Consider the following 55,484-nt stretch of genomic DNA (forward strand, 5'->3'; position numbering starts at 1 on the left):
TGTTCCTCGGAACGACCGCACTCATCTTTTTCATGGTGCACTTGCTGCCCGGTGACCCGGTGGCAGCGATGTGGGGCGACAAGGCGCCGGACCCGGTGCAGCTCGCCGCGCTGAGGCATCAGTACGGGTTCGACAAGCCGCTGGTCGGCCAGTACCTGGACTACATGGGCAAGCTGCTCACTGGCGACTTCGGCACGTCCCCCCTGGACGGACGTCAGGTGATCGACAAGATCACCGAGGCGCTGCCGGTCACCATCCGGCTCGCGCTGTTCGCGTTCGCCATCGAGATCGTGCTCGGCATCGGCATCGGCCTGTTCGCCGGTCTGCGCCGCGGCAAGGCGTTCGACAAGGGTGCGCTGGTCTTCACCCTGCTGCTGATCTCGATCCCGGTCCCGGTGCTGGGCTACATCTTCCAGACGATCTTCGCGACCAACCTCAAGTGGGTCACCCCGACCGTCCAGGACAGCAACGACCTCACCCAGCTGGTGCTGCCGGCTCTGGTCCTCGGCTCGCTGTCGCTGGCCTACGTCGCGCGTCTCACCCGTACCTCCATAGCCGAGAACATCAAGGCCGACTACGTCCGCACCGCGGTGGCCAAGGGCCTGCCGCGCCGGAAGGTGATCGGCACCCACCTGCTGCGCAACTCGATGATCCCGGTGATCACCTTCCTCGGCACCGACCTGGGCGCCCTGATGGGCGGCGCGATCGTCACCGAGGGCATCTTCAACGTCAAGGGCGTCGGCAACGCGCTCTACCACGCGATCAACCTGAAGGACGGTGCGACGGTCTCCGGCTTCGTCGCCTTCCTGGTGCTCGTGTACCTGGCCGCCGGCCTGATCGTCGACCTGCTTTACGCGGTCCTGGACCCGAGGATCCGTTATGCCTGACCTGACCGAGAAGAAGACGGCCGGAAAGATCCCGGCCCAGGCCACCGTCGCGGTGGCCGCCAAGCCGGAGAAGCCCCGCAGCCTCGGCTCCGACGCCTGGCACGACCTGATCCGCAAGCCGATCTTCGTGATCTCCGCGCTGCTGATCCTGCTGCTGATCGTCATCGCGATCGCCCCGGGCCTGTTCACCTCGGTGGACCCGCGCGCCGGCGACCTGCGCAACCACTACCTGACGAAGCCGGATTACACCCACTTCTTCGGGGCGGACTGGTTCGGCTACGACCTCCAGGGCCGCAGCATCTACGCCCGCGTCATCTACGGCGCCCGCGCCTCGGTCGTGGTCGGCATCTGCGTCACCGTCGGCGTCACCATCCTCGGTGGCATCACCGGCATGCTCGCCGGCTACTTCGGCGGCTGGATCGACACGATCATCTCCCGCATCACCGACATCTTCTTCGGCATCCCGCTGCTGCTCGGCGCCCTGGTGATCCTCAACGCCTTCACCTCGCGCACCGTCTGGAGCGTCGTCTTCGCGCTGGTCGCCCTGGGCTGGACCCAGATGACCCGCGTCATGCGCGGCTCGGTGATCACGATCAAGCAGTCCGACTTCGTGACCGCGGCCAAGGCGCTCGGCGCCGGTACCGGCCGGATCATGTTCAAGCACATCCTGCCGAACGCGGTCGCCCCGGTGATCGTGGTCGCGACCATCGCCCTCGGCGGCTACATCGCCACCGAGGCCACGCTGAGCTTCCTCGGCATCGGTCTGCAGGACCCGACCATCTCCTGGGGCATCGACATCAACTCGGCCCAGAAGGTGATCCGCACGGCGCCGTTCGCCCTGTTCTTCCCCGCCGGCATGCTGAGCCTCACCGTGCTGGCCTTCATCATGCTCGGCGACGCGGTGCGCGACGCCCTCGACCCGAAGCTCCGCTGAGAGAAGAGGTGACGACCCGATGACCACCGTGATCGAGAACAACCAGAAGAACGATCGTCTCGAAGTCGGAACCCCGCTCCTGGAGGTCAAGGACCTCCACGTGGAGTTCCACACCCGGGACGGGATCGCCAAGGCCGTCAACGGAGTCAACTACTCCGTCTCGGCCGGCGAGACCCTCGCCGTGCTCGGCGAGTCCGGCTCCGGCAAGTCCGTGACGGCGCAGACCATCATGGGCATCCTGGACATGCCCCCGGGCAAGGTGACCCAGGGCGAGATCCTGTACCGCGGCCAGGACATGCTCAAGATGGGCAACGAGGAGCGGCGGAAGATCCGCGGCCAGAAGATCGCGATGATCTTCCAGGACGCGCTGTCCTCCCTCAACCCCGTGCTCAGCGTGGGCTACCAGCTCGGCGAGATGTTCCGGGTGCACCAGGGCGCCTCCAAGGCCGAGGCCAAGGCCAAGGCCATCGAGCTGATGGACCGGGTGCGCATCCCCGCCGCCAAGGAGCGGGTCAACGACTACCCGCACCAGTTCTCCGGCGGCATGCGCCAGCGCATCATGATCGCCATGGCGCTGTCGCTGCAGCCCGACCTGATCATCGCCGACGAGCCCACCACCGCCCTGGACGTCACCGTCCAGGCCCAGGTGATGGACCTGCTCGCAGAGCTCCAGGCCGAGTACAACATGGGCCTGATCCTGATCACCCACGACCTCGGCGTGGTCGCCGACGTCGCGGACAAGATCGCCGTGATGTACGCGGGCCGGATCGTCGAGACCGCCCCGGTGCACGAGCTGTACGCGAACCCCGCGCACCCGTACACCAAGGGCCTGCTCCGCTCGATCCCGCGCCTGGACCAGAAGGGCCAGGAGCTGTACGCGATCAAGGGCCTGCCCCCGAACCTGCTGAAGGTTCCGGCCGGCTGCGCGTTCAACCCCCGCTGCGACGTCGCCACCGACCTGTGCCGTACGGAGATCCCGGCACTGCACCACGTGACCGACGAGGACGGCACGGAGCTCACCGGCCGCCGCAGCGCGTGCCACCTCTGGAAGGAGACCCTCCATGGCTGAGAACATCCTGGAGGTCAAGGACCTGGTCAAGCACTACCCGTTGACCCAGGGCGTCCTGTTCAAGAAGCACGTCGGCGCGGTCAAGGCCGTCGACGGCATCAGCTTCGACCTGAAGAAGGGCGAGACGCTCGGCATCGTCGGCGAGTCCGGCTGTGGCAAGTCCACGCTGGCCAAGGTGCTGATGAACCTGGAGCGGGCGACCTCCGGTCAGGTGCTGTTCAAGGGCGAGGACATCTCCACCCTGGGCGGTGCGGCCCTCAAGGCCGTCCGGCGCAACATCCAGATGGTGTTCCAGGACCCGTACACCTCGCTGAACCCGCGCATGACGGTCGGCGACATCATCGGTGAGCCGTACGAGATCCACCCCGAGGTGGCGCCCAAGGGCGACCGCCGCAAGGCCGTCCAGGACCTGCTGGACGTCGTGGGTCTGAACCCGGAGTACATCAACCGGTACCCGCACCAGTTCTCCGGCGGCCAGCGCCAGCGCATCGGCATCGCCCGCGGCCTCGCGCTCAAGCCCGAGATCATCATCTGCGACGAGCCGGTCTCCGCGCTGGACGTGTCCGTCCAGGCGCAGGTGATCAACCTGCTGGAGCAGCTGCAGGGCGAGTTCGGCCTGTCGTACATGTTCATCGCGCACGACCTCTCCATCGTCCGGCACATCTCCGACCGCGTCGGCGTGATGTACCTGGGCAAGATGGTCGAGATCGGCTCCGACGAGCAGATCTACGAGAACGCCACCCACCCGTACACCCAGGCGCTGCTGTCGGCCGTGCCGGTGCCGGACCCGACGGCGCGCGAGACCCGCGAGCGGATCATCCTCAGCGGGGACATCCCCTCGCCGGCCAACCCGCCGTCCGGCTGCCGCTTCCGCACCCGCTGCTGGAAGGCGGAGGACCGCTGCGCGGAGGAGGTCCCGCTGCTGGCGATCCCGACCACGCTGGAGGGCCCGGCCGCCCACGAGTCGGCCTGCCACTTCGCCGAGGTCCGGGAGTCGGCCGCGGCCTGACCTCCGCTCTCCCCGGAAGGGCCCGTGGCTTCCCGCCACGGGCCCTTCCGTCATTCTGTGGATTGGGACGCTGCGTGGATGGGGTGCCGCATCGACGGGGCGCTGCGTCAATTCGGCGCCGCGTCAACTCCGCAGGCCGTCAGCGCACCCGTCCGGGTGCACCCGACTCGCGCCGTCGACGGGGCGCGCTTCTCATGGGGTGTGATGCGACACACACCTTGAGGAGGGACCTTCATGCCCGCAGCCGCCCGTGCTCGTTGGGTCCTCGCCGTTGCGACGTCCGTGGTCCTGGTGGCCACCGGGTGCAGCAGCGGCGGTGGAGGCAGCAGTTCGTCGGACACCAGCAAGACCTTCAGCTACCAGAGCAATGAGCCGCAGAACCCGCTGCAACCCGCCAACGCGAACGAGGTCGGCGGTGGCCGCATCATCCAGAACCTCTTCAAGGGGCTGGTCGACTACAACCCCAGCAACGCCCAGCTCCGCATGCAGGTCGCGAGCGCGATCGACACCAGCGACTCCCAGACCTTCACCGTCACGCTGAACGACGGCTGGACGTTCCACGACGGCACCCCCGTGCAGGCCAAGAACTTCGTCGACGCCTGGAACTGGGCCGCCAACCCGGCGAACAACCAGATCAACAGCTCCTGGTTCTCGGACATCGAGGGCTACCAGGACGTCCACCCGGCCAGCGGCAGTCCGACCACGGCCAAGATGTCCGGGCTGACCGTCACGGACAACCTGCACTTCACCATCAAGCTGAACCACAAGGTCTCGTACTTCGAGTACAAGCTCGGCTACATCGCCTTCTCGCCGCTGCCGGAGGCCTTCTTCAACGACCCGGCGGGGTACGGGCAGAAGCCGGTGGGCAACGGCCCGTACCAGTTCGTCAGCTGGGCGCACAACACCCAGGTGGTCACCAAGTCCTACCCGGGCTACAAGGGCGTGGACAAGCCGAAGAACGGCGGCATCGTCTTCAAGATGTACACCACGTCCGAGGCCGCCTACGCCGACCTGCAGTCCAACAACCTCGACGTGATGGACCAGGTCCCGCCGTCCGCGCTGGCGACGTACAAGAGCGACCTCGGCGACCGGGCGGTGGACTCCCCGCAGGGTGCCATCCAGAACATCGGCTTCACGCTCTACCAGGCCGACTGGGCCGCGCCCGAGAAGGCCCAGGTGCGTCAGGGCCTGTCGATGGCCATCGACCGCGCGACCATCACCAAGACCGTGCTGCAGGGCTCCCGGGCGCCGGCCAGCGCCTGGGTCGCCGAGGGCGTCCAGGGCTACAAGGCCGGAACCTGCGGGGACTTCTGCAACTTCGACGTCGCCAAGGCCAAGCAGCTGATCCAGCAGGGCGGCGGCGTCCCCGGCAACAAGGTGCTGATCACCTACAACGCGGACGGCGGCCACAAGGAGTGGGTCGACGCGGTCTGCAACTCGATCCGGCAGAACACCGGCGTCGACTGCCTCGGCGACCCGAAGCCGGACTTCAAGACCGCCCGCCAGGCCATCACCTCGCACCAGCTCAACGGCGCGTTCCGCACCGGCTGGGTCCAGGACTACCCCCTGAACGCCAACTTCCTGGCCGACGTGTACCGCACCGGCGCCGCCTCCAACGACACCGGCTACAGCAACCCCCAGTTCGACCAGATGTCCACCCAGGCCGACGAGGCCGCGAGCGTCAGCGACTCGACGACCGGTTACCAGCAGGCCGAGGCCGTGCTCGCGTCCGGCATGCCGACCATCCCGCTCTGGTACTACCGCACCAACTCGGGCTACTCGACCAAGGTGCAGAACGTGGCCTTCGACTCCTTCGGCAACCCGGCCTGGACGCAGGTCGAGGTCAAGGGCTGACGCCCCGGCCCTGATCCCCTCGCGCCGGCCCCGCCCTCCCCGCACGGAGGGCGGGGCCCGGTCTCCCGGCCGGCCGGCTCCCCCGGTCGGGCACCTAGGAAGGAGGCCCGGATGGGCAGTTACGTGCTGCGGCGGGTGCTGCAGATGATTCCGGTGTTCTTCGGCACCACGTTCCTGATCTTCGTGATGGTCTACACGCTGCCGGGTGACCCGGTGGTGGCGCTGTTCGGCGACAAGGCCGCCGACCCGTCCGTGGTCGCGAACATCAAGCACACGTACTACCTGGACCAGCCACTCTGGAAGCAGTACCTGCACTACATGGGGAACCTCTTCCAGGGGGACTTCGGCACCAGCTTCACCGGCCGCCCGGTCGCCGACATCATGGCGGACGCCTTCCCGGTCACCATCCGGCTGGCACTGCTGGCCTTCGCCTTCGAGATCGTCGTGGGCCTCGCCTTCGGCGTGGTCTCCGGGCTGAAGCGCGGCAGCATCGCGGACACCCTGGTGCTGGTCCTGACCCTGGTGGTGATCTCGATCCCGGTCTTCGTGCTCGCCTACATCGCCCAGACGGTGTTCGCCACCAACCTGGGCTGGACCACGCCGACGGTGCAGGACAGCTACGACCTCACCCAGCTGGTCCTGCCGGCGGTCGTCCTGGCCTCGCTCTCGCTCGCGTTCGTCGCCCGGCTCACCCGGACCTCCATCGGTGAGAACCTGCGGGCCGACTACATCCGCACCGCGACCGCCAAGGGCCTGCCCCGGCGGACCATCATCACCCGCCACCTGCTGCGCAACTCGCTGATCCCCGTGATCACCTTCCTGGGCACCGACCTCGGCGCGCTGATGGGCGGGGCGATCGTCACCGAGGGCATCTTCAACGTGCAGGGCATCGGCAACGTCCTGTACCGGGCGATCAACCAGAAGGAAGGCCCGACCGTGGTCGGCATCGTGACCGTGCTGGTGATCATCTACCTGGTCGCCAGCCTGCTCGTCGACCTGCTCTACGCGGTCCTGGACCCGAGGATCCGCTATGCCTGACATCCACGACGAGGACTCGTACGAACGGCACCCCAAGCCGGGCGTGGACCGCCTGGACTTCGCGGGGGAGCAGGGCATGGCGGTCGAGCAGGAGACCCTGGTCGAACCCGACGTGGTGAAGCGGGAGCAGGCCCGCAGCCTCTGGGGCGACGCCTGGCGGGACCTGCGGCGGCGGCCGATCTTCCTGATCTCGGTGCTGCTGATCGTCCTGCTGGTGCTCATGGCGATCTTCCCGTGGGCCTTCACCGACGCCAACCCGCGCAAGGCCGACCTGGTGCACGACTACCTCAAGCGGCCCGACTGGACGGACTTCTTCGGCGCCGGCTGGTTCGGCTACGACGCCCAGGGACGGTCCATCTACGCCCGGGTGGTCTACGGCGCCCGCGCCTCGATCACCGTCGGCATCGTCGTGACCGTCGGGGTCACCCTGCTCGGCGGGCTGACCGGCATGGTCGCCGGGTACTTCGGCGGAGCCGTCGACGCGGTGATCTCCCGGATCATCGACATCTTCTTCGGCATCCCGCTGCTGCTCGGCGCCCTGGTGCTGTTGAACGGCTTCGCCAGCCGTACGGTCTGGGCCGTGGTGTTCGCGCTGGTCGTCCTCGGCTGGACCCAGATCGCCCGCGTCATGCGCGGCGCGGTGCTGACCGTCAAACAGTCCGACTACGTGGTGGCGGGCCGGGCGCTCGGGGCCGGGACCGGACGGCTGATGTTCCGGCACATCCTGCCGAACGCGGTCGCGCCGGTGATCGTGGTGGCGACCATCGCGCTCGGCGGCTACATCGCCACCGAGGCGACGCTGAGCTTCCTCGGCATCGGCCTGCAGGAACCGACCATCTCCTGGGGCATCGACATCTCCTCCGCCCAGAAGGTGATCCGGACCGCGCCGTACGTGATGTTCTTCCCGGCCGCGGCACTGTCCATCACCGTGCTGGCCTTCATCATGATGGGCGACGCGGTGCGCGACGCCCTCGATCCGAAGCTTCGCTGAGCGAGGGGAGCACACCGTGGGTACAGCGGCGCAGACCACCGAGCGCGAGCGTGGGGCACCGTACGAGGGGCCGCTGCTCGACGTGCGGGACCTGCACGTCGAGTTCGTCACCAGGGACGGCGTCGCCAAGGCCGTGAACGGGGTCAACTACTCCGTCTCGGCCGGCGAGACGCTGGCCGTGCTGGGCGAGTCCGGCTCCGGCAAGTCGGTGACCGCCCAGGCGATCATGGGCATCCTGGACATGCCGCCGGCCCGGATCCCGCGCGGCGAGATCCGCTTCCGGGGCCAGGACATGCTGAAGATGGGCAAGGAGGAGCGGCGCCGGATCCGCGGTGGGCGGATCGCGATGATCTTCCAGGACGCGCTGTCCTCCCTCAACCCGGTGCTGTCGGTGGGCTTCCAGCTCAGCGAGATGTTCCGGGCCCACCGGGGCGCCTCCCGCAAGGAGGCGAAGGCCAAGGCCGTCGAGCTGATGGACCGGGTGCGCATCCCGGCGGCCAAGGACCGGGTGAACGACTACCCGCACCAGTTCTCGGGCGGCATGCGCCAGCGCATCATGATCGCGATGGCGCTGGCGCTGGAGCCGGACCTGATCATCGCGGACGAGCCCACCACCGCCCTGGACGTCACCGTGCAGGCCCAGGTGATGGACCTGTTGGCCGAGCTCCAGGCCGAGTTCCACATGGGTCTGATCCTGATCACCCACGACCTCGGCGTGGTCGCCGACGTCGCGGACAAGATCGCCGTGATGTACGCCGGCCGGATCGTCGAGACGGCCCCGGTCCACGACCTGTACGCGCGCCCCGCGCACCCGTACACCCGGGGCCTGCTGGACTCCATCCCCCGGCTGGACCAGAAGGGCCAGGAGCTCTACGCCATCAAGGGCCTGCCGCCCAATCTGCTGCGGATCCCCCCGGGCTGCGCCTTCAACCCGCGCTGCCCCCGGGCGCAGGACGTCTGCCGGGCCGAGGTGCCGGAGCTGTTCCCCGTCACCGAGGAGGACGGGACGCCGCAGGAGGGGCGCGGCAGCGCCTGCTTCTTCTGGAAGGAGACCCTCCATGACCGCTGACGGGGCCGGCGCACTGGGCGCGGCGATGCCGGAGGAGGTCGCCTTCGCACAGGAGGTGCCGCGCGGCGAGCCGATCCTGGAGGTCAAGGACCTGGTCAAGCACTTCCCGCTGACCCAGGGTGTGCTGTTCAGGAAGCAGGTCGGTGCGGTCAAGGCGGTCGACGGGGTCAGCTTCGACCTGATGCAGGGCGAGACGCTCGGCATCGTCGGCGAGTCCGGCTGCGGGAAGTCCACGCTGGCCAAGGTGCTGATGAACCTGGAGCCGGCCACTGGGGGCTCGGTCCGGTACAAGGGGGAGGAGATCTCCCGGTTGTCCGGTGCGGCCCTGAAGGCCGTCCGGCGCAACATCCAGATGGTGTTCCAGGACCCGTACACCTCGCTCAACCCGCGCATGACGGTCGGCGACATCATCGGTGAGCCGTACGAGATCCACCCCGAGGTGGCGCCCAGAGGCGACCGCCGCAAGGCCGTCCAGGACCTGCTGGACGTGGTCGGGCTCAACCCGGAGTACATCAACCGGTACCCGCACCAGTTCTCCGGTGGCCAGCGCCAGCGCATCGGCATCGCACGGGGGTTGGCGCTCAAGCCGGAGATCATCATCTGCGACGAGCCGGTCTCCGCGCTGGACGTCTCCGTCCAGGCGCAGGTGATCAACCTGCTGGAGCAGCTGCAGGGCGAGTTCAACCTGTCGTACATGTTCATCGCCCACGACCTCTCCATCGTCCGGCACATCTCGGACCGGGTGGGGGTGATGTACCTGGGCAAGATGGTCGAGATCGGCAGCGACCTGGAGATCTACGACCACGCGACCCACCCGTACACCCAGGCGCTGCTCTCCGCGGTGCCGGTCCCGGACCCGACGGCGCGCGAGACCCGGGACCGGATCGTGCTCACCGGGGACGTGCCCTCGCCGGCCAACCCGCCCTCGGGGTGCCGGTTCCGCACCCGCTGCTGGAAGGCGCAGGAGCGGTGCGCGGTGGAGGTGCCGCTGCTGGCCGCGCCGACCTGGCTGGAGGGGGCGGCGGTGCACGACTCGGCGTGTCACTTCGCGGCGGAGCGCGAGATCGGGCGGGGCGCGGCGGAGCGCGAGCCTGAGCAGGGTACGGACTGACCCCGCGCACCCCAGGGCGCGTCCTCGCACCGAGGGCGCGCCCTTCGCCGTGATGGAACCGAGATCTGCCGCGCACTCCCCAAGTGCGGCCAGTTCCTTGATAGTTGCACTGCGCCTGTCGATGGTCGCGGCTGCGCTGAGGAGGGCTGCCCGGATGGATGCGGTCGAGGTGGTCGGCGGCGGACGGGAGAACCTGGTGCCCGGGACCCCGTTGCTGGAGGTCGAGGACCTGCACATCGAGTTCCACACCCAGGACGGCGTCGCCAAGGCCGTCAACGGGGTGAGCTACTCGGTCGCGGCGGGGGAGACGCTGGCGGTGCTGGGCGAGTCCGGCTCCGGCAAGTCGGTGACGGCGCAGGCGATCATGGGCATCCTGGACGTGCCGCCCGGCCGGATCACCTCGGGGCGGATCCTGTTCCGGGGCGAGGACCTGCTGACCATGAGCCCCAGGCACCGTCGGACGGTCCGGGGCCGGCAGATCGCGATGATCTTCCAGGACGCGCTGTCCGCCCTCAACCCGGTGCTCAGCGTGGGCTACCAGCTCGGCGAGATGTTCCGGGCGCACCAGGGGCTCTCGCGGGCCGAGGCGAAGACCAAGGCCGTCGAGCTGATGGACCGGGTGCGCATCCCCGCCGCCAAGCAGCGGGTCGGCGACTACCCGCACCAGTTCTCCGGCGGCATGCGCCAGCGCATCATGATCGCCATGGCGCTCTCCATGGAGCCCGACCTGATCATCGCCGACGAGCCCACCACCGCCCTGGACGTCACCGTCCAGGCCCAGGTGATGGATCTGCTGGCCGAGCTCCAGGCCGAGTTCAACATGGGCCTGATCCTGATCACCCACGACCTCGGCGTGGTCGCCGACGTCGCGGACAAGATCGCGGTGATGTACGCGGGTCGGATCGTCGAGAGCGCCCCCGTGCACGAGCTGTACGCGCGCCCGGCCCACCCGTACACCCGGGGCCTGCTGGCCTCCATCCCGCGGCTGGACCAGAAGGGCCAGGACCTGCACGCCATCAAGGGCCTACCGCCCAGCCTGCTGCGCATCCCGGAGGGCTGTGCGTTCAACCCCCGCTGCGACCGGGTGCAGGACCGCTGCCTGACCGAACTCCCGGCGCTGGTACCGGTGGCGGACGAGGACGGGGCCGAGCTGCCGGGCCGCCGCAGCGCCTGCCACTACTGGCGGGAGATCCTGCACGGCTGAGCCGGGCCGCTACTTGGTGAAGCCGACGTTCTCCCAGACGATGTCGGACAGGCCCTGGGCGCCGATGTTGGCGAGGTCGCCGCGGGCGCCGTACAGCTGGGGGCGCTGGTAGAGCGGCAGGATCCCGGCCACCTTCCAGAGCTCGCCGTCGGCCTGGTTGATCGCCTCGGAGGCGGTGCCGGCGTCGGCCGCGGCGGCCGCCTGGTCGAGCGCGGCGTCCACCGCGGAGCTGCCCGCACCGGAGCGGTTGGCGGCGCTGTTCTGGACGAAGGTGGCGCGGCTGCCGCTGGCCGGGAACGGGGTGCCGATCAGCGCGTAGACGGCGAGGTCGAAGTCGTGGCGGTAGACGTACTTGGTGAAGAATTCGCTGGGGGTGGCGGTCACCGGGGTGACCTTGATGCCGACGTCCTTGAGCATCTTCGACACGGAGGTCGTCTCGTTCTGGGCCACGTCGACCCCGGCGGGCACGACCATCCGCAGGTTCAGCTCGTGGCCGTCCTTCTTGCGCACGTCGCCGTCGAGCTTCCAGCCCGCCGCGTCCAGCTTGCGGGCGGCCTCGGCCGGGTCGAAGCGGGACAGGCCGAGGGAGTTGTCGCGGTAGCCGTTCTGGTTGGCGACCAGCAGGTGGTTGTTGAGCGGGACGGCGGGCCAGTCCAGGCCGTTGAGGTCGGAGCGGATCAGGGCGTCCCGGTTGATCGCCTGGAAGACGGCCTGGCGGACGGTCGCGTCGGAGAGCAGGGAGCTGCGGGCGTTCAGGGTGAGCTGCCGGAAGTCCGGTCCGCCGGCCCGGCGCACGGCGGCGCCCTTGGTGCTCTTGATGACCTGGTAGCCGGCCAGGTCCGGGCCGCTGTTGAGGAGGTCGATCTCGCCCTTGGCGAAGGCGGCGCGGGTCGCGTCGGGCAGCAGGGCGTGGAAGACGATCCGGTCGAGCATCGGCTTGTCGCCCCACCAGGCCGGGTCGGCGACCAGGGTGACGGTCTGTGCGGCGGGGTCCAGCCGTTCGACCTTGAAGGGGCCGGCGGTGAGCGGGATGGCGTCCAGATAGGCCGAGTTGAACAGGTCCGGGGTGGCGACCTTGCTCGCGGGCAGCAGCGGGGCGTTGGCGGCGCCGTTGAACATCGACTGCCACTCGGAGAACGGCCGGTCGAAGGTCATCACGGCCTGGAAGTCGTCCTTGCCCCGCTCGACCGAGGTGACCAGCTCGAATCCGGAGGTGCTGGAGGGCCGGTAGGCCGGGTCCTTGCCGTTCAGGGCGTGCCAGTCGGCCTCGATGTCGCGCCAGGTGATCGGGGTGCCGTCGGACCAGTGGGCCTTGGGGTTGAGCGTCCAGGTGACCACCTGGTGGCCGTCCCTGACCTCGGCGTGGGCCTCCTGGAGGTAGGCCGGATTGACGGTCTGGGTGCCGGCCGCGTCCGAGCGGAAGAAGGTCGGCAGCAGCGGCTTGCTGACCGCGATGGTCGAGGACTCGCTGCCGTCGGTCTGGATCGGCGACCACTGGTGGGAGAACTGGGTGATCGCCAGGTTCAGGGTGCCGCCCTGGCGCAGCTGGGCGCGGTCGTGGGCGTTGATGTCGACCGAGGTCAGCTTGGGTATCCCGGTGGCGCCCGGCAGGGCGTCCGGGGCGGGGGCGTCCTGCCCGGAGGAGCAGGAGCAGAGCGCGAGGGAGAGCGTCAGGACGGTGAGACCGGCGAGCAGCGCCGTCCGGTGGTGCTGGAGGCGGCGGCGGCCCATCGGCGTGGCTCCCGGGGTGACTGTGACGGATGGTGTGGCGTCACATCTTGCTGACCGGGAGGGGGAGTTGTCGAGGGGCGGGGCCGCCGCATCCGTGCGATGCGGCGACCCCGCCCCTCGTGCGCGCCCGGTTCGTCGGCGGACGGCCCCGGACGGCGTTGCCGTCCGGGGTTCGGCGCCGGACGGCAGGCGTCCGGCGTCCGGCGTCTCAGGCGTCAGGCGACGGTGAACTTGAAGGTGCGGTCCTTGTCGCCGGTCTTGTCGAACAGCGAGGTGACGGCGTCCGCGACGTCCTGCGGGGTGATCGCGGCGGTCTGGCCGTTCTTCTTGGCCTTCACCTTGTCGAACGCGCCGTTGAGCTGCGAGTTCAGCGCGTCGAGGTCCCACTTGGGCGTGATCTTGCCGGAGGCGTCCGGGACCAGGGTGAGCGCCTTGGCGGCGGTCTTCGGGCCGAAGTCCCAGGACTTGGCACCGGCCGCGAGGTGGATCTTCCCGTTGGTCACCTGCTTGCCGAGGCTGTCCGCGGCGGCCTGGAGAGCCTGGGTGGAGACCTTGGGCTGGGCGGCCGTGACGGCCAGGGCGATCGGCTGGTCGGGCTTGCCGGCGGCGCGGTCGCGGTAGGCCTGCTCGATCACGTCCAGCGCGGCGTTGGTGTCCACCGCCTGGCCGGCCTTGCCGGGGACCACGACCGGGTCGCCGTTGTCGGCGAACTTGACGTAGCCCTCCTGCAGGCCCTGGCCCGAGCCGGCCGCCAGCGAGTCCAGCGCGGCCTTGAGCTTGGCGCGGTCGACCCGGACCTCCGGGGCGACGGCCTTGCTGCCGCCCTGGATCGACTTGATCACGTCGACCGGGTTGTAGCTGTGCGCGGACAGGCCGTCCACGGTGGCCGTGGTGTCGAAGCTCAGCCCGGCGACCGTCGGGTCGAGATCGAGGCTCTGGTCGCCGATCTTGAGCTTGAGCGGCTGCTGCCCGGCCTTGCCGACCGAGGCGTCCAGTGCGTGGATCGCCTGGTCGCGGCCGTTGCCGCCGATGTCCGTGCCGAGCACCACGGTGCCCTTGGGGATGTCGGACTGGTTGAGCATCAGGCCGGTGCCGTACGCGGCCGCGCCGAGGAAGAACACCCCGCCGACGGCGTAGACGCCGAGCTTGACCAGCTTCCTGGCGCCGCCGCGCTTGGCCTTCGCCTTGGCCGGAGCGGCCGGCGCGGGCTTGTCCTTGGCGGGCGCGGGGCCGGCCGAGGGAGCGGGCCCGGGGACGGCGCCGGGGAGGAACGGGGCGGCGGAACCGGGGTCGCCCGGCGCGGCCTGGGGGCCAGCGGCCGGCAGCGGGGTGACCTCGGTGGCCTCGGGGTCGCGGCGGGCCTTCCGGGGGCCGCCCGGGACGGGCTGCGGGGCCGGCTGGGGCGCGCCCGGGAAGAGCCCGCCCGGGCCCGCCGGGGTGGCGAAGGGGTCCTGGCCGGGGGCGGCCGGGCGCTGGGTGGCGAACGGGTCGGTGCCGGTCGGGGCCGAGGCGAACAGGCCCGGCTGCGGGCGGCCGTCGGCGCCGTGCGGGGCGCCGCCGCGGTCCAGGCCGGGTATGGCGGCCGGGGGCTGGGCGTGCTCGCGGATCGGCGCGAAGCCGTCCACGGAGGTGTCCTCCGGGTTGGGCTCGGCCGGCCGGAAGCCGCCCTGCGGCAGCCCGCCCTGCTGCGGCCCGCTCTGCTGGGGGTTGCGCTGCGGCAGCCCGCCCTGCTGCGGCGCCGACTGCTGCGGACGGCCGCCGCGCGGGCCGCGCTGGTCGCGTCGGCCGGGCGCACCGGCCTCGGGTCCGGTCGGCGCGAACGGGTCGCTGACCGGCGCGAACGGGTCGGCGGCCTCGTACACCCCGGGCTCCCCGTCCGGGGCCCCGGCGCCGTACGGCGAGGCGGGGGCGGCCGGGGTGGGTGCGGCGCCCTGCTGCGGGGCCTTGCCCTGGGCGGGCAGCGGACGGCCGTTCGGCCGCGCGGCACCGGCGGCCGGAGCCGGGCGGGCGCCGTTCGGGGCGGCCTGCGGACGGGCCTCGGCGGCGGTGCCGGGCGCGACCGGGGACTCCGGTGCGCTCGGGGCGCCGACCGACACGGTGGCCGGGGCGGGCTCGGCGGCCGGGGCCTTCTTCTGCCGCGGCCGGAACCACGCACCGGTGGACTCGGCCTCCGAGGTCGCCGGCGGGATCGGCGGGATCTGCCACTCCGGCGGCAGGTTCGGCGGGGTGGCCGAGCCGGCGCCGCCGTCCATCACGCCGAGGACGGGCGAGGCGGGCGCGGAGCGGTGCCGCGGGCCGCCGGGCTCGGCGGACGGCGCCGGGTCGGCCGGGCCGTCCTCGCCGCGGGCGGTCTCGTTCCTGACGGTGCTGCGGACCACGACCGGCGGGATCGGGCGCGAGCCGGGGATGTTGATCCGCACCCGGGTGGTCAGGGTGGTCTCGGTCTTCGGGCCGTCGTCCTCGCCGCCCGACCCGGTGTCGGCGCCGACCGCGGCCCGGTCGCCACCGGGGCCCGCCGGGGTGCCGTAGGGCGGCGTGCCCGACGGGTAGGCGTCCGGGCCCGTGCGCCGGGGCGTCGGGTTGGCGTTGTCAGATTCGCGGCTGCTCAATGCTGCTCTGCTCCGGGTTCGCGGGCGGGCCGTGCGGCGCGACCGCGGTTCGTGGTCGCCGGGCCTGGGGCAAACGGCGGTCGGGTACGACGTACTGCGGGACCACCATACTGGGAAGAACTGAGCGGTGAACGGCTTCGGACAGATCCTGATACGTCCGGTTCCTCCGGTATGAGAGTACGGCGGAGTGGTCCTGACTGCGCGTTGTGCGCGCTACCGTACGCGGCCGTCCGCCCGGTTCAGCGAGGGGGGTTGGGCACGCCCGGGAACCAGCTGGTGCGGGTGGGCAGGGTGGCGCAGATCACGCCCAGGATCGAGCCGACGAACAGCCAGGCCAGCGATGTGGCGTTGGACCACAGCACGTTGTCGCCCTCCGGTCGCGGCACCATCATCAGCAGCATCGCCAGGAACCAGCCGCCCGCGGGCAGTGCGGCGCCCAGCCGGGTGCCGGTGACCCGCAGTCCGGCGTAGAAGGTCGCGGCGGTGGCGGCGAGCGCCAGCAGAACTCCCACGGGCGGCCACAGGGCCTGCACAAAGGATCCGCACACCGACACCGCGATGCCCAGCAGGAAGAACAGGACATAAGCCGCGATCCGGGCGGCGCGCGGGGGTTGGGGCTCGGCCAGCCGCTCCTCGCGGGTGCCGAGGGCGGCCACCGCGATCGAGCGGCTCTTCGGCTTGGCGGCGGGCGCGGTCATCGGGCGGTCCCCTCGCTCGGGATCGGGTCGGCTGCCCGGCCCGTCGGGTCGGTCGCCGGGCCCGCGGCGTCGGTGTCGAGGCCCGCGAAGAGGTCGCGCTCGGGCCGTTCCGGTCCGGCCTGGCCGCGCACCAACTGGTAGTACTCGGTGGCGAACAGCGGCTGGCCGAGGTGGTTGGAGAGCGCGAAGGAGGCGCCGGCCACGGTGATCTGGGTGGCGTGCGCGGTCAGCGCCGCGGCCTTGGCCGCGGCGTACCCGGTGCCGTCCAGCACGGTGGTGACCACCTCGTCGGCCACCACCCCGGGGACGTCGGCGGGCCGGGCGACGCCCGGGAACGCCGCCTCGGCGGCGGTCGCGGCGAGCCCGGCGTCGAGCACCGTGCGGGGCATCCGGTTCCAGTACACCTTGGCGATCCGCCAGGCGGCGCCCAGCTCGGGGCGGTGCGCCGGGTCGGCGGCCAGCTCGTACGCGCGCATCGCGACCCGGTGCGCCTGGATGTGGTCCGGGTGCCCGTAGCCGCCGTTCTCGTCGTACGTGACCAGCACCTGCGGCCGCACCTCGCGGACCACGGCGACCAGGTGGTCCGCCGCCTCGTCCACGTCCGCCCGCCAGAAGCAGCCGGGGGCGTCGTTCTCGGGCACGCCCATCATCCCGGAGTCGCGGTAGCGCCCCGGCCCGCCGAGGAAGCGGAAGTCCGTGACGCCGAGGGCGCGCATGGCCCCGGTCAGCTCGCCGATCCGGTGGGCGCCGAGGGTGTCGTCCCGATCGGCCGTCAGGTGGGCGAGCCCGGGCGGGATCACCTCGCCGCCCTCGCCGAGGGTGCAGGTCACCAGCGTCACCCGGGCGCCCTCGGCGGCGTACCTGGCCATGGTGGCGCCGTTGCCGATCGACTCGTCGTCGGGATGGGCGTGCACCAGGAGGAGGCGGCGGCCGGTAGTCGCGGTCATGGGAGGAAGCCTAACGACCGCGGCTGCGGGGTCAGAGCTTCAGGCCGTTGATCATTCCGGCGAGGTTGCTGGTGACCTGGCTGATCGACGGCGCGATCGAGCTGGAGGCCAGGTAGAAGCCGAGCAGCGCGCAGACGATGGCGTGCGCCAGCTTGAGACCGGAGCGGCGGATCAGCACCACCACGATGACGAGCATCAGCACGGCTGCGGAGATGTTCATGGCCATGTGGGCTCATACCCCTTCTCGGGTGCCGGCCCTTGGGGAGGGCGGCGGTGGGACCGTACGGGAACCGGGGCCGGGTGACCGGGGCCCGGGACGGGGCCCGACGATCACTCGTCCTGATCAGTCATACCCGATGGGTAAGGGGAGCATTACATTCAGTGAGTCCGCGCGCGCCGGGGTATCGGGGCACTCGTGGGGCGCATGGGCCGGTCGGAGGGGGTATGGGGCCCTTTGGGCATACTCGCGGGTGATGCTCCGAACGAGTGACCGTCAGTCACCCGGCAGTGGGAGCCGGCCGTCGTAGGGTCTGGTGCCATGACCTCCCACACCCCTGCGGACACCTTTCCCCGGCAGTACGCGCGGACCCAGCGCTACACCGTCGGCGCCCCCCGCTCCTTCTCCGTCGTGCCGGACGGCTCGCGGGTCGTCTTCCTCCGCTCCCGTTCGGGCAGCGACCGGGCCAACCTGCTCTGGACCCTCGACACCGCCACCGGCGAGGAGCGGATCGCCGCCGACCCGGCCGTGCTGCTCGGCGGCGGCGAGGAGGACCTCTCGCCGGCCGAGAAGGCGCGCCGCGAGCGCAGCCGGGAGGGCTCGGCCGGCATCGTCGGCTACGCCCTGGACGCCGCCGGCGCCCGGGCCGCCTTCGCGCTGTCCGGCCGCCTGTTCACCGCCGACCTGGCCGCCGGCGGCACCGCGGAACTGCCCGCCGTGGGACCGCTGCTGGACCCGCGGCTGTCCCCGGACGGCGCCCACGTCGCCTACGCCAACACCGCCGGTGAACTGCGGCTGACCCGTACCGACGGCGGCGGCGACCGGGCGCTCGCCGAGCCGGACGGCCCGAACGTCACCTGGGGCCAGGCCGAGTTCATCGCCCAGGAGGAGATCGACCGCGACCGCGGCTTCTGGTGGTCCCCGGACGGCGAGCGGCTGCTGGCCGAGCGCGCCGACGACAGCCCGGTGCGCCGCTGGTGGATCGCCGACCCGGCCAACCCGGACCGCGAGCCCGCCGAGGTCGCCTACCCGGCGGCCGGCACCGCCAACGCCCAGGTCGGGCTCTGGGTGCTCGACCTGCACGGCGGACGCACCGAGGTGGCCTGGGACCACGAGGCCTTCCCGTACCTGGCCCGGGTGCACTGGTCCGAGGGCGGCGTGCCGCTGCTGCTCGTCCAGTCCCGCGACCAGCGCGCCCAGCGGATCCTCGGCCTGGACGTGACCACCGGCGCCACCGAGGTGCTGTTCGAGGAGCGCGACGACGCCTGGCTGGAGGCCTTCCCGGGCGTGCCGGCCTGGACCCCGGACGGCAAGCTGGTCCGGATCTCCGACCACGGCGGGGTGCGGGCGCTGGTGGTCGGCGACCGGGCCGTCACCGGGGCCGACCTGCACGTCCGGTCGGTGGTCGCGGTCACCGCGCGGGAGGTGTTCTTCAGCGCCTCCGGCGGCGTCGGGGAGACCGACCCCGAGCCCGGCTGGATCGCCGTCGGCCGGATCAGCCACGACGGCAAGGACCTGGCCTGGGAGTCCGCCAACGGCCGCCCGTTCACCTCCGTCACCAGCGCGGTGCACGCCGGCGGGATCACCGTCCGGGCCACCGCCGAGCCCGACCTGCCCGGCACGCTGGTGCAGGTCGCCCGCGACCTGCCGGAGGGCGTGGTGGTCGACGACGTCGCCACCGTCGCCTCGTACGCCGAGACCCCGGTCATCACCGCCCGCCCGGTGTTCCGCTTCGCCGGCCAGCGCCGCATCCCGGCCGCCGTCTTCCTGCCCACCGGCTACGACCGCGAGCGCGACGGCCTGCTGCCCGTCCTGATGGACCCGTACGGCGGCCCGCACGGCCAGCGCGTCGTCCAGGCGCACAACCCGCACCTCAACTCGCAGTGGTTCGCCGACCAGGGCTTCGCGGTGGTCGTCGCGGACGGGCGCGGCACCCCCGGGCGCGGACCGGCCTGGGAGAAGTCGATCGCCTTCGACTTCGCCGGCGCCACCCTGGACGACCAGGTGGAGGCCCTGCGGGCACTCGCCGACGAGTTCCCGCTGGACCTCGACCGGGTCGCGATCCGCGGCTGGTCGTACGGCGGCTACCTCGCCGCGCTCGCCGTGCTGCGCCGCCCCGACGTGTTCCACGTGGGGGTCGCCGGGGCGCCGGTGACCGACTGGGAGCTGTACGACACCCACTACACCGAGCGCTACCTGGGCCACCCGGCCGAGCGGCCCGAGGTGTACGAGGCCAACTCGCTGAACAAGTACGCGGCCGGTCTCGAGCGCCCGCTGATGATCATCCACGGCCTCGCCGACGACAACGTGGTGGCCGCCCACACCCTGCGGCTCTCCTCGGCCCTGCTCGCCGCCGGGCGTCCGCACACCGTGCTGCCGCTGTCGGGCGTCACCCACATGACCCCGCAGGAGGAGGTCGCGGAGAACCTGCTGCTGCTCCAGGTCGACTTCGTGAAGCGCTCGCTGGGCCTGTAGGCCCTCCGGGTGGGCCGTCGTGCCTGCGGCATGACATCCGTCATACCGAAGGCACGACGGCCGACACTGCCGCCGCCCCCGGCCCGGGCGGGACCCTGAGGTGGTGCGGACAGCTCCGCACGGGACACCACCAGGAGAGGAGCCGGGCGATGGTTACCGAGGTGGCCGCCTTCCGCGGCGTCGGCAAGAGCTACGGGCGGGTGCGCGCCGTGGAGGGGCTGGACCTCGTGCTGCGGCCGGGCGAGACCGTCGCCCTGCTCGGCCCGAACGGCGCCGGGAAGTCCACCAGCCTGGACCTGCTGCTCGGCCTGCGCGAACCCGACCGGGGCACCGTCACGCTGTTCGGCGGCACCCCGCGGGCGGCGATCGCGGACGGCCGGGTCGGCGCGATGCTGCAGAGCGGCGGGCTGATGACCGACGTCAAGGTCCGCGAGCTGGTCGAGCTCGCCTGCAAGGTCCACCCGCGCGGCCGGTCGGTCACGGGGGTGCTGACCGACGCCGGGATCGAGGAGATCGCCGAGCGCCGGGTCGACAAGCTGTCCGGCGGCCAGGAGCAGCGGGTCCGCTTCGCCCTGGCGATCGCGGGCAACAGCGACCTGATCGTGCTGGACGAGCCCACCACCGGAATGGACGTCAGCGTCCGGCAGGCGTTCTGGGCGAGCATCCGCGCGCAGGCCGACGCCGGGCGCACGGTGCTGTTCGCCACCCACTACCTGGAGGAGGCGGACTCGATCGCCGACCGGGTCCTGGTGCTGCACCGGGGCCGGCTGATCGCCGACGGCAGCTCCGCGGAGATCAAGGCGCGCGCCGGGGCCCGCCGGATCGCCTTCGAACTCCACGATGTGGACGGCGAGTTCGACGAGGCCGTGCTGCGCTCCCTGCCGGGCGTGCAGTCGCTGGACGTCACCGCGCGCGTCCCCGGGGTGCGGACGGTGCGGATCCGGACCGCGGACGCCGACGCCGGCGTCGCGGGGATCTACCGGGCGGGCCTGTACCCGCGCGGGCTGGAGGTCACCGGGGTCGGCCTGGAGCAGGCCTTCCTGACCATCACGGGCGAGCTGGACCGCCGGGCCGACGCCGAGAAGGAGAGCGTGCGATGACCACCCTGATCAAGCTGGAGATCCTGCGGACCCTCCGCAACCGGCGCTACCTGTTTTTCACCGTCCTCTACCCGGCGCTGATGTACGTCTTCTTCATCAACGCCTACGGCTCCGGCAACCAGGCCGGCGGCCTGCCCGTGAAGACCTACTTCATGGTGTCCATGGCCACCTTCGGCGCGGTCGGCGCGGTGCTCACCGGCAGCGCGCAGCGGATCTCGCTGGAGCGCAAGAGCGGCTGGACGCGCCAGCTGCGGCTGACCGCCCTGCCGGGCCGGGCGTACACCGTCGGCAAGATCGCGGCGACCGCGGTGACCACGCTGCCGGCGATCCTGGTGGTCTTCGCGGTCGGGGCGGCCCAGGGCGTCTCGCTGAGCGGGCCGCAGTGGATCGGGCTGGTGGCCGCGCTCTGGCTGGGCAGCTTCGTGTTCGCCGCGCTGGGGGTGGCGCTGGGCTACGCGGCGGCGCCGGACGCGGTGCAGCCGATCGTGATGATCACCTACATGGCGATGGCGCTGCTCGGCGGCACCTGGTTCCCGGTGAGCGGCTCGCTGGAGAAGTTCGCCCGGTTCAACCCGGTGTTCCTGTACAACAAGCTGGCCACCTTCACCCAGCCCGGGCAGTCCCTGGACCTGGCCGCGGTCGCCGGACTGGCCGCCTTCTTCGCGGTGTTCGCGGCCGGTGCAGCGGTGCTGTACCGCCGTGACACCCGCCAGGCATGATGATCGACATGACTGACGTGCGCCGGACCCACCGCACCGACGAGCAGCCGGAGGCGGGTGTGGCGCGCGCCACGCTCATGAACATCCCGGGCAGCCCGGTGGAGACCCGGCGGCAGATGCTGGTCAAGATCGCCTGGATGCTGCTGTGGACGACCTACCTGGCCTACCCGGCCGGCGACCTGATCAACGGCGGCCACAGCCCGGTCGGGCAGGCGCTCGGCTGGGCCTGCCTGGCGGTCTTCCTTGCCTCGTACGTCCTGCTGGTGTTCTTCCGCTCGCAGGCGGGGATGAGGCCGCGGGCCTGCCAGGTGGTCGTCGGGACCATGATCGTGCTCGCGGTGGCCGCCTCCTTCGCGTTCGGCGGCGCGTTCCTGACGATGTTCATCTACGCCTCGGTGAGCCTCGCGGTCATCACCCCGCCGAAGCACGCGCTGCGCGCCCTGGTCGCCATGGCCGCGCTGACCGCCGGGACCGGCCTGGTGATCCACGCCGACTCCGACAACACCACCACCTTCACCCTCAGCGCCTTCCTCTCCGGCGTCGCGATGACCGGCCTGCAGCGACTGGTCGCCACCATGAAGGAGCTGCGCGAGGCCCGGGCCGCCGTCGCCCACCTGGCCGCCTCCGAGGAGCGGCTGCGGCTCGCCCGCGACCTGCACGACCTGCTCGGGCACTCGCTCTCGCTGATCACCCTGAAGAGCGAGCTGGCCGGCCGGTTCATGGACGCGGGCAAGGACGAGGCCGCTCGGGCGCAGGTCGCCGACATCGAGCAGGTCGCCCGGCAGTCGCTGATCGACGTGCGGGAGGCCGTGACCGGCTTCCGCCGCCCCACCCTGCCGGTCGAACTCGCCGCGGCCCGCACCGCCCTGTCCGCCGCGCAGGTCCGGCTGGAGGCCGCGCCGGAGCTGGTGGACGCCTGGCCGTCGCTGGCCGACGAGGAGGCGGGCGCGCTCGCCTGGGCGCTGCGCGAGGCCGTCACCAACATCGTCCGGCACGGCGAGGGCGCCACCGTGTGCACCGTGACGGCCGACGAGAGCTGGGAGGGCGGCGGCGAGCGCTACGCCGTCCTGGAGATCACCGACAACGGGCCCGGCCCGGGCAAGTCCCAGCCGGGGAACGGGCTCTCCGGCCTGGAGGAGCGCCTCGCGCTGGTCGGCGGGCGGCTGGAGACCGGCCCGGGGGAGCGCGGCAAGGGCTTCCGGCTGCGCGCCTCGGTGCCGCTGCGGACCACGGCCGAGCCGTCCGAGCCCTCCAAGGTCGGCTAGCCGCAGGGCAGTTCCAGCAGGGCCTGCGAAGGCCCGCGGGCCGGACGGCAGTCGGGGAACCGACCGGGCGGACCGATCGTTCTGTCGGGCATGTCCGCCGTCCTCATCCTCGGCTTCGACCCGCACACCGTCCCCGGCATGGACGGCGACGGCCTGCGGGCCGTCCTCGACGCCGAACTCGCCCGCTTCGCCGAGCACGGCCTCGACGCGGCGATGACCCTGGTCGCCCCCGACGGGACCGCCGAGCCGGCGATCACCGCCGCCCTCGCCGACCGGGACTGGGACGTCGTGGTCATCGGCGGCGGCATCCGCAAGCCGGAGCCGGCGCTGCCGTTCTTCGAACTCGTCGTCAACCTCGTCCGCCGCCACGCCCCGCAGGCCGCCATCGCCTTCAACACCAGCGGCGCCGACAGCGTCGAGGCCGCCCAGCGCTGGCTGTAGCCGTCAGTGGTACGAGCAAGCGCCCGGCACACGCCTCGTTCCTCCCGATGACACCCGAGGAGGGGGAGGCGGAAGTGCCGTCAACCGCCCGAGGCCGGGCCGACCTCCTACGCAAGCGAGCGGCGGTAGCGGAGGGCCGGGCGGTCGTCGAGGAGGAACTCCTCGACGACTGTGAAGGCGTTGTGGGTGAGGACCGCCATCGAGGCCGGGGGCCTGGCGCGTTCGAAGGCGAGCAGGGCGTCGGCGTGGTCCGGGCGGAGGGGTTCGAGGGTCAGCACGAGGGGATTGTGGCCCGCAGGGCCTCGGTGAGCCAGTCGAATACCTCCTTCAGGCCCTCCGGCACCGGCCAGCCGTTGATGACGGCGAGCAGCTGCCAGTAGCGCTCGGCGCGCGGGTCGTCGGCGGTGGTCAGGCGGTCCAGCAGCCAGGAGCGGAGGGCGGGGTCGTCGGGGCGCTCGAAGGTCTCGGCGTAGGCGGCGGTGAGGGTGTCCAGGACGGGGCCGGCGGCCGGGGAGGAGGGCGCGATGCCCTCGGCCAGGGCCGTGCCGACCACCGTCCGTACGGTCTCGGTCAGTGCCGCGTGCAGCCCTCCCCGGTCGCCGTCCGCCCGTTCGGCGGCCTGGTGCTCGGCCATCCGCCGCACTGCCGCCCGGAAGTCCCGGTCCTGGACGAGTTCGCCCAGCTCGACCCAGGCCTCGACCTGCTCCGGCCTTGGCTCGTCCGGCAGTTCGGGCATTGCCGAGCGCAGCATGGCGACGAACTCGGGGTTGGCGTCCAGGCCGCCGAAGGTCTCGTCGATGAAGTCGTGGACGAGCCGGCGGCGTTCGGTGTCGGACAGTCGGGCGAGCTTGTGCATGAGTGTCATCTCCTCCGGGGTGGACGAACGTTGGGCGACCGCGAGCAGGACGGCCCGGCGCAGCCGCAGGGTGCTGATCTGCACCTCCAGGGCTTCCGCGTGCGCCGCGACGACCTCGTGCAGCGGGGCCTGGCGCTCCAGCACCCGGCGGATCGCGGGCAGGTCGAGCCCGAGTTCGCGCAGGGTGCGGACCAGGTCCAGCCGGGCGAGGGCGTGGATGTCGTAGCGGCGGTAGCCGGCGGCGGTGCGGTCGGTGGGCGGGACCAGTCCGGTGTCGGCGTAGAACCGGATGGCCTTGACGGTGAGTCCGGTGCGCCGGGAGAGGTCGCCGATCGAGTAGAGCGTTTCGCTGCCGTCCATGGGCACCACTGTGGGGTCTCCCCCTGCCGGAGACTCAAGCCCTTTCCCCTCTAAGGTCATGGCCATGGGTAATGCAGAGAACGGCTCCGGGATCCGCGTGCTGCTCGCCGAGGACCAGGGGATGGTCCGGGAGGCGCTGGCGGCGCTGCTCGGGCTGGAGGGGGACATCGACGTCGTGGCGCAGGTCGGCCGCGGCGACGAAGTGGTGGCGGCGGTGCTGGCGAACGACGTGCAGGTCGCCGTGCTGGACATCGAGATGCCGGGCATGACGGGCATCGAGGCGGCCGCCGAACTGCGCCGCCGGGCGCCGGGGACGCGGGTGGTCATCGCGACGACCTTCGGCCGCCCCGGCTACCTGCGCCGGGCGATGGAGTCCGGTGCGGACGCCTTCCTGGTGAAGGACGCGCCCGCGTCCGAGCTGGCCGAGGCGATCCGCCGGGTGCTGCGCGGCGAGCGGGTCATCGACCCGGTGCTGGCGGCGGCCGCGCTGGCCGAGGGCGCCAATCCGCTGACCGCGCGCGAGCGGGACGTGCTGGGGGCGGCCGCGGACGGCGCGGTGAACGCGGACATCGCCAGGCGGCTGCACCTCTCGGAGGGGACGGTCCGCAACTACCTCTCGATGGCGATCCAGAAGACCGAGGCCCGCAACCGCACCGAGGCGGTCCGGATCGCCCGCGAGAAGGGCTGGCTGTGACCGGCTAGTTCAGCCGGTGGCGGGCCGCCCGGGCCTCCTGGCGGACCTTGGCGGCGGCGTCCGGGTCGTAGGCGTCCAGGATCCTCGCGTAGTCGTCCATCTCCGCCGCGCCGCCGAGGAAGTCGCCCATCCGTACCAGGAGTTCGGCCCGTTCCAGGCGGAGCTGGGCCGGGTGCCGGGGGAGCAGCAGGGCGAGTTCGGTGGCCCACAGCTGGGTGCGGGCCTGTTCGGGCCGGTCGGCGGCCCAGGCCCGGATGTTGCCGAGCACCCGCAGCACGATGTCCAGCGGCTGGGCCGGGGTGAGCAGTGCGGGGGTGAAGTCGTGTCCGGAGGCGGCGACCAGGTGCTCGACGTCGGCCGGGTCGAGCAGCCGCCCGCCGTGGAAGGGGTCGGCGAGGACGTACTCCTCGCCGCTGCCCGGGCCGCCGACCGCGACGATGAAGTGGCCGGGCAGGGCGATGCCGTGCACGGTGAGGCCGGCCCGTCGGCCGACGGCCGTCCACACCAGCGAGAGCATGATCGGCAGTCCGCGCCGGCGCCGCAGCACGTCGGGCAGCAGCGAGGACTCCAGCCGCCGGTAGTCGGACTGGCGTCCGTGGAAGCGCTCCCGTCCGCCGAGCACGGCGGCGAGCAGCGCGGCGGTCTCCTCGGGCCCGGACGGCGAGCGTTCGGCCACGGCGAGCCGGACGGCCGCCGCGTGCCGGTCGAGCGCGGCCTCGCAGGCGGCCAGCAGGGTGTCCACGCCGGGCGGTTCGCCCGGATCGCCCGGGTCGAGGACCGGGACGTGCTCGGCGGCGGCGAGCAGGCAGAGCAGCACCGGGTCGGGCTGCTCGGCGCGGGCGGCGGTCCGGAAGCGGTCTCTGCTCTGCTCGGTCACGGTGACGGCGACGGCCTTCGTACGACGGACGGACAAGCGGACATACCAGGATGGAACGGTCGGGCGGCTACTCCTGCGGAAGGAGTGCGTAGTGGTAAGTGTGACTGGTCGTGAAGCCGAGTCCGTCATAGAGCGCCCGCGCACTGTCGTTCTCCGCCTCGACCTGCAGGTACGCGCCACTCGCCCCCTCCTCCGCCGCGCGGGCGGCGAGCACCGCCATGACCGCGGTCGCCAGTCCGGCCCGCCGGGCGTACGGCTGCACCTCGATCGCGCCGAAGCAGGCCCACGGGCCGTCGATGACGCAGCGTCCGATCGCCAGCGGCGGCTGCCCCGGGGCGCCGGGCGCGGTGGCGAACCAGACCGAGGGGCCGCCGTGCAGCACCTGCCGGGCCGCCCCGCGCACCGCCGGGTCCTCGCCCAGCTTTCCGTACAGCGACAGCCAGGCGTCGTCCGCGGTCCGGGCGAGCCGTACGCGGTCGTGCCCGGCGCCGGCCCGGGCCACCGCGGCCAGCGGGGCGGTGCGCACCTGGGTGGGGGAGCGCGGCGGGCCGAGCAGCGGCCGGAGCCGATCGGCCGTCCCGGGGGTGACCACCTCGACCAGGGCGGGCAGCCCGCGCGCCGCGTACCAGCCCCGGACGGCGGCCAGCGCCTGCGGCAGTGGCATGCCCGGGTCGCCGAGTGCCTGGACGGAGTTGGCGCGCCGGGTGAACCCGGCGGCCGCGCGCAGCGTCCACTCGCCGAGCGCCTCCTGTTCGACCCCGGGCCAGCCGCGCCCGGCGGTCCGCTGCAGCTCGACCGGCGTGGCGGCGGGCAGCGGCGCGCGCCGGGCCGGGAACAGCGGCACGACCTTGCCCGCGACCAGCAGCTTCTCCGGGAAGGCGACCGGCCCGCCCGACCGGGGCTCGACCGTCAACCCGTGATCGTCCCACGATGTGAGCACGCCGATCACATCGCGGAACACCGGACGGTCGTCCACGAACTCCGAGAGGCGTCGCACGGAGACCCGAAGTCCCACGTCAGAGCGATCTATCCGGACTTCCGGACGGCGTTCCAGCTGGTCTCGGGTCATGATCCGGCCACCTCCTGTGCATTTGCCTGCTCCGACCCGCGATACTAGGGGCGGGCATCGACGACGCCGCGCTCACCGCGCACGGCAGCAGAACAGAACGGGCCGCCAGGCCCTTCCGAGGAGGAACGACAGCGTGACCTACGTCATCGCGCAGCCTTGTGTCGACGTGAAGGACAAGGCGTGCATCGAAGAGTGCCCGGTTGACTGCATCTACGAGGGCCAGCGTTCCCTCTACATCCACCCGGATGAGTGTGTCGACTGCGGCGCTTGCGAGCCGGTCTGCCCGGTCGAGGCGATCTTCTACGAGGACGACACTCCGGAGGAGTGGAAGGACTACTACAAGGCGAACGTCGAGTTCTTCGACGACCTGGGCTCGCCCGGCGGCGCCTCCAAGCTCGGCCTGATCGAACGGGACCACCCGTTCATCGCCGCGCTGCCGCCGCAGAACGCCGACCACTGACGATCGGTGGCTACTGAGCTGTGAACACCAACAGCACGCGCGCGCCGTTCCCGGGCCACCCGGGGGCGGCGCGCCGCGTTTCCGACCGGCTTCCGGTGTTCCCCTGGGACAAGCTGGAGCCCTACAAGGCCACCGCCGTCGCCCACCCCGGCGGCCTCTGCGACTTCTCCGTCGGCACCCCCGTCGACCCGGTCCCCGAGCTGATCCAGAAGGCGCTGGCGGCCCACACCGACACGCCGGGCTACCCGACCGTCTGGGGCCCGCTGGAGCTGCGCGAGGCGATCGCCGGCTGGCTGAACCGCCGCTGCGGCGCCGTGGTCGGCCCGCGGGCCGTCCTGCCCACCGTCGGCTCCAAGGAGCTGGTGGCCTCGCTGCCGACCCAGCTCGGCCTCGGCCCGGGCGACCAGGTCGCCTACCCGCGACTGGCCTACCCGACCTACGAGGTGGGCGCGCGGCTGTGCGGCGCCGAGCCGGTCGAGTACGACTCGGTGGACGAGCTGGACGGCTCCCGGGTGCGCCTGCTCTGGGTGAACTCGCCGTCCAACCCGACCGGCCGGGTGCTCGGCGCGGACGAGCTGCGCCGCGCCGTCGAGTGGGCCCGGGAGCACCGGGTGCTGCTGGTCAGCGACGAGTGCTACTTCGAGCTGGGCTGGGAGGCCGAGCCGGTCTCCGTCCTGCACCCGGACGTCTGCGGGGGCCCCGCTGACGGAACACAGCACGAGGGCCTGCTGGCCGTCCACTCGCTCTCCAAGCGCTCCAACCTGGCCGGTTACCGCGCGTCCTTCGTGGCGGGCGATCCGGTCGTGGTCGAGGAGCTGCTGGGGCTGCGCAAGCACGGCGGCATGATCGTGCCGGCGCCCGTCCAGGCGGCGACGATCGCGGCGCTCGCGGACGACGCGCACGTGGCCGAGCAGCGGGACCGCTACGCGGCCCGGCGCTCGGCGCTGCGGGCGGCGCTGGAGGCGTACGGCTTCCGGGTCGAGCACTCCGAGGCGAGCCTGTACCTGTGGGCGACCCAGGACCGCCCGTGCTGGGAGACCGTGGCCGAACTGGCCGGACTGGGCATCCTGGTGGCGCCCGGTGACTTCTACGGTCCGTCCGGCGGCAGCTTCGTGCGGGTCGCGTTCACCGCGACCGACGAGCGGGTCGCCGCAGCCGTGGAGCGGCTGACCGCGGCGCGCTGACGGTACGACGGAGGGGCCGGTGTTCCGTTTCGGAACACCGGCCCCTCCCGCGTGCGCGGGCCGCGGCGGGGTCGCCGCGGCCGACTACGGACCGACAGCCGACCTACAGCGGCAGGCCGCTGATGCTGCCGCCGTTCACGCCGCCCAGCAGGCCGCCGACCGGGCCGAGCGCGCCGGTGAGGCCGGACAGCGGGTTGTTCGGGCCGAGGTCGGCGCCGCCGAGGCGGTTGGCCGAGCCGTGCTCCGCGAGGCCGAGGACGTCGGTGGCGGGCAGGCCGCCGGGCAGCGCGTGCTCGACCGAACCGAGCGGCAGGGCGCGCTCCACGGCGCTGGTCGGCAGCGCGTCGGTGACGGCGTTGGTGCTGGGGACGGCGCTGGAGAGCTTGTCGGCGCCGGGAACCGCGTGGGCGAGGGCGCCCGCCTGGCCGAGGCCGCCGACCGGGCTGGTGTCGGCGTTGGCGCTGCGGGTGCCCATGCCCTTGCCGGTGACGGCCTCGCCGAGCTTGCCCGCCAGCGCCGAGGCGACCTTCGGGGTGACGGCGGAGAGCTGGCCGGTGGTGGCGGCGGTCTGGTCCACCGGGGCGGTCAGCGAGCTGGCCTTCTCGTTCGCCTCGGGGAGCTGGTGGGCGACGATGTTCCCGGCGGCGTCGGCGGAGGCCGGTACGCCCGCGGCGACGGTGGCCGCACCGGTGGTGCCGGCCGCCTGCCCGAGCTGGTGGGTGGTGTGCTGCAGGGTGGAACCGGTGTCGGTGTTGGTCAGCTGTCCCAGCGGCGCCGCGAGGTCGCTCTTGGGAAGCAGGGCGTCCCCGCCCAGGGCGGACGCGGAGCCGGCCGCGACCAGCGGGGTCGCTCCGGCCGCCACGACGAGCGCGGCCTGGGCGATCCGGCGCGTGAGGGAGTGAGACATGAGGCTCCTCGAAGGGGTCTGGGTCCGTCCCGTCCGCCGGGTGGACGATCCGGGTGCGGACGGGACCTGGCGGACGACGTTGTTACCGCTTGAGAAGCCAGAAGGTTTCGGCCGGTGCAAGGAAAGTGCCTGACCGACCATCGGATCGTACGACCGCAGCGAGGGCTCGTCCCTGACCCGCGGGAGGCCGTCGGACCGGCTCGGGGCAAGGGAAGTGACGGTTCTCCGCCGGGGGTCGCCGGGACCGGCGGCCAGTCCACTGGAGTTGACCGCAATCACCCGTCCGGCGGCTACCCGAACGTGAGTGCGTCAGCTCTTTCCGTACGGGGCCAGGGTGACCTGGACGAGCTTGGCCGACGTCCCCGAGGTCTGGGTCTGCCAGCCGTCCTCCGACTCGGTCTTGCGCCAGATCTTCCCGTCGTAGGCGACCGTCGCGATGCCCAGCTGCTGGGCCTGGGCGACCGCCCAGTGGGCCACCTCCCACCCGCTGGCCCGCTCGGCGGACGCCCCGGCGTCGCCCCCGGCGTCCGCCGAGGTGGTCAGCGCGGCGGCGGCCGGGTCCGGGGTCAGCGCGACGGCGTTCTCCGCGCCCTTGATCGTCGAGCTGTAGCCGGTGGCCGGGGTGACGGTGCGGCCGAACTCCCGGCGCACCCGGTCCGACAGCACCTGGGTGCGGTCCGGCTGCGCGGCCGGGGCGGCCGAGGCGCCGGCCGTCGGGGAGGGCGCGTCCGCCGGGTCCGGCTTGGCGTAGTCCTTCACCACGCAGCTGAACGAGGCGGGCTCGCGGCCGGCCAGCGCCGAGGTGAGCAGGGTCGCCTTGGTCTCGTGCTTGGCGTAGGCCTGCGGGTAGCCGCTCTTCTGCACCGCCTGGGCCGCGTCGGTCAGCGGCATCCGGGTGTAGCCGGGCACCTTGACCAGGCCGTCCAGGAACTTGTTGGTGGCGTACACCGGGTCCGCGATCTGCTCCGGGGTGCCCCAGCCCATCGAGGGCCGCTGCTGGAACAGGCCGATCGAGTCCCGGTCGCCGCCCGCCAGGTTGCGCAGCTTGGACTCCTGCATCGAGGTCGCCAGCGAGATCGCCGTCGCCCGGTCGGGCAGGCCCCGCGCCCGCGCCACCGCGGCGATCGTCGCCGCGTTGGCGGCCTGCGGCAGCTCCAGCGTGCCGCTGCCGGCCGCGGTCTTCACGGTGCACTCCTCCGTGGCTCCCTGCCGGAAGCCGAACCACCAGATCCCGACCACCGCCAGACCCGCGACCATCGCCAGGCCGAGCAGCCCGACCAGCACGAGCAACAGCGCGCGGACCGGACCGCGACGGCGGGGCGCCACTTCGTCGCCCAGCTCGTCGCCCAGATCCTCGCTGTTCCTTCTCCTGGCCACCGTCGCCCCTCTCGCGCCCGCCTTCTTGATCCGACACCGTACCCACTCGGACGGATGTGCGGCGCAATCCGGTTGCCGAACCTGAGGCGTTCCACGTCACAGAACGACCACACGGAGTGCACGAGCGACGGCACTAGGCTGACGCCATGAGCAGCCCGAACCCGACGCCCTTGGACCTGACCCTCGACGGTGGGGCGCTGACCGCCCGGCTCGTCGACTTCCCCTCGGTGAGCGGCGACGAGCAGGCACTCGCCGACGCCGTCGAGGCCGCCCTGCGCGGCTACCCGCACCTGACCGTGGACCGCTACGGCAACAACGTGGTCGCCCGGACGAACCTGGGCCGCGCCGAGCGCGTCGTGCTGGCCGGCCACCTGGACACCGTGCCGATCGCCGACAACCTGCCCTCCTACGTCGACGGCGACCTGCTCTACGGCTGCGGCACCTCGGACATGAAGTCCGGCGTGGCGGTGGCGCTGCGGCTCGCCGCCACCCTGCCCGAGCCCAACCGCGACCTCACCTACGTGTTCTACGACTGCGAGGAGGTGGAGGCCCACCGCAACGGCCTCGGCCACCTCGCCAAGGACCGCCCGGACTGGCTGGCCGCCGACTTCGCGGTGCTGATGGAGCCCAGCGGCGCCATGGTCGAGGGCGGCTGCCAGGGCACCCTGCGGGCCCAGATCCGGCTCAGCGGCGTGCGCGCCCACGCGGCCCGCAGCTGGCTCGGCGACAACGCCATCCACCACGCCGCCGAGGTGCTCACCCGGCTGGCGACCTACGAACCGCGCCGGGTGGAGATCGACGGCCTGGAGTACCGCGAGGGCCTTAACGCGGTGCGGATCGACGGCGGCGTGGCCGGCAACGTGATCCCGGACGAGTGCGTCATCACGATCAACTTCCGCTACGCGCCGGACCGCAGCGAGGCCGAGGCGGAGAAGCACGTCCGCGAGGTCTTCGACGGCTTCGAGCTGACCGTGACCGACTTCGCCCCCGGCGCCCTCCCCGGCCTGTCCCAGCCGGCCGCGCAGGCCTTCCTGGCGGCCACCGGCGGCCAGGCGCGGGCCAAGTTCGGCTGGACCGACGTCGCCCGGTTCAGCGCGCTCGGCGTCCCGGCGGTCAACTACGGCCCCGGCGACCCGAACTTCGCCCACAAGCGGGACGAGCACTGCTCGCTGAGCGCCATCGCCGAGACCGAGGACCGCCTGCGGGCCTGGCTGACCAGCTGAATCGAAAGCGCCGGGGGCGATCCGCGGGCCGGTCGAACGCCATCTTCCGGTTGCCCGGCCGACCTTCTCCCGTTGCCTGAAATCGGGGGGAGGTCGGCGTAGGGTTTCGTCATGACAGGCACAGGAGACGACAAGCAGTACGGACACGGCCCCGAGCAGGTCGGCGTGCCGCGGAAGAAGAAGGCCTGGCCCGAGAAGCAGCAGGGCCCGGTGCTCGTACGCCGGGACCAGGTCGGAACCAGCACCACGGACCAGCGCCTGCTGGACACCACGGGCCCCACCGACTGGCTGCACACCGATCCCTGGCGGGTGCTGCGGATCACCTCCGAGTTCGTCGAGGGCTTCGGCGCCCTCGCCGAACTCCCGCCCGCGATCAGCGTGTTCGGCTCGGCCCGGACCCAGGCCGACTCGCCCGAGTACGAGGCCGGGGTGGCCATCGGCCGGGCCCTCGCCGAGGCCGGCTACGCGGTGATCACCGGCGGCGGCCCGGGCGCGATGGAGGCCGCCAACCGCGGCGCCACGGAGGCCGGCGGCCTCAGCGTCGGGCTCGGCATCGAGCTCCCCTTCGAGCAGGGGCTCAACGAGTTCGTCGACCTCGGGCTGAACTTCCGTTACTTCTTCGTCCGCAAGACGATGTTCGTGAAGTACGCCCAGGGCTTCGTGGTCCTGCCCGGCGGCCTCGGCACGCTGGACGAGCTGTTCGAGGCGCTCACCCTGGTGCAGACGAAGAAGGTCACCCGCTTCCCGGTGATCCTCTACGGCAGCGCCTACTGGGGCGGCCTCTACGAGTGGCTGAAGAACACCCTGGTGGCGCAGGGCAAGGCGGCCCCGCGCGACCTGGAGCTGTTCCACATCACCGACGAGATCGACGAGGTCCTGAAGATCCTCGCCGACGCCCGCCGGCCCGCGAACGAGATCTAGCGGGTCCGAGCGCCCCGGAGGCGGGCCGAGCGCAGCCGGGGGCTCGCTCAGGCCAGCCCCCGGCGGGCGACCGCCGGGGGGCGGGTGCCCCGGATCGAGGCGACCATGTCCAGCACCTGGCGGGTCTCCTCGACCTGGTGCACCCGGTAGACCCGGGCGCCCAGCCAGGCCGAGACCGCCGTGGTGGCCAGGGTGCCGAGCAGCCGCTCGTTCACCGGCCGGTCCAGGGTCTCGCCGACGAAGTCCTTGTTGGAGAGCGACACCAGCACCGGGAAGCCGGTCGCGGTCATCTCCGGCAGCCGCCGGGTGGCCTCCAGCGAGTGCCGGGTGTTCTTGCCGAAGTCGTGCCCCGGGTCGATGACCACCGCGTCCCGGCGGACGCCCAGCTCCACCGCCCGCTCGGCCAGCCCGACGGTGACCCGCAGGATGTCCGCCATCACGTCCTCGTACCCGGCCCGGTGCGGCCGGGTGCGCGGCTCGGCGCCGCCCGCGTGGGTGCAGACCAGCCCGGCGTCGTAGCGGGCGGCCACCTCGGCGAGCTTCGGGTCCACCCCGCCCCAGGCATCGTTCAGCAGGTCCGCGCCCACCTCGCAGACCGCCTCGCCGACCTCGTGCCGCCAGGTGTCCACGCTGATCACCGCCTCGGGGTGGCGCTTGCGCAGCTCGGCCACGAACGGCACGGTGCGCCGCAGCTCCTCCTCGACCGTGACCTCGTCGCCCGGGCCGGCCTTGACCCCGCCGATGTCCAGGATCGCCGCGCCCTGCGCCATCGCGCGGTCGGCGGCGGCGAACGCGGCCTCGTCGGCGAAGGTCGCCCCCTTGTCGAAGAACGAGTCCGGGGTCCGGTTCACGATCGCCATGATCACCAGCTCGTCGTCACCGAATTCGCGCGGTCCCAGGCGCAGTGCCACCGATGTCTCCTCCACAGCTGCTGCGGGTGCGATGATGGCCCCCGGCCTCACTAGGGACCATGCTGTCATGATCAGCCCGGTTCCCTGGCCCCTCGGAGGAGGCCGACCGGGAGTTCGGGAGGACAGCTCGTGTTCTGGGTGATCGTGGTCGCCATGGCCGTGGTGGTCGGCGGCGCCGCGCTGGTTGCGCTCGGTGGGGGCGGCTCGATGCCGGAGGCGGTGCCGGACCGCATCGCCGCGCGGCTGCCGCAGGACCGCCCGCTGAACAAGACGGACGTCGACGAGCTGCGCCTGCCGATGGCCGTGCGCGGCTACCGGATGGACGAGGTGGACGACGTCCTGGACCGCCTCGGAGCCGAACTCGCCTACCGCGACTCGCGGATCGCCGCACTCGAGGCCGCCGCCCACCTGCGCGGCGCGGTCGAGGCCACCACCGCCCCGGACCCGGCCGCCGAACCGCTGCCCGGCCTGGAGGCCTTCGCCCAGGTGGTCCGGTCGGGCGGTGCGCCCGCCGACGCGCCGGCCCCCGAGGACGCGAAGCCGGTGAAGGACCAGTGACCGAGCCGACCGGCGGCGCGGTGCTCGGCGCGGACGGACTGCTCCGCTGCGGCTGGGGCGAGTCCACCGACGACTACCGCGTCTACCACGACACCGAGTGGGGCCGGCCGGTGCACGGCGACGACGCCCTGTTCGAACGGGTCTGCCTGGAGGCCTTCCAGTCCGGCCTGTCCTGGCTGACCATCCTGCGCCGCCGGGAGGGCTTCCGCGCCGCGTTCGCCGGCTTCGAGATCGGCAAGGTCGCCGAGTTCGGCGAGGCCGACAAGGAGCGGCTGCTCGCCGACGCCGGCATCATCCGCAACCGCGCCAAGATCGAGGCGGCGATCGCCAACGCCCGGGTCGCCCGCGGCCTGGACGGCGGCCTGGACGCGCTGATCTGGCAGTTCGCCGCCGACCCGGACCGACCGGCCCCCCGCACGCCGGGCGAGGTGCCGGCCGTCACCCCCGAGTCGACGGCACTGGCGAAGGCGCTGAAGAAAGCGGGCTTCCGCTTCGTCGGCCCGACCACCGCCTACGCCCTGATGCAGGCCTGCGGCCTGGTCGACGACCACCTGGCGGACTGCCACGTCCGCACCGGCGGTCGGAAGAGGCGCCGGCGGTCCTAGGGCCCTGTCCGGGGCCCGGCTCAGCGGCCGACGTACTTCGGCTTCTCCTTGGCGATGAAGGCGCGCACCGCGATCCGGTGGTCCTCGCTCTCCCCGGCCAGGGTCTGCAGCTCGTCCTCCTTGTCGAGCAGCTCGTCCAGCGAGTGCGAGGCGCCGTAGGCCAGCGACGCCTTGATGGCGCCGTAGGCGACCGTCGGGCCCTCGGCCAGCTCGCGGGCGAAGACCCGCGCGGTGGCGGCGAGTTCGTCGGCCGGCACGACCTTGGTGGCCAGGCCCAGCTCCATCGCCTCGGCGGCCTTGACCGTCCGGGGCAGCATCAGCAGCTCGGTGGCCTTGGCGTGCCCGACCAGCCGGGGCAGCGTCCAGGAGGCGCCGGAGTCGGCGGTCAGGCCGATCCCGGCGAAGGCGGTGTTGAAGCCGGCCCGCTCGGACAGGATCCGGAAGTCGCAGGCGAAGGCGAGCGAGGCGCCCGCGCCGGCCGCCACCCCGCCGACCGCGGCGACGGTCGGCTTGCGCATGCCGGCCAGCGCGCTGGTCAGCGGGTTGTAGTGCTCGGCGACGGTCCGCAGTGCGCCCTCGCCGGTCTCCTCGAACCGCTTGAGCAGCGCCAGGTGCTCGTTCAGGTCCTGTCCGACGCAGAACGCCCGCTCGCCCGCCCCGGTCAGCAGCACCGCGCGCACGGCCGCGTCCCCGGCCGCCTCGATCACGGCGTCGCGCAGCGCGACCTTGGTGGCCACGTCCAGGGCGTTCATCGCCTCCGGGCGGTTGATGGTGATGACGGCCAGGCCGCCGTCCAGCTCGTACAGCACGGAATCGGACATGGGGGAGGGCTCCCTAAACGATCGTCGCGTGGGTGGTCGTGCCAGGATGCCGGAGCGGGGGGCGCCGTGGGGAGTGTGAGGTATCGCACCTTCCGGCGGTGCCGCCACCACCGCCACGCCGGGGCTTATCGCGCCAATTGCGGTGGTTGCGGCCGGTCCGGCCGTGGTTGCACCGAGAGTGATGTTGGTCATCAGGCCGTGGCATGCGGGATAATGGCTTCCGATCAATGCGTTCGATACCGGCGGTGGACGGACTGCCGGTGCGTAGCTGAGCGGTTGCAGGAAGGGGAACGAGCATGGCGGCCATGAAGCCGCGGACGGGTGACGGCCCGCTCGAAGTCACCAAAGAGGGGCGGGGCATCATCATGCGCGTTCCGCTCGAAGGCGGCGGACGCCTCGTGGTGGAGCTCACGCCTGACGAGGCCGACGCTCTGGGCGAGGCCCTGAAGAAGGCCTGCGGCTGACCGCAGCGGGTGCTCGCCGTCTCCTGGAGACGTACCGCCGGGCCCGGGCACGACATCATGTCGGCCCGGGCCCGCGCGTGCTCCGGGCCCGGACCGCACCCGGGACGGGCCGCGGCCGGGCCGTACCCGGGGCGGCCCGCGGCTAGCGCTTCACGGCGCAGAGCAGCCCGTCCGAGACCGGCAGCAGGGCGGGCAGCAGCGCGTCGCTCTCCCGTACGTCCCGCACCAGGTCCCGGACCGCGCCGGTCTGCGGGTCCTGGAGTTCCGGCTCGGCGAGCCGGCCCTCCTGGAAGACCCCCTCGAAGCAGACCATCCCGCCGGGCCGCAGCAGCCGCAGCGACTCCAGCAGGTACTCGCGCGACTCGGCCGGGTCCCCGTCGCAGAACACCAGGTCGTACTGGCCGTCGGCGAGCCGGGGCAGCACCTCCAGGGCCCGGCCCGGTATGAACCGCGAGCGGTTGGCCGCGAACCCGGCCGCCTGGTAGGCCTCGCGGGCCAGCTGCTGGCGCACCGGCTCCGAATCGACCGTGGTGAGCACGCCGTCCGGCCGCATTCCGCGCAGCAGGTAGACGCCGGAGACGCCGGTGCCGGTGCCGATCTCGGCCACCGCCTTGGCGTCCAGTGCGGCGGCCAGCAGCCGTAGACAGGCACCGCCGCTCGGTCCGATGGCCCGTATGCCGGTCCGTGCGGACTGGGCCCGGGCGTAGGTCAGCACCGCGTCCTCGCCCACGTAGGTGTCGGCGAGGGCCGCGCGCGCGGGCCCGAACTCGCTGATGGCTGCCTCTTTCGGAGCCCCGGGTGGCGGCCCGGTGCCGGGGGATGTCGATATTTCCTGCCACAGATTACTGGCCGGGCGGGAACCGCGTACGGCGGCGGGCCGTTGTCACTGAGGACCGGGTGCGCAAGACCTTCCGGGCACTTTTATCCGGGCTTGACGGGTGAGGTGGATATGGTGGTGGCCCTGCTGGGCAGAAGAGCCGACCGAGGAGGTGTGGCCGAGGGCGACGTCCCTGTGCGGCGGCACTCCCGCGGCACCGCGTCGGCCCGTACGCCGAAGCCCGTGATGAACCAGCCTGCGCACTCCGACCTGGACCAGCCCGCCGCCGCCCTGCCGGCCGCCGGTACCGCCGAGGCCCCTGTCCTCGCGACCTTCGCCGAGGGTCCCGACTCGCAGAGCTGGACTCCGCCCACGTGGGAGGAGATCGTCGAGGCGCACAGCGCCCGGGTCTACCGCCTCGCGTACCGCCTGACGGGCAACCAGCACGACGCCGAGGACCTCACCCAGGAGGTCTTCGTCCGGGTGTTCCGTTCGCTGTCGACCTACACCCCCGGCACGTTCGAGGGCTGGTTGCACCGGATCACCACCAACCTGTTCCTGGACATGGTCCGCCGCCGCCAGCGCATCCGCTTCGACGCGCTCGGCGAGGACGCGGCCGAGCGGCTCCCCTCCCGCGAGCCCAGCCCGGCCCAGCACTTCAGCGACACCCACTTCGACGCCGACGTGCAGCAGGCGCTGGACACCCTCGCCCCGGAGTTCCGCGCCGCCGTGGTGCTCTGCGACATCGAGGGCCTGTCCTACGAGGAGATCGCCGCCACCCTGGGTGTCAAGCTCGGCACCGTCCGCAGCCGCATCCACCGCGGTCGCTCCCACCTGCGCGCCGCCCTCAAGCACCGCGCCCCCGGCTCGGCCCCGGGCCGCGAGCGCCGCGGCGGCTCGGAGGAGCCGGTGCCGGTCGGCGTCGCCGCGGAGGTCGCGACTGCGCCGGGCGGGCGCGGACGGAGGCGATCGTGAGCGGAACCAGCTGGTCCGGTCCGGACCGTTCGGATGCGTCCGACCGGTCCTCGACCTGGCGGAGCTGGGCACTGCCGGGACGACGCGGCACCGGTGACCCGGTGGGCGGCGAACCCGGTGGCCCGCTGCTGCCCGCCGTCCCGCTGCCCGCCGACACGGCACTGCGCGCGCTGCCCGTACGGCCCGCCGAACCCGCGGCCGAGGAACACCACCTCGGCGACCGGCTGTCCGCCTTCCTGGACGGCGAACTCGGCCACGACTCCCGCGAGCGGGTCCTGGCCCACCTGGCCACCTGTCCGCAGTGCAAGGCCGAGGCCGACGAGGGCCGGTCCGTCAAGCACCTGCTGACCCGCACCGACACCCCCGGCCCCTCCTCCGCGCTGATGGCCCGGCTGATGGCCGTCGGCAGCCTTCCGGACGACGCCCCGGCGGACACCGGCCGGCCGCGCGGCCGCGGCCGCGACGACGACGACCTCCCCGGTGGCGGCGTGCCCGCCACCGGCACGCTCGGCGGCAGCCGGCTGACCGGCGGCTCCTTCGGCCGCGGCGCCGGAGCCTCCTTCGGCGGGGGCGCGCTCGGCGCCGACGCCCCGTTGCCCGGGGTCGACCCGCGCGCCTTCGGCCGCGGTTCGGTGCTGCGGCCCCTCATGGGGCGGCGCACCGGCCGCCCGGAGGACGTCGCCCGGTCCGACCGCGCCGCCGCCCGCCCGCAGCCCGCCGCGGCCGCCGTACGGCCCTCCGCGGCCCGCGGCCGCCGGCTGGTCTTCGCCGCCGCGGGCGCCTTCTCGGTCGCCGCGGTGACGCTCGGCGGCGTCGGCGGGCTCACCCAGGGCGAGGAGCAGCACGGCACCACGGTCAGCCCGATCGGCGGCAGCGGCCGCACCGGCCTGGTCCCGATGAACGCGGAGGTCCCGGTGGACTTCTTCCCGGGCCGCCCGGTGGCCGCCACCCGCGACGCCGCGGCACCGTCCTCCTCCCCGGAGCGCTACCCGGGCAACTTCGCCGCCCTGCGCCAGCAGATCCGCTAGTCGAACGGCAACCCAGCTTGCCCCGGCCACCGGCTGGTCTTTACCACGGCTTCATCCCGCTGTGGACCAGGGACCCGCCGGTGGCCATTACCCTGTAGGAACCGTCGTCCGACGAGCTAGGGAGCAAAGGTGTTCAGCGACGTAGGTGGGCTGGAGATCCTGACCCTGATCGTGATGGCGATCATCATCTTCGGCCCCGACAAGCTGCCGAAGCTGATCCAGGACACCATGGGCTTCATCCGGAAGATCCGTTCCTTCGCCGACACCGCGAAGGAGGACATCCGCAGCGAGCTGGGGCCCGAGTTCAAGGACTTCGAGTTCGAGGACCTCAATCCCAAGACCTTTGTCCGCAAGCAGCTCATGGGCGACGAGCAGGACCCGCTGGGCCTGAAGGACATGAAGGACTCGCTCGACATCCGCTCCGTCCTGGACGACAAGCCCGCCGCGCCGGTCAACGGCCAGGCGGGCAGCGTGAGTTTCGACAAGGCGGCCGCGGCGCCCGTCTCCACCGGCGCCCCGCTGCAGCCCGGCGAGCGGCCCCCGTTCGACCCCGACGCCACCTGATCCGGACCGGACGACCCCGGGCCGGGCCCCGTCCACGACCTCACGCAACCGCCCGCCGGCCCGCCCGGCTGAGCGGGGCGACGGCGTCTGCGCCGCTATTGTGCTGATTGTTCCCGTTGAGCCGTCCGTCACATCCGCGCACGCGCGGGCCAGGAACGGCCCCCGGGAACGCCGAGGTACGCCACCATGGGAGCGCGCCACGGCAGGCACACGTGCGTTTGAGGAGGCCCGGGGATGGACGCGACGAGTCAGGCGGGAGGGGCGACGGTCACGGCCGGCGGCCCGGTGGTCGGCGGACAGGCCGGCCCGGCGGACCCGCTGGTGCCCTACCTGTCCGCCGACTTCCCCTGGTACGGCCTGGACGACGGCTGGACCGGCCGCCGCTTCCTGATGCAGGCCGGCGCCGGAGTCCCGCGCGGCGGGGCGGCCGGCACCGTCGACTACGGCACCCTCGGCCACGGCGACGAGCCGGCCAAGCAGTACGAGCCGCGCGACGTGCGGAAGTTCGCCGTCGTGGTCACCGTGGCCCGCCGGGACAGCCGCCGCAGCGCCGACAACACCGGCACGCTGGAGGCGACTTCCGCCTCCTCGGCCGCCTGGCTGGCCGGCTCCGGCCTGCTCGCCGCGACCTGGCCCGGCCAGCTGGACCGCGCGCTGCGCCAGGACTGGCTGGACCAGCAGAGCAATCTGGCCTGGGACCTCGCCGACGACCTGGCCGGGCCCGGCTGGTCGACCCTGAGCCTGCCGGTCAACGGCCTGCCGCAGCCCTTCCGCTACCGGGAGTCCGAGTACGGCTGGGTGCTGGCGGGCGAGGCCCCCGGCGTGCTGCTGGGCGCCTTCGGCCGGGGCGTCAGCGCCTATGGCGTCGGCTTCGCCACCGTGCCCGACCTGGGCGGCTACGCCCGGCCGTAGCGCCGCCGCGGACGGGCCGTGGACACGGAGAGGGCCGGATGGATCACCATCCGGCCCCTCGTGGTCCGTCCTGTCAGGACGTCAGAACTTGTTCTTGGGCGTCAGCCCCAGCGACATGCCGGACAGTCCGCGCTGGCGGCCGCCGAGCTTGCCGGCCACGGCGCGCAGGGCGGCGCCGGCCGGGGAGTCGGGGGCGGCGAGCACGACCGGGCGGCCGTCGTCGCCGCCCTCGCGCAGCCGGACGTCGATCGGGATCGAGCCGAGCACCGGGACGGTGGCGCCGACGGTGCGGGTCAGCGCGTCCGCGACGGTCTGGCCGCCGCCGGTGCCGAAGACGTCGATCATCTCGTCGCAGTGCGGGCACGGCATGCCGGACATGTTCTCGATCACGCCGACGATCTTCTGGTGGGTCTGCACCGCGATGGTGCCGGCCCGCTCGGCCACCTCGGCGGCGGCCATCTGCGGGGTGGTGACGATCAGGATCTCCGCGTTGGGGACCAGCTGGGCCACCGAGATCGCGATGTCGCCGGTGCCGGGCGGCAGGTCCAGCAGCAGCACGTCCAGGTCGCCCCAGTACACGTCGGCGAGGAACTGCTGCAGCGCGCGGTGCAGCATCGGGCCGCGCCAGACCACCGGGGCGTTGCCCGGGGTGAACATGCCGATCGAGATGACCTTCACGCCGTTCGCCTGCGGCGGCATGATCATGTCCTGGACCTGGGTGGGCCGGCCCTCGACGCCCAGCATGCGCGGCACGCTGTGGCCGTAGATGTCGGCGTCCACGACGGCGACCTTCAGCCCGTCGGCGGCCATCGCGGCGGCCAGGTTGACGGTCACCGAGGACTTGCCGACGCCGCCCTTGCCGGAGGCGACGGCGTAGACCCGGGTCAGCGTGCCCGGCTTGGCGAACGGGATCTCCCGCTCGGGGGCGCCGCCGCGCAGCAGCTGGGAGAGCTCCTTGCGCTGCTCGTCGCTCATCACGTCGAGTTCGACCTCGACGCCGGTCACGCCGGGCACCCTGCCGACCGCCTCGCGGACCCGGGTGACGATGGTGTCGCGCATCGGACAGCCGGAGACGGTCAGGTAGACCGCGACGCGCACCGCGCCGTCCTCGGCGATCCCGACCGATTTCACCATGCCGATCTCGGTGATCGGGCGGTTGATCTCCGGGTCGTTGACGGTCGCCAGCGCCTGGCGTACGGACTCCTCCGTGACGCCGGCCGCGACCTCTGTCTCGTTGGCCATGCCTTGATGGTACGGCGCCCGGCGAACTGCTTAACCGGCCGGTAGCGTGCCGCCGGTCACAAGGAGCCGGAGGCTTCCCGCCGTTCGTCGATCTCCTTGAGCAGCGACTGGAGCTCGGAGCGGATGCTGCCCAGTTCAGAAGTGATGAAGGCGCGGGTCGCCACCTCGCCGAGGCCGTGCCGCAGGGCCGCGACCTCGCGGGCCAGGTACTCGGTGTCGGCGATGTTGCGGTCGCTGCGGGCCCGGTCCTGCTCCATGTTGACGCGGTCCCGGTTGTCCTGCCGGTTCTGCGCCAGCAGGATCAGCGGCGCCGCGTAGGAGGCCTGCAGCGACAGCACCAGGGTGAGGAAGATGAACGGGTACTCGTCGAAGCGCGCGTCCGCCGGAAGCATGGTGTTCCACAGCACCCAGACGACGATCAGCACCGTCATCCAGACGATGAACCGCCCGGTGCCGAGGAAGCGGGCGATCCGCTCCGACAGCACGCCGAAGGCCTCGGGGTCGTAGGACGGCAGGGTCAGCAGGCCGGGCCGGGCGGTGCGCGGCTGGTCGAGCCGGGTGCGGTTGGAGCCGGTGATGGGGGAGGTCTCCAGGCGGTCCCGGCCGCCCTCGCGGGTGCGCAGTTCGCGCAGCTGGCGCAGCTCCCGCAGTTCGCCCTGCAGGCGCCGGCGGGCGGACTCACCCGGCCGTCCGTTGCGGTCACCGTCCATCGTGCACCTCGTCTCTGTCGTCGTCCCCGGCGTGCAGCGCGGCGTCGCGCCAGTCCTCGGGCAGCAGGTGGTCCAGCACGTCGTCGACGGTCACCGCGCCGAGCAGGTGGTCGGCCTCGTCCACGACCGGCGCGGCCACCAGGTTGTAGGTCGCCAGGTAGCTGGTGACCAGCGACAGCGGGGTGTCCGGCGGCAGCGCGTCCAGGTCGTCGTCGACCAGCGAGCCGACCAGGACGTACGGGGGCTCGCGCAGCAGCCGCTGGAAGTGCACGGTGCCCAGGTACTTGCCGGTCGGGGTCTCGTTCGGCGGCCGGCAGACGTACACCTGGGCGGCCAGCGCGGGCTTGTGGTCGCGGATCCGGATCCGGGCCAGCGCCTCGGCGACCGTCGCGTCCGGTTCCAGGACGATCGGCTCGGTGGTCATCAGACCGCCGGCGGTGTCCTCCTCGTAGGAGAGCAGGCGGCGGACCGGCTCGGCCTCCTCCGGCTCCATCAGCCCGAGCAGCCGTTCGGCCTCGTCGCCGGGCAGTTCGGAGAGCAGGTCGGCGGCGTCGTCCGGGTCCATCGCCTCCAGGACGTCGGCGGCCCGCTCCCCCTGGAGCTTGCCGATGATCTCGACCTGGTCGTCCTCGGGCAGCTCCTCCAGGACGTCCGCGAGCCGCTCGTCGGGCAGCGCGGCGGCCACCTCGGCGCGGCGCTTGGCGGACAGGTGGTGCATCACGCTGGCGAGGTCGGCGGGGCGCAGCTGTTCGAAGGTGGCGAGCAGGTTGGCCGCGCCCTGGTCCTGCTCGGGCAGTGCGAAGCCGGTGACGTCCTGCCAGTCCAGGGTGAGCCGCTCGCCCTTGCCCTTGCGCAGCCGGGTGGCCCGGCCGACCTGGACGAAGACCTTGCTGACCTCCCACTCGCGCAGCCGGGTCTGCACCATGCCGACGTCCAGCACGGTGACGTCCTCACCGGTCTTGGACCAGGACACGGTGCGGTCCAGCAGCTCGGCGAGCACCAGGGTCTCGGACGGGCGCTGCTCGAAGCGGCGCAGGTTGATCAGGCCGGTGGTGAGCACCTGGCCGGACTCCAGGCTGGTCACCCTGGTCATCGGCAGGAAGATCCGGCGCCGGGCGACGACCTCGACCACCAGGCCGAGCACCAGCGGCGGGCGGCCGCCGAGGCGCAGCGAGACGACCACGTCCCGGACCCGCCCGACCTGGTCGCCGTTCGGGTCGAAGACCGCGATGGCGGAGAGATGGGAGATGAAGACCCGGCTGCCTGGCCCTGCCATGAACTCCCTCGACTCGCTCGACGCCGTCCGGTGCGCGTCTGGGCGCACGTCCGGCCTAGGCTACCCGCGGCGTGTACGCCCGGCCCGGTGAGGCACCGTAGCGGCCCCAGGAGTCCTCGGCGTGAACCTTTAGCGGCGCTTGAACAGCAGTTTGGGCAGCCCGGCCGGGATCGGGCGGCGGGTGGTGGCCGGGGTGGGCATCGGGTGGGCGGCGTGCGAGCCGTCCGGCATGGCGCCCGGGTGCTCGGTCAGCGCGCCGACCGGCCGCAGCCGCAGCACCCGGCACTCGCGGGCCCAGCGCTCGGCGATGGTGTCGGTGTCGGGCGCGTTCAGCCGCTTGCCCTTGAGCTCCTCGACTGCGCCCAGCCAGGCCTCGCCGTGCGGGGCCAGCTCGACGACCTCGGCGTTCCAGCCGGTCAGCCGGCCGCCCTTGTCCTTGCTGCGCACGGTGATCACGGCGCCGACGCCCGCCGTCAGGCCGTGCAGCGGCTGCTCGTCGCCCCCGCCGACCACCACCACCGCGCCGTCGTGCCAGGCGTGCCAGAGCGGGCGGGACTGCGCCTCGCCGTCCGCGCGCACCCAGAGCAGGCCGGACTTCTTCGCGGCCTCCTCCAGCAGGGCCTGGTCGAGGAAGTCGTCGGCGGTGGGGGCGGCGGAGTTGCGGTCCATGGCGGACAGCGTACGGCTTTCCGACCCAGGCCCGTCCGCCGGACGCCGGAGCTGGTCGCGCCGGAGGCCCGCGCCAGGTCTGCCGGGGGCCCGCGCCCGTCCCGCCGGGGGCCGCGCCCGTCCGGCCGGACGTCTCAGCCCCCGGGCGACAGTTCCATTAGCGGCCCACGGGCCTTACCGTATGAGCGCCCCGCCCCCGCGACCAGCGAAGGAGCGCCGTGCCCGCCGCCCGGCCCGCGACCGCCCCCGCCCCTGCCACCGCCGCCGACCAGCGGCCCGCACACCCGCTGCCCACCGTCGACCTGCTGCTGCTCGCGGTGTCGATCGGCGGCATCTCCTTCTCCGGCCCGCTGATATCCGCGACCGCCGCGCCCGCGCTGGCCATCGCCTTCTGGCGCAACGTCATGTCGGTCGGCGCCCTCGGCCCGTACGCACTGCTGCGCCACCGCGCCGAACTGCGCGGGATCGGCCGGCGGGCGCTGCTGCTCGCGGTCGCCGCCGGGGCGCTGCTCGCGGTGCACTTCGCGCTCTGGATGCCCAGCCTGCGGATGACCTCGGTGGCCTCCGCGACCGCGCTGGTGACCACCACCCCGCTGTGGACGATCCTGCTGATGCGGCTGTTCGGCGTCCGCGCCCCGAGGATGGTCTGGCTCGGCACGGTCGTCGCCTTCGCCGGCGTGCTGGTGCTGACCGGCGTCGACCTCTCGATGTCCCCGCGCGCCCTGCTCGGGGACGGCCTCGCGCTCGCCGCGGGCCTGGCCGCGGCCGGGTACATGCTGCTGGGGGCGGAGGTCCGCAAGACCGTCAGCACCACCGGGTACACCCTGGTCTGCTACGCCACCACGGCGGTCGGCCTGCTGGTGATCTGCCTGGCCACCGGGACGCGGCTGTCCGGCTGGTCGGCCGGGGCCTGGTGGCAGATCGTGCTGCTGATGGCGACCGCGCAGCTGCTCGGGCACTCGCTGAGCAACCGGGTGGTGCGCACCCTCGGCCCGTCGATCACCTCCACCGCGATCCTGCTGGAGACCCCGGGCGCGGCCCTGATCGCCGCCCTCTGGCTCGGCCAGTGGCCCCCGGCGGCGGCCTACCCGGCGGTGGTGCTGATCCTGCTCGGCCTGGTCCTGGTCGCCCGGGGCGGGCGGCGCTGACCCGGGGGACCGGGCCGGACGGCCGGGCTGGGCCGGACGGCGGGGCCGGGGGCTACAGCCAGCCGTTGCGGCGGAAGCCCCGGTACATCCCGACGCAGATCACCGCGATCGCGCCGAGCACCAGCGGATAGCCGTAGGCGTGGTGCAGTTCGGGCATGTAGTCGAAGTTCATGCCGTACACGCCGGTGATCATGGTGGGCACCGCGAAGATCGCCGCCCAGGCGGTGATCTTGCGCATGTCCTCGTTCTGCGCCACCGACACCTGCGCCAGGTTCGCCTGGAGCAGCGAGTTCAGCAGTTCGTCGAAGCCGTGCACCTGCTCGGTGACCCGGGCCAGGTGGTCGGCGACGTCCCGGAAGTACTTCTGGACGTCCGGGTCGACCAGGCCCTGCGACGGCTCGGACAGCTGCTGCATCGGACGCAGCAGCGGTGCCACCGCGCGCTTGAACTCCAGTACCTCGCGCTTGAGTTGGTACACCCGGCCGACGTCCGCGCTGCGTGCGCCCTTGGCCGAGAAGACGCCGTACTCGATCTCGTCCACGTCGTTCTGCAGCCGCTCGGCGACCAGCAGGTAGTTGTCCACCACGTGGTCGGCGATCGCGTGCAGCACCGCGGCCGGGCCCTTGGCGAGCAGCCCGGCCTCGTCCGCGTCCGCCTCCAGCCGGTGCCGCAGCTCCTGCAGCGAGCCGTGCCCGCCGTGCCGCACGGTGATCACGAAGTCCCGCCCGGCGAAGACCATCAGCTCGCCGGTCTCCACCACCTCGCTGGTGGGCGTGAGTTGGTCGTGCTCGACGTAGCGGATGGTCCTGAAGACGGCGAACAGCACGTCGTCGTAGCGCTCCACCTTGGGCCGCTGGTGGGCGTGCACCGCGTCCTCCACCGCGAGCGGGTGCAGGCCGAACCGCTGGGCGATGCCCTCGAACTCGGCCCCGGTCGGCTCATGCAGTCCGATCCAGCTGAACGAGCCTGCGGCGCCCGGGAGTTGGTGAGCCGCCTTGACCCGGCGGACGGCCTCGCGGGGGCTGCAGGCCTCGCCGTTGCGCCGACCGTGCTGGTAGACCGCGCAGTCCACGACCGCCGATCCGCTGCCCTCGGGCACGGCGTCGTACGCCCCGGCGGCGCCCCGACGGCGGTTGGTGCGGACGGCGGCGCGCAGGCTGTTGATCATCGACATGGCAGGCTCCCTGGGGCAGGAGCCGTCGCACGGCGGCGAAGAGGAGCCGAGGGCAGGGCCGTGGTGCGACGGCGAAGAACACCGGTGAAGGGGGGTGAGGGTGCTCTCCCGGCCGGTCCGTCCGCCGCCGGCCGCGCCCGGGCCACTGCGGCTGGATCAGCCGCTCAGGCCTGCGGTGCGGGGGTGCGGGGACGTCGGGGCCGGGCAGAGCTGCCGGTACTGCATGGTCGGCCGGTATCCACCGCAACCACCTCCTTCGCGCCGCCGCCCCGGAACGAACGATCCCGGTGGCCAGTCGCTCACCCTAACATCTGACCGGGCATCGGCGCCCCGGGCGTTCCCCGGCCCCCGCCCGTACGCCCCCGCGCGGACGCCGGGGCGGCCCGGGTTACGCTCACCGGCATGGCGCACGACTTCCCGTCCTTCGGCGACCCCCACGGCGGCAGCTCCCCGGACCTCACCCGGGAGGCGGTGCTGGCCGCCGTCGAGGCCCGGCTGATCTCGACCCTCGGCGAACCGAGCGGCCGCGCCGCCGTCACCTTCCTCGGCACCGACCGGATCGAGGTGCTGCGCTTCGGCCCGGACGCCGAGGGCCTGGTCCGCTACGCGACGCTCGGGATGTCGGCCGCCCCGATGGCCGACCCGACCCAGCCGGTCGCCGACCAGCTGCGCGGACCGCGGGTCGAACTGGTGCTGACGGTGCGCGGCGGGCGGGACGGCGTGCTGCGCAGCCTCGCCACCTTCGCCGCGACCCCGCAGGTCGAGGGCCTGGTGGTGGCCCCGGGCGGCTCGCTGGACCTCGGTGCCCCGCTCTGGGACGGCGCCCCGTTCACCTCGGTGCTGGCCGCCGAACCGGGCGGGCTGGTCGAGGACCTGGAACTGGCCGAGCCCGCCGAGCCGGTGCGCTTCCTGCCGCTGCTGCCGATGACGCCCATCGAGGCGGGCTGGAAGCGGGTGCACGGCGCGGCCGCGCTGCAGGAGCGCTGGCTGAGCCAGGGCACCGACCTGCGCGACCCGCAGCGGCGCGGCGTCAAGCTCGACTGATCCCCGGTCAGGGTGCTTACGGGGCGCGGGCGGGAGGCGTACGACCGCGCCCGCCCGCCCCAGCGCGCTCCGGTGCGCCGGAGCGCGGCCGCGCCCGCCGTCAGCGCTCGATCGGCTTCGCCCCGGTGGCCTGGGCCAGCAGCGCCTCGTACACCGCGGGGTCGGTGGTGTACTCGCCGAGCCGGACGGTCTTGCGGCTGCCGTGGTAGTCGCTGGAACCGGTGACCAGCAGGCCGAGTTCGCCGGCCAGCCCGCGCAGCCGCTGCCTGGTCTCCTCGTCGTGGTCGGTGTGGTCGACCTCCAGCCCGGCCAGCCCGGCGGCCGCGAGGTCGGCGATCACCTGGTCCGGGACCGTCCGGCCGCGCTTGACCGCGCCGGGGTGGGCGAACACCGGCACCCCGCCGGCCGCCCGGACCAGCCGGACCGCCCGCACCGGGTCGGTCTCGTGCTTGCGGACGTCCGCCCGGCCGCCGTTGGCCAGCCACTGCTCGGTGAAGGCGTCCGAGACGGTGGCCACCACGCCCGCCTCGACCAGCGCGCTGGCGATGTGCGGCCGCCCGACCGAGCCGTCCCCGGCGATCCGCTGCACCTGCTCCCAGTCGATGTCCGCGCCCAGCTCCCGGCAGTGCTCGACGATCGCCCGCCCGCGCCGGAACCGGTCGGTGCGCACCAGCTCCCGCTCGCCCGCGAACTCCGGCTCCTCCGGGTCGAACAGGTATGCCAGCAGGTGCATGTTGACGCCGCCCACCACACAGGACAGCTCGGCGCCGGGGACGACGGTCAGCCGGGTGCCGTCCGGCAGCGCGTGCACCGCCGCGGCAGCCGCGGCATGGCCGGCGACGGTGTCGTGGTCGGTGAGCGCGACCACGTCGAGGCCGGCGGCGACCGCCGCCGCGACCAGCTCGGCCGGGCTGTCGGTGCCGTCGGAGGCGTTGCTGTGGGCGTGCAGGTCGATGCGCACGGGGCGGACTCCTGGGGGTCGGGTGCCGCCCAGGATAGGTCGTCCGTCCGGCCCGCGGTCAGCCCAGCAGTCGGGGGGAGGGCGCCCCGCAGGGCAGCAGGTCCAGCTCGGCGCCGGCCTCGCGCAGGTCGGTGAGCACCAGTTCGTCGTACATCACCAGGGCGGACTGCTCGGGCCAGGCGATCGCCCAGAGCCAGAGCCCGCGGGCCTCGCCGACGAACACCGCGCGGTCGGCCGGGGCGTCCGGGACGTGGAACATCGGGGTGGGCCGGCCGGCGGCCATCAGCTTGGCATCGGCGGGCTTGTAGAGGCCGACCGAGTCGCCCGGGTCCGGGCCGGGCAGTCCGGCGTAGCGGGCGCCGAGCCCGACGCCCAGCTCCTCCGCGACCAGCACCAGCTCCCCGAAGCCGCCGAGCGGGGCGGGCCCGGAGCAGGCGACGGCGGTGGCCCGGGCGCCCGAGACGTCGTCGCCGACGTGGGCGATGCCGGTGTAGAGCCAGCCGACCGGGAGCGGCCAGGGCAGCCAGACGGGGACTTGCGAGCGGGCGACGGCGACGCCCAGGGCTTCCACGCTCGGGGGCAGCACGGGCTGCATCGGGTGCACGGCTCCGTGTCGGTCGCATTGCCAGGTGTCCGAAAAAAGACCGGGGGCGCGGACCCGACCGGCGCACCTCGGACAGCTTGGCTCGCCCCTCATAGCCGACAACGCTCCTCCCTCCGGACCGCCGCGTCAAGGACGATCACCCGTACGGACGGCTCGGCGGCACCGTGTCGGTGCTGGACGCCCGGCCGGCGCGGACGGGGTGCGGCGCGGGCGGTTCCCGTTGGGGGATGTCCCGTGGCGGGCGGCGGCAAACGTCCCGGGCGCCGGGGGTGGTGACGGGGCCGGACGCACTGACGCCCCGTCAACGGCGAGCGCGGTGACGGGGCGTCAGTCGGGTATCGGTACGTCCGGGTCGGACGCTCCCGGCTCGTCGGCGGCGGGTGGGGCCTCCCGGTCGGAGGCGCCGCGCCGGGTCAGACGGTCGGGCACGGGCGGATGAGCAGGCGCTCACCGGTGCGGGCGGCGTCCTGGACGAACTCGCGGACGGTCTCGGCGTCGGCTATCACACGCTCGGTGGCGGAGCCGTTGGCGTCGTCCAGTCGGAGGATCTCGAAGCGCATGGGCTTGGTCATGGGCGTCTCCTTTCCGGGCCCCGCGGTGCGGGGCGATTGCGGCTGAGTCGGTATCAGCCCTTTCGGGGTCTTGCGGATCCGGCGCTGGGGCCGGACCGGGCGCGTCGTACGAGCGGCGGTCTGCTGCGGCAAGGGCTCCCCCTGGACTTGCCTGATGCGTCTGGTGCCTCGTGAACCACGGTGCCGTGGTGGTGCTACCGGGCCGTTGCCCGTCCGTAACGTCCGGGTTTCGACTGAAAGGAACCCCGGTGGGGTCGCCGATGATTCCCGGACAGAATCAAAGATTACCGTAACTAACGACTTTTGTCCTGCGTCGAGACCGGTCGAACCTCCGGAAGTGGTACAGACCACTCCGGGGAAGGGCCGGTCGGGGGGCCGGGCTCAGGCCCAGAACGCGGCCAGCGCCTCGGCCGTGGCGGCCGGCCGTTCGGCGTTGGGGGAGTGGCCCGCGCCCGCGACGACCACCCGGCGGGCGCCCAGCCGCTCCGCCATCGCGCCCTGCTCCGGCACCGGCCAGGCGTAGTCCCGCTCGCCGGACAGCACCAGCACCGGCAGCGCCCCCGCCGTCGCCGCGGCCAGCTCGTCCACCCGGTCCGGCGCGGCCACCAGGTGCCCGCCGGTGACGGCCAGCGACCGCGGCACGTTCGCCACCCAGCGGTGGTGCAGGAACTCCGCGACCCCCGGCGCCAGCGCGGGCTTCGGCTCCCCGCTGTCCTCGTCCATCTGCCGCATGACCTGCCAGATCTCCTCCAGGCCCATGACCGGCAGGGCGTCCAGCAGCAGCCTGGTCCGGGCCGCCTCGGCCGGGTCGATCGCTCCCGGCCCGGTGGCCATCAGGGTCAGCGAACGCCACGGCAGCGGGCCCTCGGCGGCGGCCGCGAGCACCGCCTCCCGGACCACCTGGCCGCCGAAGGAGTGCCCCAGCAGGTGAACCGGCCCGCCCTCCGCGGCCAGCACCCCGGTCAGCGCCCGGACGTCGGCACCCAGCGCGTCCACGGCGTACGCCGCCGGGTCGTCCGGCCCGCCGGTCTCGTACTGGCCCCGCTGGTCCACGGCCGTCACCCGGTACCCGGCGGCCGCGAGCGGCGCGAGCAGCGCGATGAAGTCCTCCTTGCTGCCCGTGAACCCCGGCACCAGCAGGGCCGACCCGCGCACCGGGCCGTCCGGCTCCGCCCGCAGCGCCGCGAACTCCCCGCGCGCGGTCGGCACGCGCTCCGCCCGGGCGCAGCGGGGCAGGTCCAGGAACGGCGGAGTACTCATGAGCGGGTTCCCTCCCGGGGCAGACGACGCCCCGAGCCTATTCCGTCCCGATCCTCCTCCGACCAGGCGGGACGTCCGGGAACGCCCGAGGGGGCGGCCGGACCGTCGTGGTCCGGCCGCCCCCTCGGGGCGGGGCGGGTCAGCCCTCCGGAGTGGCCTCCGGGGCGGCCGCGGCCTTGCGGGTGCGGGTGCGCTTGCGCGGAGCCGGCTTCTCCTCGGCCGGAGCCTCGGCGGCCGGAGCCTCCGGGGCGGTCTCGGCGACGGCCTTCGGCTTGCGGGTCCGGGTCCGGGCGGCCGGCTTCTCCTCGGCCGGGGCCTCGGTGACGGCGGCGGCCTCGACGGTCTCGGCGGCCTCGGCCTTGGGCTTGCGGGTCCGGGTGCGGGCCGGCTTCTTCTCCGCCGGGGCCTCGGCAGGAGCCTCGGTGACGGCGGCGGCCTCGACGGTCTCCGCGACCTCGACCTCGACCTCGACCTCGGCCCCGGCCCCGGCCTCGGCCTTGGGCTTGCGGGTCCGGGTCCGGCGCGGCTTCTCCTCGGCCACCGGCTCGGCCGCGACCACGGCGACCACGGCGGCCTCGACGACCGCGGCGGCCACGGCGACGACCTCGGTCGCCACCACCGCGGTGGTCTCGCCCGAAGCGGCGCCACCGCGCGAACGGCGGCGGCGACGGCGCGGCGCGGCCTCGCCCTCGGAGCCCTCGACGGCCGGGGCCGGCCCGGTCACCGGGGCGGCGACAGCGGCCTCGCCCTCGCCGACCGACGAGCCGCCGCGGGTGCGGCGACGCTCACGGGTGCGGCGCGGCTTCTCCTCGACCGGGGTCTCGACGGCGGCGCGGTTCGGGCCGCCGCGCCCGCCGCGACCGGTGCGGGCGCCCCGCCCGCCGGTCTCGCCGAGGTCCTCGATCTCCTCCGCGCCGAGCCCGGCCCGGGTGCGCTCCGAACGCGGCAGCACACCCTTGGTGCCCGGCGCGATCTTCAGCAGCTCGTAGAGGTGCGGCGAGGTGGAGTAGGTCTCCTCCGGCTCGTTGAACGGCAGGTCCAGCGCCTTGTTGATCAGCTGCCAGCGCGGGATGTCGTCCCAGTCGACCAGGGTGACGGCGGTGCCGGAGGCGCCGGCCCGGCCGGTGCGGCCGATCCGGTGGAGGTAGGTCTTCTCGTCCTCGGGGCACTGGTAGTTGACGACGTGGGTGACGCCCTCGACGTCGATGCCGCGGGCGGCCACGTCGGTGCAGACCAGCACGTCGACCTTGCCGTTGCGGAAGGCGCGCAGCGCCTGCTCGCGGGCGCCCTGGCCGAGGTCGCCGTGGACAGCGCCGGCCGCGAAGCCGCGCTGGGTCAGCTGGTCGGCGACGTCGGCGGCGGTGCGCTTGGTGCGGCAGAAGATCATCGCGAGCCCGCGGCCGTCGGCCTGCAGGATGCGCGAGACCATCTCGACCTTGTCCAGCGAGTGCGCACGGAAGATGTGCTGCTCGATGTTGGCGACGGTCGCGCCGGTGTCGTCCGGGGCGGCGGCCCGGATGTGGGTCGGCTGGCTCATGTACCGGCGGGCGAGGCTGATGACCTGGCCCGGCATGGTGGCCGAGAACAGCAGGGTCTGCCGCTTCGCCGGCAGCATGGTGATGATCTTCTCGACGTCGGGCAGGAAGCCCAGGTCGAGCATCTCGTCGGCCTCGTCCAGGACCAGCGCGCGGACCTTGGACAGGTTCAGCTTCTTCTGGCCGGCCAGGTCCAGCAGTCGGCCCGGAGTGCCGACCACGATGTCGACGCCCTTGTTGAGCGCCTCGACCTGCGGCTCGTACGCCCGGCCGCCGTAGACCGCGAGCACGCGGACGTTGCGGACCTTGCCGGCGGTCTGCAGGTCGTTGGTGACCTGGGTGCAGAGCTCGCGGGTCGGGACGACGATCAGCGCCTGCGGGAAGTCCGAGAGCTGCTCCTCGGTGGCCCGCCCGGCGTCCACGTCGGCGCGCACGATGGCGCGCTCGATCAGCGGCAGGCCGAAACCGAGGGTCTTGCCGGTGCCGGTCTTGGCCTGGCCGATGACGTCGTGGCCGGTCAGCGCGACCGGGAGGGTCATCTCCTGGATGGGGAAGGGATGGACGATGCCGACGGACTCGAGCGCCTCGGCGGTCTCCGGGAGGATCCCCAGATCCCGGAACGTCGTCTTGATGGGTTCAGCGGTGGTGGACAGGGTGCTGCCTCTTCCGTTTTCGGAGGGGCCGAGAGCGAGCGGCGGGCGGGCAGCCGCGCGGCTGCGTACGGGCCTGACGGCCCTGATGACAGCTGCGCGGACGCACAACCGCGCCGGTCCCTGCGGCCGGCCGGTGCGCGCGGCCCGATGGCGGGGCGCGTCGCCGGCGGCGTCGGGGAGGATTCCCGTGAGGGACCTGCGCGGGACCTCCGCCAGGTGGGCGTGGTCTCGGCGGCCCTCGCTCGGCCACTGATGCGGTGCCAAGGCTTGAAGTCCAAGCCATGGTCGGAGCCGATCGGCTCTCCGACCGGGCATCCGCGTACGTGAGCACCCGTGCCTCCGGTGCGGACACGTCCGGGGGACGCGCTGCCGCTACGGAGCGGGCTCGTGCGGGCCACCGAGACGGCGGTGACACCGTGCGAACACGACGGGGCTCCGTACCACCATACAGTCAGGCGACGACTCGAACACGTGACGCGTCTGACACCGCCCCCGCCGGCCGCCGCGGGAGCGGCCGAACCGGCAGGTCACCGGGGGTGCACCCGGTGGCGGGGCGCAGGCCTTAGGGTGGCGGGTCATGGAGACCCATGGTGAGACGCAGGACGGCGCGCCCGGCTCGATCGGCGACTGGGCCACGTGCTCGGCCGAACCGGGCTACCGCGCGGCGGTGCTCGACCTGCTCGGCGCGCTCGCGTACGGCGAGCTGAGCGCCTTCGAGCGGCTCGCCGAGGACGCCAAGCTGGCGCCCGGCCTCGCGGACAAGGCGGCCCTGGCCCGGATGGCCTCCGCCGAGTTCCAGCACTACCAGCGGCTGCACGACCGGCTCGCCGAGATCGGCGCCGACCCGCAGGAGGCCATGCGCCCCTTCGTCGAGCCGCTGGAGCTGTTCCACCGGATGACGGCGCCCTCGGACTGGCTGGAGGGCCTGGTCAAGGCCTACGTCGGCGACGCCATCGCGACCGACTTCTACCGCGAGGTGGCCGTCCGGCTGGACGACGACACCCGCGAGCTGGTCCTCGGCGTCATGTCCGACACCGGCCACGGCCAGTTCGCCGTCGACAAGGTCCGCCAGGCCATCGAGGCCGACCCGCGGGCCGGCGGCCGCCTCGCCCTGTGGGGCCGGCGGCTGATGGGCGAGGCGCTCAGCCAGGCCCAGCGGGTCGTCGCCGAGCGGGACGCGCTGTCCAACCTGCTGGTCGGCGGCGTGCAGGTGCAGGGCTTCGACCTGGTCGAGGTCGGCAAGATGTTCAACCGGATCACCGAGGCGCACACCCGGCGGATGGCCGCCCTCGGGCTGGCGTCGTAACGGGCCGTCGTCACGGACCCCCGTCACGGACCCCCGTCACGGGCGTCGTCACGGGCGTCGTAACGGCCCTCAGGCGGGCCGGTGCCGCCGCGGCGCGCGGTGGGCGCCGGCCCGGTGCGGGTGGTGCCGGTGCGCCGGGGCCAGCCCGGCGGCGAGGTCCGGCCGGGCCAGCAGTGAGGTGACCACCCCCGCGGCCAGCGCCGAGAACGCCACCGCGGCCACCGGGTGGCGCCCGTCCAGGCAGAAGTGCGCGACCACCCCGCCGAGCAGCGCCGCCGCCAGGGCCGTCCCCACCACCAGCGGGCGGGACGCCCGGTAGTACCCCGGCAGGCCCAGCAGCGCGGCCGCGGCCGCGACCAGGCCGACCAGGGCGAAGACG

Annotated in this window: 55 protein-coding genes (2 of these 55 only partly in view); 30 read left to right on the forward strand and 25 right to left on the reverse strand. The window is 73.1% G+C overall.

Annotation, left to right across the window (positions count from 1 at the left end; all coding sequences use genetic code 11):
• From ABTY61_RS18700 to ABTY61_RS18745, 10 genes are all read left to right on the forward strand, one after another.
• Positions 1-887, forward strand: partial view of an ABC transporter permease gene (locus tag ABTY61_RS18700; RefSeq protein ID WP_350506102.1) — the 3' portion only. Its footprint begins 43 nt before the window's first position; 887 of the gene's 930 nt are visible here — the last part of the coding sequence; its start codon lies off the left edge, out of view; its stop codon occupies positions 885-887.
• Positions 880-1,821 (forward strand): ABC transporter permease, encoded by a 942-nt coding sequence (locus ABTY61_RS18705; RefSeq protein ID WP_350506103.1) that lies wholly within the window; start codon positions 880-882, stop codon positions 1,819-1,821. The genes ABTY61_RS18700 and ABTY61_RS18705 overlap by 8 nt, the downstream gene beginning before the upstream one ends.
• Positions 1,822-1,840: 19 nt before the next feature.
• A complete protein-coding gene (locus tag ABTY61_RS18710) occupies positions 1,841-2,890 on the forward strand; it encodes an ABC transporter ATP-binding protein (RefSeq protein WP_350506104.1) in 1,050 nt (349 codons plus the stop codon).
• Complete coding sequence (locus tag ABTY61_RS18715; RefSeq protein WP_350506105.1) at positions 2,883-3,899, forward strand: ABC transporter ATP-binding protein; 1,017 nt, start codon at positions 2,883-2,885, stop codon at positions 3,897-3,899. Before ABTY61_RS18710 ends, ABTY61_RS18715 begins: the two co-directional genes overlap by 8 nt.
• A 234-nt stretch (positions 3,900-4,133) precedes the next feature.
• Positions 4,134-5,753, forward strand: a complete 1,620-nt coding sequence (locus tag ABTY61_RS18720; protein WP_350506106.1) for a peptide ABC transporter substrate-binding protein — start codon at positions 4,134-4,136, stop codon at positions 5,751-5,753.
• A 111-nt stretch (positions 5,754-5,864) separates the two neighbouring features.
• Positions 5,865-6,791 (forward strand): ABC transporter permease, encoded by a 927-nt coding sequence (locus ABTY61_RS18725; protein ID WP_350506107.1) that lies wholly within the window; start codon positions 5,865-5,867, stop codon positions 6,789-6,791.
• A 76-nt stretch (positions 6,792-6,867) separates the two neighbouring features.
• Complete coding sequence (locus tag ABTY61_RS18730; protein ID WP_350506176.1) at positions 6,868-7,782, forward strand: ABC transporter permease; 915 nt, start codon at positions 6,868-6,870, stop codon at positions 7,780-7,782.
• A 16-nt stretch (positions 7,783-7,798) separates the two neighbouring features.
• Positions 7,799-8,851, forward strand: a complete 1,053-nt coding sequence (locus ABTY61_RS18735; protein ID WP_350506108.1) for an ABC transporter ATP-binding protein — start codon at positions 7,799-7,801, stop codon at positions 8,849-8,851.
• Between the two features lie 25 nt (positions 8,852-8,876).
• A complete protein-coding gene (locus ABTY61_RS18740; RefSeq protein WP_350506177.1) occupies positions 8,877-9,962 on the forward strand; it encodes an ABC transporter ATP-binding protein in 1,086 nt (361 codons plus the stop codon).
• Between the two features lie 154 nt (positions 9,963-10,116).
• Positions 10,117-11,166 (forward strand): ABC transporter ATP-binding protein, encoded by a 1,050-nt coding sequence (locus ABTY61_RS18745; RefSeq protein ID WP_350506109.1) that lies wholly within the window; start codon positions 10,117-10,119, stop codon positions 11,164-11,166.
• Between the two features lie 9 nt (positions 11,167-11,175).
• On the opposite strand, the gene ABTY61_RS18750 is transcribed toward ABTY61_RS18745, so the two are convergent.
• The 5 genes from ABTY61_RS18750 to ABTY61_RS18770 form a co-directional block, all read right to left on the reverse strand.
• A complete protein-coding gene (locus ABTY61_RS18750) occupies positions 11,176-12,897 on the reverse strand; it encodes an ABC transporter family substrate-binding protein (protein WP_350506110.1) in 1,722 nt (573 codons plus the stop codon).
• A gap of 215 nt (positions 12,898-13,112) precedes the next feature.
• Positions 13,113-15,506, reverse strand: coding sequence for a peptidoglycan binding domain-containing protein (locus tag ABTY61_RS18755; RefSeq protein WP_350506111.1), 2,394 nt, complete (start codon positions 15,504-15,506; stop codon positions 13,113-13,115).
• Between the two features lie 239 nt (positions 15,507-15,745).
• Complete coding sequence (locus ABTY61_RS18760) at positions 15,746-16,204, reverse strand: DUF6113 family protein (protein ID WP_350506112.1); 459 nt, start codon at positions 16,202-16,204, stop codon at positions 15,746-15,748.
• The gene (gene mshB, locus ABTY61_RS18765; RefSeq protein ID WP_350506113.1) at positions 16,201-17,151 is read right to left on the reverse strand and encodes an N-acetyl-1-D-myo-inositol-2-amino-2-deoxy-alpha-D-glucopyranoside deacetylase; all 951 of its coding nucleotides are present in this window, start codon (positions 17,149-17,151) and stop codon (positions 16,201-16,203) included. The genes ABTY61_RS18760 and mshB overlap by 4 nt, the downstream gene beginning before the upstream one ends.
• A gap of 31 nt (positions 17,152-17,182) precedes the next feature.
• The gene (locus tag ABTY61_RS18770) at positions 17,183-17,377 is read right to left on the reverse strand and encodes a DUF2304 family protein (RefSeq protein WP_030062563.1); all 195 of its coding nucleotides are present in this window, start codon (positions 17,375-17,377) and stop codon (positions 17,183-17,185) included.
• A 312-nt stretch (positions 17,378-17,689) separates the two neighbouring features.
• On the opposite strand from ABTY61_RS18770, the gene ABTY61_RS18775 reads away from it, so the two are divergent.
• The 5 genes from ABTY61_RS18775 (at position 17,690) to ABTY61_RS18795 (ending at position 23,368) form a co-directional block, all read left to right on the forward strand.
• Positions 17,690-19,843 carry a S9 family peptidase gene (locus ABTY61_RS18775; protein WP_350506114.1) on the forward strand — a complete coding sequence of 718 codons (2,154 nt, stop codon included), beginning with the start codon at positions 17,690-17,692 and terminating at the stop codon, positions 19,841-19,843.
• A gap of 149 nt (positions 19,844-19,992) precedes the next feature.
• Positions 19,993-20,943, forward strand: a complete 951-nt coding sequence (locus ABTY61_RS18780) for an ABC transporter ATP-binding protein (protein WP_350506115.1) — start codon at positions 19,993-19,995, stop codon at positions 20,941-20,943.
• Positions 20,940-21,662: an ABC transporter permease gene (locus tag ABTY61_RS18785; RefSeq protein ID WP_350506116.1), complete on the forward strand. Its 723-nt coding sequence runs from the start codon at positions 20,940-20,942 to the stop codon at positions 21,660-21,662. The genes ABTY61_RS18780 and ABTY61_RS18785 overlap by 4 nt, the downstream gene beginning before the upstream one ends.
• Before the next feature lie 8 nt (positions 21,663-21,670).
• Positions 21,671-22,927, forward strand: coding sequence for a sensor histidine kinase (locus tag ABTY61_RS18790; RefSeq protein WP_350506117.1), 1,257 nt, complete (start codon positions 21,671-21,673; stop codon positions 22,925-22,927).
• A gap of 90 nt (positions 22,928-23,017) precedes the next feature.
• On the forward strand, positions 23,018-23,368 hold the full coding sequence (locus ABTY61_RS18795) for a hypothetical protein (RefSeq protein WP_350506118.1): 351 nt from the start codon (positions 23,018-23,020) through the stop codon (positions 23,366-23,368).
• A 107-nt stretch (positions 23,369-23,475) separates the two neighbouring features.
• On the opposite strand, the gene ABTY61_RS18800 is transcribed toward ABTY61_RS18795, so the two are convergent.
• Together ABTY61_RS18800 and ABTY61_RS18805 are read right to left on the reverse strand one after the other, a co-directional pair.
• Positions 23,476-23,646, reverse strand: a complete 171-nt coding sequence (locus tag ABTY61_RS18800; protein ID WP_350506119.1) for a hypothetical protein — start codon at positions 23,644-23,646, stop codon at positions 23,476-23,478.
• A complete protein-coding gene (locus tag ABTY61_RS18805) occupies positions 23,640-24,584 on the reverse strand; it encodes a helix-turn-helix domain-containing protein (RefSeq protein ID WP_350506120.1) in 945 nt (314 codons plus the stop codon). The genes ABTY61_RS18800 and ABTY61_RS18805 overlap by 7 nt, the downstream gene beginning before the upstream one ends.
• A gap of 64 nt (positions 24,585-24,648) precedes the next feature.
• Between ABTY61_RS18805 and ABTY61_RS18810 the strand changes: the two genes are divergently transcribed.
• On the forward strand, positions 24,649-25,278 hold the full coding sequence (locus tag ABTY61_RS18810; protein ID WP_350506121.1) for a response regulator: 630 nt from the start codon (positions 24,649-24,651) through the stop codon (positions 25,276-25,278).
• Positions 25,279-25,282: 4 nt separating this feature from the next.
• Here ABTY61_RS18810 and ABTY61_RS18815 read toward each other — a convergent pair whose 3' ends face one another.
• Complete coding sequence (locus ABTY61_RS18815) at positions 25,283-26,191, reverse strand: transglutaminase family protein (protein WP_502895355.1); 909 nt, start codon at positions 26,189-26,191, stop codon at positions 25,283-25,285.
• Positions 26,192-26,222: 31 nt separating this feature from the next.
• A complete protein-coding gene (locus ABTY61_RS18820) occupies positions 26,223-27,224 on the reverse strand; it encodes a GNAT family N-acetyltransferase (protein ID WP_350506122.1) in 1,002 nt (333 codons plus the stop codon).
• A gap of 133 nt (positions 27,225-27,357) precedes the next feature.
• Here ABTY61_RS18820 and fdxA point away from each other — a divergent pair, with 133 nt between their 5' ends.
• Both fdxA and dapC read left to right on the forward strand, forming a co-directional pair.
• Entirely contained in the window at positions 27,358-27,684 is a 327-nt protein-coding gene (gene fdxA, locus ABTY61_RS18825) for a ferredoxin (protein ID WP_030287402.1), read from the forward strand.
• 20 nt (positions 27,685-27,704) lie between these two features.
• A complete protein-coding gene (gene dapC, locus ABTY61_RS18830; RefSeq protein ID WP_350506123.1) occupies positions 27,705-28,868 on the forward strand; it encodes a succinyldiaminopimelate transaminase in 1,164 nt (387 codons plus the stop codon).
• A gap of 103 nt (positions 28,869-28,971) precedes the next feature.
• Here the strand turns inward: dapC and ABTY61_RS18835 are convergent, their stop codons facing one another.
• Positions 28,972-29,775 (reverse strand): hypothetical protein, encoded by an 804-nt coding sequence (locus ABTY61_RS18835; protein WP_350506124.1) that lies wholly within the window; start codon positions 29,773-29,775, stop codon positions 28,972-28,974.
• Positions 29,776-30,084: 309 nt separating this feature from the next.
• Positions 30,085-31,152 (reverse strand): VldE C-terminal domain-containing protein, encoded by a 1,068-nt coding sequence (locus ABTY61_RS18840; protein WP_350506125.1) that lies wholly within the window; start codon positions 31,150-31,152, stop codon positions 30,085-30,087.
• Positions 31,153-31,298: 146 nt separating this feature from the next.
• On the opposite strand from ABTY61_RS18840, the gene dapE reads away from it, so the two are divergent.
• Both dapE and ABTY61_RS18850 read left to right on the forward strand, forming a co-directional pair.
• Entirely contained in the window at positions 31,299-32,375 is a 1,077-nt protein-coding gene (gene dapE / locus ABTY61_RS18845; protein WP_350506126.1) for a succinyl-diaminopimelate desuccinylase, read from the forward strand.
• Between the two features lie 111 nt (positions 32,376-32,486).
• Positions 32,487-33,296 (forward strand): LOG family protein, encoded by an 810-nt coding sequence (locus tag ABTY61_RS18850; protein WP_350506127.1) that lies wholly within the window; start codon positions 32,487-32,489, stop codon positions 33,294-33,296.
• Positions 33,297-33,343: 47 nt separating this feature from the next.
• Here ABTY61_RS18850 and folP read toward each other — a convergent pair whose 3' ends face one another.
• A complete protein-coding gene (gene folP / locus ABTY61_RS18855; RefSeq protein ID WP_350506179.1) occupies positions 33,344-34,156 on the reverse strand; it encodes a dihydropteroate synthase in 813 nt (270 codons plus the stop codon).
• A 180-nt stretch (positions 34,157-34,336) separates the two neighbouring features.
• On the opposite strand from folP, the gene ABTY61_RS18860 reads away from it, so the two are divergent.
• Positions 34,337-34,765 (forward strand): DivIVA domain-containing protein, encoded by a 429-nt coding sequence (locus ABTY61_RS18860; protein WP_350506128.1) that lies wholly within the window; start codon positions 34,337-34,339, stop codon positions 34,763-34,765.
• Positions 34,762-35,370, forward strand: a complete 609-nt coding sequence (locus ABTY61_RS18865) for a DNA-3-methyladenine glycosylase I (RefSeq protein ID WP_350506129.1) — start codon at positions 34,762-34,764, stop codon at positions 35,368-35,370. The genes ABTY61_RS18860 and ABTY61_RS18865 overlap by 4 nt, the downstream gene beginning before the upstream one ends.
• A gap of 20 nt (positions 35,371-35,390) precedes the next feature.
• On the opposite strand, the gene ABTY61_RS18870 is transcribed toward ABTY61_RS18865, so the two are convergent.
• Complete coding sequence (locus tag ABTY61_RS18870) at positions 35,391-36,191, reverse strand: enoyl-CoA hydratase-related protein (protein ID WP_350506130.1); 801 nt, start codon at positions 36,189-36,191, stop codon at positions 35,391-35,393.
• A 296-nt stretch (positions 36,192-36,487) separates the two neighbouring features.
• Between ABTY61_RS18870 and ABTY61_RS18875 the strand changes: the two genes are divergently transcribed.
• The gene (locus ABTY61_RS18875) at positions 36,488-36,655 is read left to right on the forward strand and encodes a DUF3117 domain-containing protein (protein ID WP_014137929.1); all 168 of its coding nucleotides are present in this window, start codon (positions 36,488-36,490) and stop codon (positions 36,653-36,655) included.
• Positions 36,656-36,797: 142 nt separating this feature from the next.
• Here the strand turns inward: ABTY61_RS18875 and ABTY61_RS18880 are convergent, their stop codons facing one another.
• Positions 36,798-37,430: an O-methyltransferase gene (locus ABTY61_RS18880; RefSeq protein WP_030287423.1), complete on the reverse strand. Its 633-nt coding sequence runs from the start codon at positions 37,428-37,430 to the stop codon at positions 36,798-36,800.
• A 288-nt stretch (positions 37,431-37,718) separates the two neighbouring features.
• Between ABTY61_RS18880 and sigE the strand changes: the two genes are divergently transcribed.
• The 4 genes from sigE to ABTY61_RS18900 all read left to right on the forward strand — a co-directional run bounded on the left by sigE (position 37,719) and on the right by ABTY61_RS18900 (position 40,951).
• On the forward strand, positions 37,719-38,447 hold the full coding sequence (gene sigE, locus ABTY61_RS18885) for an RNA polymerase sigma factor SigE (protein WP_502895361.1): 729 nt from the start codon (positions 37,719-37,721) through the stop codon (positions 38,445-38,447).
• Positions 38,444-39,475, forward strand: a complete 1,032-nt coding sequence (locus ABTY61_RS18890; RefSeq protein WP_350506132.1) for an anti-sigma factor family protein — start codon at positions 38,444-38,446, stop codon at positions 39,473-39,475. The genes sigE and ABTY61_RS18890 overlap by 4 nt, the downstream gene beginning before the upstream one ends.
• 129 nt (positions 39,476-39,604) lie before the next feature.
• Positions 39,605-40,039 carry a sec-independent translocase gene (locus ABTY61_RS18895; protein WP_350506133.1) on the forward strand — a complete coding sequence of 145 codons (435 nt, stop codon included), beginning with the start codon at positions 39,605-39,607 and terminating at the stop codon, positions 40,037-40,039.
• Positions 40,040-40,273: 234 nt separating this feature from the next.
• Positions 40,274-40,951: a hypothetical protein gene (locus ABTY61_RS18900; protein WP_350506134.1), complete on the forward strand. Its 678-nt coding sequence runs from the start codon at positions 40,274-40,276 to the stop codon at positions 40,949-40,951.
• 81 nt (positions 40,952-41,032) lie between these two features.
• Here ABTY61_RS18900 and ABTY61_RS18905 read toward each other — a convergent pair whose 3' ends face one another.
• The 4 genes from ABTY61_RS18905 to ABTY61_RS18920 form a co-directional block, all read right to left on the reverse strand.
• On the reverse strand, positions 41,033-42,193 hold the full coding sequence (locus tag ABTY61_RS18905) for an Mrp/NBP35 family ATP-binding protein (protein WP_350506135.1): 1,161 nt from the start codon (positions 42,191-42,193) through the stop codon (positions 41,033-41,035).
• Positions 42,194-42,249: 56 nt separating this feature from the next.
• Complete coding sequence (locus ABTY61_RS18910) at positions 42,250-42,903, reverse strand: DUF1003 domain-containing protein (protein ID WP_350506136.1); 654 nt, start codon at positions 42,901-42,903, stop codon at positions 42,250-42,252.
• Positions 42,893-44,179 carry a magnesium transporter MgtE N-terminal domain-containing protein gene (locus ABTY61_RS18915; protein WP_350506137.1) on the reverse strand — a complete coding sequence of 429 codons (1,287 nt, stop codon included), beginning with the start codon at positions 44,177-44,179 and terminating at the stop codon, positions 42,893-42,895. Before ABTY61_RS18915 ends, ABTY61_RS18910 begins: the two co-directional genes overlap by 11 nt.
• A 129-nt stretch (positions 44,180-44,308) precedes the next feature.
• Positions 44,309-44,848, reverse strand: coding sequence for a hypothetical protein (locus ABTY61_RS18920; RefSeq protein WP_350506138.1), 540 nt, complete (start codon positions 44,846-44,848; stop codon positions 44,309-44,311).
• Between the two features lie 218 nt (positions 44,849-45,066).
• Here ABTY61_RS18920 and ABTY61_RS18925 point away from each other — a divergent pair, with 218 nt between their 5' ends.
• A complete protein-coding gene (locus ABTY61_RS18925) occupies positions 45,067-45,996 on the forward strand; it encodes a DMT family transporter (RefSeq protein WP_502895356.1) in 930 nt (309 codons plus the stop codon).
• A 52-nt stretch (positions 45,997-46,048) separates the two neighbouring features.
• Here the strand turns inward: ABTY61_RS18925 and corA are convergent, their stop codons facing one another.
• A complete protein-coding gene (corA, locus tag ABTY61_RS18930; protein WP_350506139.1) occupies positions 46,049-47,170 on the reverse strand; it encodes a magnesium/cobalt transporter CorA in 1,122 nt (373 codons plus the stop codon).
• A gap of 402 nt (positions 47,171-47,572) precedes the next feature.
• Between corA and ABTY61_RS18935 the strand changes: the two genes are divergently transcribed.
• Entirely contained in the window at positions 47,573-48,214 is a 642-nt protein-coding gene (locus ABTY61_RS18935) for a suppressor of fused domain protein (protein WP_350506140.1), read from the forward strand.
• Positions 48,215-48,314: 100 nt separating this feature from the next.
• On the opposite strand, the gene ABTY61_RS18940 is transcribed toward ABTY61_RS18935, so the two are convergent.
• The 5 genes from ABTY61_RS18940 to ABTY61_RS18960 form a co-directional block, all read right to left on the reverse strand.
• The gene (locus tag ABTY61_RS18940; protein ID WP_350506141.1) at positions 48,315-49,175 is read right to left on the reverse strand and encodes a PHP domain-containing protein; all 861 of its coding nucleotides are present in this window, start codon (positions 49,173-49,175) and stop codon (positions 48,315-48,317) included.
• A 58-nt stretch (positions 49,176-49,233) separates the two neighbouring features.
• Positions 49,234-49,872, reverse strand: coding sequence for a DUF6758 family protein (locus ABTY61_RS18945; RefSeq protein ID WP_350506142.1), 639 nt, complete (start codon positions 49,870-49,872; stop codon positions 49,234-49,236).
• A 320-nt stretch (positions 49,873-50,192) separates the two neighbouring features.
• The gene (locus ABTY61_RS18950; protein WP_502895362.1) at positions 50,193-50,339 is read right to left on the reverse strand and encodes a DUF8834 family protein; all 147 of its coding nucleotides are present in this window, start codon (positions 50,337-50,339) and stop codon (positions 50,193-50,195) included.
• 393 nt (positions 50,340-50,732) lie between these two features.
• Positions 50,733-51,611, reverse strand: a complete 879-nt coding sequence (locus ABTY61_RS18955; protein WP_350506144.1) for an alpha/beta fold hydrolase — start codon at positions 51,609-51,611, stop codon at positions 50,733-50,735.
• 139 nt (positions 51,612-51,750) lie between these two features.
• Positions 51,751-53,685 carry a DEAD/DEAH box helicase gene (locus tag ABTY61_RS18960; RefSeq protein WP_502895357.1) on the reverse strand — a complete coding sequence of 645 codons (1,935 nt, stop codon included), beginning with the start codon at positions 53,683-53,685 and terminating at the stop codon, positions 51,751-51,753.
• Between the two features lie 691 nt (positions 53,686-54,376).
• On the opposite strand from ABTY61_RS18960, the gene ABTY61_RS18965 reads away from it, so the two are divergent.
• A complete protein-coding gene (locus tag ABTY61_RS18965; protein ID WP_350506145.1) occupies positions 54,377-55,105 on the forward strand; it encodes a ferritin-like fold-containing protein in 729 nt (242 codons plus the stop codon).
• A 69-nt stretch (positions 55,106-55,174) separates the two neighbouring features.
• Here ABTY61_RS18965 and ABTY61_RS18970 read toward each other — a convergent pair whose 3' ends face one another.
• On the reverse strand, positions 55,175-55,484 hold the 3' portion of the coding sequence (locus tag ABTY61_RS18970; protein WP_350506146.1) for a hypothetical protein. 17 nt of this gene lie beyond the right edge of the window; only the last 310 of its 327 coding nucleotides appear in the window; the start codon falls outside the window, past its right edge; it ends in the stop codon at positions 55,175-55,177.

Origin of the sequence: Kitasatospora sp. NPDC096128 (assembly GCF_040303105.1) — a bacterium.
In the GTDB taxonomy this organism is placed as follows: Bacteria; Actinomycetota; Actinomycetes; order Streptomycetales; family Streptomycetaceae; genus Kitasatospora.

Excerpts from the sequence above, each read along its gene's own strand:
- ABTY61_RS18850 (WP_350506127.1), top strand. The coding sequence starts at position 32,487 with ATGACAGGCACAGGAGACGACAAGCAGTACGGACACGGCCCCGAGCAG.
- ABTY61_RS18795 (WP_350506118.1), top strand. The coding sequence starts at position 23,018 with ATGTCCGCCGTCCTCATCCTCGGCTTCGACCCGCACACCGTCCCCGGC.
- ABTY61_RS18905 (WP_350506135.1), bottom strand. The coding sequence starts at position 42,193 with ATGGCCAACGAGACAGAGGTCGCGGCCGGCGTCACGGAGGAGTCCGTA.
- ABTY61_RS18740 (WP_350506177.1), top strand. The coding sequence starts at position 8,877 with ATGCCGGAGGAGGTCGCCTTCGCACAGGAGGTGCCGCGCGGCGAGCCG.
- sigE (WP_502895361.1), top strand. The coding sequence starts at position 37,719 with ATGAACCAGCCTGCGCACTCCGACCTGGACCAGCCCGCCGCCGCCCTG.
- ABTY61_RS18910 (WP_350506136.1), bottom strand. The coding sequence starts at position 42,903 with ATGGACGGTGACCGCAACGGACGGCCGGGTGAGTCCGCCCGCCGGCGC.
- ABTY61_RS18770 (WP_030062563.1), bottom strand. The coding sequence starts at position 17,377 with ATGGCCATGAACATCTCCGCAGCCGTGCTGATGCTCGTCATCGTGGTG.
- ABTY61_RS18950 (WP_502895362.1), bottom strand. The coding sequence starts at position 50,339 with ATGCGCTTCGAGATCCTCCGACTGGACGACGCCAACGGCTCCGCCACC.
- ABTY61_RS18870 (WP_350506130.1), bottom strand. The coding sequence starts at position 36,191 with ATGTCCGATTCCGTGCTGTACGAGCTGGACGGCGGCCTGGCCGTCATC.
- corA (WP_350506139.1), bottom strand. The coding sequence starts at position 47,170 with ATGTCGATGATCAACAGCCTGCGCGCCGCCGTCCGCACCAACCGCCGT.
- ABTY61_RS18835 (WP_350506124.1), bottom strand. The coding sequence starts at position 29,775 with ATGTCTCACTCCCTCACGCGCCGGATCGCCCAGGCCGCGCTCGTCGTG.
- ABTY61_RS18805 (WP_350506120.1), bottom strand. The coding sequence starts at position 24,584 with ATGGACGGCAGCGAAACGCTCTACTCGATCGGCGACCTCTCCCGGCGC.
- ABTY61_RS18705 (WP_350506103.1), top strand. The coding sequence starts at position 880 with ATGCCTGACCTGACCGAGAAGAAGACGGCCGGAAAGATCCCGGCCCAG.
- dapE (WP_350506126.1), top strand. The coding sequence starts at position 31,299 with ATGAGCAGCCCGAACCCGACGCCCTTGGACCTGACCCTCGACGGTGGG.
- ABTY61_RS18955 (WP_350506144.1), bottom strand. The coding sequence starts at position 51,611 with ATGAGTACTCCGCCGTTCCTGGACCTGCCCCGCTGCGCCCGGGCGGAG.
- ABTY61_RS18945 (WP_350506142.1), bottom strand. The coding sequence starts at position 49,872 with ATGAGGGGCGAGCCAAGCTGTCCGAGGTGCGCCGGTCGGGTCCGCGCC.
- ABTY61_RS18790 (WP_350506117.1), top strand. The coding sequence starts at position 21,671 with ATGACTGACGTGCGCCGGACCCACCGCACCGACGAGCAGCCGGAGGCG.
- ABTY61_RS18760 (WP_350506112.1), bottom strand. The coding sequence starts at position 16,204 with ATGACCGCGCCCGCCGCCAAGCCGAAGAGCCGCTCGATCGCGGTGGCC.
- ABTY61_RS18935 (WP_350506140.1), top strand. The coding sequence starts at position 47,573 with ATGGCGCACGACTTCCCGTCCTTCGGCGACCCCCACGGCGGCAGCTCC.
- folP (WP_350506179.1), bottom strand. The coding sequence starts at position 34,156 with ATGGCGATCGTGAACCGGACCCCGGACTCGTTCTTCGACAAGGGGGCG.
- ABTY61_RS18915 (WP_350506137.1), bottom strand. The coding sequence starts at position 44,179 with ATGGCAGGGCCAGGCAGCCGGGTCTTCATCTCCCATCTCTCCGCCATC.
- ABTY61_RS18785 (WP_350506116.1), top strand. The coding sequence starts at position 20,940 with ATGACCACCCTGATCAAGCTGGAGATCCTGCGGACCCTCCGCAACCGG.
- ABTY61_RS18920 (WP_350506138.1), bottom strand. The coding sequence starts at position 44,848 with ATGGACCGCAACTCCGCCGCCCCCACCGCCGACGACTTCCTCGACCAG.
- mshB (WP_350506113.1), bottom strand. The coding sequence starts at position 17,151 with ATGACCGCGACTACCGGCCGCCGCCTCCTCCTGGTGCACGCCCATCCC.
- ABTY61_RS18725 (WP_350506107.1), top strand. The coding sequence starts at position 5,865 with ATGGGCAGTTACGTGCTGCGGCGGGTGCTGCAGATGATTCCGGTGTTC.
- ABTY61_RS18745 (WP_350506109.1), top strand. The coding sequence starts at position 10,117 with ATGGATGCGGTCGAGGTGGTCGGCGGCGGACGGGAGAACCTGGTGCCC.
- ABTY61_RS18750 (WP_350506110.1), bottom strand. The coding sequence starts at position 12,897 with ATGGGCCGCCGCCGCCTCCAGCACCACCGGACGGCGCTGCTCGCCGGT.
- ABTY61_RS18875 (WP_014137929.1), top strand. The coding sequence starts at position 36,488 with ATGGCGGCCATGAAGCCGCGGACGGGTGACGGCCCGCTCGAAGTCACC.
- ABTY61_RS18780 (WP_350506115.1), top strand. The coding sequence starts at position 19,993 with ATGGTTACCGAGGTGGCCGCCTTCCGCGGCGTCGGCAAGAGCTACGGG.
- ABTY61_RS18720 (WP_350506106.1), top strand. The coding sequence starts at position 4,134 with ATGCCCGCAGCCGCCCGTGCTCGTTGGGTCCTCGCCGTTGCGACGTCC.
- ABTY61_RS18900 (WP_350506134.1), top strand. The coding sequence starts at position 40,274 with ATGGACGCGACGAGTCAGGCGGGAGGGGCGACGGTCACGGCCGGCGGC.
- ABTY61_RS18965 (WP_350506145.1), top strand. The coding sequence starts at position 54,377 with ATGGAGACCCATGGTGAGACGCAGGACGGCGCGCCCGGCTCGATCGGC.
- ABTY61_RS18715 (WP_350506105.1), top strand. The coding sequence starts at position 2,883 with ATGGCTGAGAACATCCTGGAGGTCAAGGACCTGGTCAAGCACTACCCG.
- ABTY61_RS18820 (WP_350506122.1), bottom strand. The coding sequence starts at position 27,224 with ATGACCCGAGACCAGCTGGAACGCCGTCCGGAAGTCCGGATAGATCGC.
- ABTY61_RS18775 (WP_350506114.1), top strand. The coding sequence starts at position 17,690 with ATGACCTCCCACACCCCTGCGGACACCTTTCCCCGGCAGTACGCGCGG.
- ABTY61_RS18810 (WP_350506121.1), top strand. The coding sequence starts at position 24,649 with ATGGGTAATGCAGAGAACGGCTCCGGGATCCGCGTGCTGCTCGCCGAG.
- ABTY61_RS18710 (WP_350506104.1), top strand. The coding sequence starts at position 1,841 with ATGACCACCGTGATCGAGAACAACCAGAAGAACGATCGTCTCGAAGTC.
- ABTY61_RS18960 (WP_502895357.1), bottom strand. The coding sequence starts at position 53,685 with ATGACCCTCCCGGTCGCGCTGACCGGCCACGACGTCATCGGCCAGGCC.
- ABTY61_RS18730 (WP_350506176.1), top strand. The coding sequence starts at position 6,868 with ATGGCGGTCGAGCAGGAGACCCTGGTCGAACCCGACGTGGTGAAGCGG.